This is a genomic window from Burkholderia sp. PAMC 26561 (assembly GCF_001557535.2).
Classification (GTDB): Bacteria; Pseudomonadota; Gammaproteobacteria; order Burkholderiales; family Burkholderiaceae; genus Caballeronia.
The window spans coordinates 1655355-1713025 of record NZ_CP014306.1; the positions used below are offsets into that span (position 1 = coordinate 1655355).

The window sequence follows — 57671 nt, forward strand, 5'->3', positions numbered from 1 at the left end:
ATGCAAATCTCCGACGACTTGCACCAATCCAAGCTTGATTCCCTCGGGGGTATTGCATCTCGATAGGGTTGATTCTTTATTATTTTTTCGAGATATTCAGCGTGGACGGCGGTGAAAGCGCCGCGCTTGTCATTCGGACCGACTGGTATCCGCGATATGCCAAAGGCGCCTGCTTTGCAGACAGCGGCCCAAACGTGCCTTTCTGCGTGCGTCCACCCCTTTTAGTACATCTTGCACACATCTGTTACTTTACTCTGCGAGCCTCGCGCAAAATCGGTCACGGTCGAAAGGGAGACGAAGATGACGAAGATGACGAAGGTGCATAGCGTTATCGGATAGTTTTCATCATAAACGCCCCTTGAGTGAACGCGATTGTCTAAGCTTTCAAATCAGCTGACATCGCACGGTGAAAGTCACGTCCCCAACTAGCGCAGGTTTGTTTCTGATAGACATGTATGCAGCAGCGCCGCACGGTCATCGGACTCAACGTAATACTAGGTGACGAGTCTGAGCTATTGAAGGTCGTTTTCAACCATCTGCGAGCGCAGTCCATTTCGCGATGAACGACAGTAACTATCTGATGCGACTGCGGGCGCAAACAGCAGCCGACGTATTTTGTTCTTAAAAACTTGCACTTGGTGACAGCTGTGTTGTCGCCTGTGGATAACTCTTCCTTTTGCGCCTTTGGCTTCGCCCCCCCCCCCGCACCCCCCCAAAAAAGCGCGAAGACAAAGAGCGAACCTTAAAAAGTGATGTACGAAAAATCAACAGCTAGATGCCCGCTATCGCGGGCATACCAAGCACAAATTTTCGATTGACACGCCCTAAATCTTTCGACTGCGCTTGTAAACAATCCGCTGCACTAGGCGTGACGGGCGGTTTAGGCAATCTTACGGGTCTAATAGCGGCGGTCCCTTTCTGAGGTCTACCTTTTTCAAAATGTAATTAAGAAGCCTGCAACCCTTGTGGTTGCGGGCTTTTTCCTTATTTGCATTTTTTGGGAATCGCCTACTGTTTGTCGAAGGGTCTGCCTTCGGGAACGTCAATAATGAGCGTCCGGTACGCCGTCAGAATGCAGGTGTTAGCAACGGGCGAGCGGTTTTCCCTGCTCATCAACCTCCGTGCGATTCCGGTATTTGACTTCACCGCGTTCACGTTAAGCGAATGCCGGCACGTCAACCGTGCCAGTGCGACGCTGGAGCAGGTTGCGCGGTCCTGCAAGGTCTAGTGCTTTTCAGTGACGAAACCGGCACTGACCTCCATGAGCGGATGCGCGCGGGCCATTTCCTCACAATGGGGGAACTCGTTGCACTCATTGAGATTTGCGGCGAGCCGCTTGAAATCATTGAATCGCGCGTCTGTGCTCCACTTCCAAAACCGTCTAGTCAACATCGCAAGGTAGCCTCGCTGGAGGCGCACCGCGCGCATGTGAATGCTCAACCGCAATCCGCTATCAATCGGGATTCCGCAGGCATTCGCATTCGCTATATCCACAAGTTTCTCGAGTGGGTCTCGAATAGGCATCACCTTGCGCTTTCGAGCACGCGCTTTACGCCACCGGTGTTGTTGATGGCCACGCAAAACTGCTGCGCTCGCGCGCCCCAAGCTGGTTCAGGTACTCGAGCGCCTCGGCCGGTTGCCCTGCGTCCGCCGCGACTTTGGCGGCGTCCCAGAGGTAACGAGGCGCCGGAGACCGATTCGGCATTGCTTTGAGCAATGCGTATTGCTTTGCCGCGTCGACGCCGTCAATCTGCCTCTCAAGCAGGGCCGCGAGGCGGATAAACTGATTGGCCGGGTGAAGTTCGAGGAGGCGCTCAATGTCACATCGGTGTTACTCCCTGCACTCAGAATCGGTGGGCCAGAATCCTTGGCTCCGGGCGACTGCGGCAATCAGTGGTACCGAGTCGGAAGCGATCACCGCCTGCAACCGCGGCCAGATCGCCTCCATGTCAGCGCACCGCAGCTTATAGTCGGAATCGACGGCGATTAGATTAGATAACAGACCGAGACCGTCTTCCTCGAGATCGTCTCCGAGTTCGAGGAGTCGGGATCGCGCCTCGTCATAGTTCCCCGTCAGCCACTTGCAATGGGCCGTCTTCGTTGCGATACGCGCATTCGTGAGATCAAGCTGGCAGTATCCGCAAAGCGCTTCGCCATGTTGGGCAAAGATCAAGCATGCGTCGGCAGAGCTCTCCGGACCCGGCTGCACCTTTCTCTCAAGAAGGGAAGGCAGGGTAGAAAATTCAGTGAGTTTCATATGTCCGGAGCGTTCGTTCATGCTTCGCATGCACAGGGACTCGGAGGTGTGACCGCGTCGCATCAAGGTTGCTCGCGCGTACGAAAGGATTTTGAGCACAAGGCCTGCGCCAATTCGCTTGCATTTGGGGGACCGCATTGGCGGAAATTTTACAAGGTTTGCCCGCACACATTGATGTCACATAGCCAGCGCGACGCGATCGCCCCGAATGCCGCAAACGAACGGTGGCGATGCATGCCGCATAAATTAGCCGTCAGTTGCTTTCGGCGGTTCGACACATCAGTCCCTTTATCGTCAAGAATCGAGTCGTAGCGAAGCGACGAATGTTTTTTACTTTATGAAAAATACGGGGGAAATGTGCGCGACGAGTTGATGACCGAAGCGTTGTGTTGGGAACTCGAAAAGATGATTACGGCGGAGTACGCACATGAAGTAAAGGCTTCCGAGGACTGGGTCTTCTATTGTCCGCACGAAATCTGCCTAACGAAGGTGCACACCCGAACGCAGAAAAATACATATTTCGCAGCTCGCCCGAGACACGTCAGCGGATGTCCGGACGAGGCGCCTTCATCAGAGCCCTCCACATTCCCCGGTGCGCCGAAGCGCAAACCTGTGCAAGTCAGGGAGAAGCCAATACCCAACCTGCTGGGGCCACAGCCTGCGCTAAAGCAAAAGTCACGTCCCCCAACAAAAGAAGAACTTCTGCAGCTGTCCCGGGCGGTGCGACATATTCCAGCGCTACACCCCGGCACGATGGAAGAAGTTGTTGACGCCTGGATCCGGATTGCGCCGGAGGAACGGGACCAACGAGCACTGACAATTGGCAATCAGGGTCTGACCTACAAAAGCGCCTTCAGATTCCTTGGTGGGGCTTCTGCTGACATAAATTTGCTGGCTCCCAACCGACAGATCATTTTCGGTGCCGCGACTGTAGAGAGATGGAAGCAGTGGATTCTAGTGAAAAGCAGAAAGAAGTTCGCGGCCGGAGAGGCAACGGTGCCTCTGCGTCTGGCGGTGAGGCAAGACAACGCGCCGTGCTGGCTCACTGAACTTGTCGATCGGCCGGCGACACTCTTCTGGCATGGAGTGATGCCCGAGTTGGCCGCGAAGAAGGACGCGTACCGGTTAGAAGTCGATTTCGATTTGCTTCATGCCGGGTTCACTGTCCGGGCCGACCATTTGACGCCTTGACACCCATCTCGCCGATCAAGCGAGCGATCGACGGAATGGGCATTGTCTGGCCCACTGTGCCGTCAATGTGATTCCTTCTCCATCTTTACTTTCTTCGAGACGGCTCCTAGAGCGCGCTTTCTTTGCGAGGACCCGTAGACGGCATCATTTCGTGCCGCCCGCTGCGAACTGGGAGTTTCCGGCCATGAGTGGACGATCACGCGCAGCGTTGTACTGACATTCTGAGGGCTATTCTGCTCAGCGCGGTCATTCGGAGCGCCGACGGTATGGGGCTCTTCGTTGACGCGAACGCGCTCGCAGCAAATGGCCGGTTCATCGGTGTTTGTAGCCCGTTCAACCGGCTTCTATGATGGGGTCGCGAATGTGTCAGTTGAAAAATTTGCCCTTCCGTTCGAGCTATGATGTAACTGGGCAACAAGGAAGACGTATCCAATGACAGCAGATACACCGCAGCCGAAGCTCTTTATTTCGTACAGCTGGACGACGCCGATGCACGAACACTGGGTCATAGACCTCGCTGAGCGTCTGGCGGAAGATGATGTCGACGTGATTATCGACAAATGGACCTTGCGGGAAGGCCATGACGCCCATGCATTCATGGAGCAGATGGTGACGGATCCGGAGATCACAAAAGTCATCATGATTTGTGACGCCGCGTATGTGGAAAAGGCAAATCGGCGCGCCAGGGGCGTGGGAACCGAGACGCAGATCATCACGGGCGAAATCTATAGCAATACGACGCAGGACAAGTTCGTTGCCGTGATTGCGGAAAACGACGCAGAAGGGAGTGCGCTCGTTCCTGTCTATTACAAAGGCCGGATCTACATCGACCTGTCGGATGCCGGACGCTATGAGGAGGAATACGAGCGACTGCTTCGATGGGTCTATGACCAGCCGGTCTACGTCAAGCCGTCCCGAGGAAAGAAGCCGGCGTTCCTGTCGGAAACACCCGGTGCAAGGGTGGGAAACCGGTCGGCGATGAAGCGGGCGCTGGAGCAGTTGCGCGACGGTAAGCCAACCGCATCGGGTGCAGTCGGGGACTATCTGTCGAGCGTCGCCGAGGATTTTGAGGGATTGCGTATTGCCAAAGAGAAAGGCGTGGAATTTGATGACCAAGTGGTCCAGTCGATCGAGTCTTTTCTGTCGACACGGGACGAACTGTTGACAGTCATCCAGGCCATCGCGCGGTATCAACCGAGCGGCGAGAACGTTCAAAAAATCCACCGGTTTTTTGAAGCACTCCTGAGGTACTACTGTCCGCCTCCAGACGTCATGCAGTGGGTGGACACGGACTTCGACAATTTCGTCTTCATCACGTACGAGCTCTACCTGCACACGCTGGCGATCTTTATCGGAGCCGAACAGTTTGAGCAGGCTCGATACCTGATTGCAACGGAATTCTACGTGGGGCGAAATCATCGTTTTGGTAATGAACCCATGGTTGCGTCAAATTCGATTGACGGACAGCTGAAATCGCTTGAATACCGGAACAGCAGGTTGAACCTGCGCAGGGAATCCATACAGGCGGACCTACTTCGCGATCGCAGCAAGTCTGGCGCGGTCCGGTTTGAATCGCTGGCACAGGCCGACGTCGTTCTCTATTTGTATTTCAAAGGCAAGCCGGACTGCTGGTGGTATCCACTGACGACGGTTTTCCTTGGCATGAGTCATTCGGCGTTGCCCGTTTTCGCCCGCGCGAATTCCAGGAAATACTTCCACAAGCTTCGCGTACTGCTGGGATTTGATACCGCCGATCAGATGCGTGAATGGATTAGCGAAATGGAGAGCGGGAACGCTTTGCCGAAGTCCGGTTTCCATCGCCTGCCGCTTGGCAGGCTGACGGCAGTCGAACAGCTAGCGACAAAGGAATGAAGATCCCGGCGACTGCGGTACGGAATGCAGCCCCCAGTCTATCCATCTAACCTGACGCGCTGGCGCAAGTGTCTGGAAGAAGCCGGCGTCGAAGAACTACTGGCCGAGACGAGCACACGCGATTTTGAAAGCGCGGGGTGTCGACGGTCTAAATGACGAGGAAAGACGATCCGCGCTGCTCGCAGCGCGAAAATTACGTGCTTCGAATGTCCGCTATCCTGCCTAACGACCGACTTTTCAGGGGCGAGCTAGGCCGGTCATCGTCATGCAATCCGGCCATGAACGGTCATTCGACAGCCCCTCGAAGATGGTTGACAATCGCTACAGCCTGGCACCGTCCTCCCCCGTTCTCGTAGTCGTCGCGACGAGTAAAAGGCGGTCGTCTCGACCGCCACCTAAGCGACACGTGCATCTAGCTTCCCAAAGATGGCTGTAGGAATAAGGAAAATAATAGATGTGGCACGACATTGAGGCTGAGATTGACCTACTCAACTTCGGTTTGGTAGCGAATGCAGCAGCAAATTTGATAAAGGACGCAGGCGACACGCCAGTCACTGTCGGAATATCTGGCGGGTGGGGCGCCGGCAAATCGACGCTCGTAAAACTTGTTCAAGCTCAACTGCAGCAGAGCACTAAGAACGACGAAAAGAACTCCCCCTACATACTCATGGAGTTCAACGCGTGGCTTTATCAAGGCTACGAAGACGCGCGCCAGGCGTTACTCCAAGCGGTTTCAGATCGCCTTGTCTAGGAAGCAACGAAGCGGAAAACGCTTGTCGACAAAGCGACGGACTTCGCCAAGCGTGTTAACTTACTCAAGTTTGGACGAATTGTCGCGCCAGTTGTTGCGCACGTTGCTGTTGGAACCGTCGCAGCGGGTCCTCTCGGAGCCCTGTTCGGTGCAGTCAGCGGCCTAGTGCAAGGTTTCTCGGACGAAGAAAAACGTGCTGAAGGCCTGAATGCGGTTAAGGAAGCCTACGCCGAGCTCTCTCCAGAGCTCAAGGAAGTCATTGGGGAAAAGAAGGAAACGTCTCTGCCGAAGGAAATTGAGGGCCTACGCAAAGCGTTTGCTGGACTATTAAAAGAACTCGACGTTCGCCTGGTGGTGTTTGTAGATGACCTAGATCGATGCCTTCCTACGACCGCCATTGGAACGTTGGAAGCGATGCGACTATTACTCCACGTCGAACGAACCGCCTTCCTGATAGCTGCCGATGAGAGCATGATTCGGGGCGCGGTCCGAGCGCACTTCAAGGGCGTTGACATTGAGGAGGGTCTTGTCACCAGCTACTTTGACAAGCTCATCCAGATTCCGTTGCGTGTCCCCCGCTTGGGCATCAACGAGGTCAAGGCCTACTTGGCACTCCTTTTGACGGAGCTTGCGGCACGAAAAGGCCGACTCTCTGCCGATGTTCAGGCGCGTGGTCAAGCCGCAATTGTTGAGCTGCTCAAGAAGTCGTGGGCAAAAGGCATCTCGCGCGAGCTTCTCGACGAGGCGTTCAACTCCGAGAAGGCGCGGGTGGCCAAAGAACTGGACATCGCTGACCAGTTGGCACCGTTACTGGTTACGTCAGCGGAGATCGCTGGCAATCCTCGGCTCATCAAGCGATTTTTGAACAATCTTATGATTCGGCAAACCATCGCCGAAGCGATGGACATGCCGCTTGCCTTGGAAGAGCTTGTTAAAATTCAGCTTTTCGAACGCTGTGCATCGACTGCGGCATTCGAATTCCTGGTCAAAGCGGTTGCCTCGAATCCGGACGGCAAGCCCGAATTCTTGGACTCGGTGGAGACTGCGGCACAAAAGGCAGAAAAGTACGAGCCGCCTCACGCATCGTGGACGAGCCCATTCTACGAACAATGGGTCAAGCTCGCTCCGCGCTTGGCAGACAAGGATTTGCGGCCGATCTTGCATCTCAGTCGCGACCGTAGTTTGGGCCTGGCCGCTTACGACGAACTGTCTGCTGAAGCGAGAAAAGTGCTCGAAGCAACCATGGAGGCGACTGAGCTATCGAAAATTCTAGTCCAGCAGTTGACGGCCCTAGGGGAAGGAGACGTCTCCCGAATCCTTAACCGAGCGATTCGTACGGCGCGTGAAAGTCAGTGGGAGCTTGACGACATTATGCGATGCCTTAACTGCACAGATGCCCATCCCAATTTGGGGCTTGAACTTGTGCCCGCACTCTTTGAGGTTCCCGGAAGCAAACGCAGCGTGGCGCTCCTCCCCCTGCTCAAATCGCGGGCCTGGGCTAGCGACTTGTTGCAAGACTGGGCGGATGACCCGGAGACCGACGAAAAATCGCGCAAATACCTGCAGAAGAGGGGAGCCAAGTAATGGGAACCTCCACATCCAGCACGGGCCCGGGCAGTGGAGTGAGCCTCGACCCGCCTTGGCTGGACGACGTCGTGGGCGATATCGGCAAGGGTAGCGCGGTCACCCCAAGTGACGCAGTTCCTGCTGACTCTCCTGCAGGTCCAATGGGTAATGCTCCGTCCGCGCGATACGGCGATGCTCGTCGAGAGTTCGGGAAGTTCGCCAAGACAGGGAACACCGAACATCTTCGAAAAGCGATCGGGCACTACTCGCATCGGGGTAGCGGCGGTGCGAGTGCCGCGGCCAGCCGTATGCGCGCATCGACCAGTGCTGGCGCCGCGCTGTTCTCGTTTCTCAACGCCATCAGCCAAGGAACGTCAGCCGAGGCCCGCCATTGGGTGGATGCGCTACGTGCCACCAACCCTTCGGCGGACTACGTGGTCGACGCCATCATTCGGGAGTTGGCCCCTCCTGGTGGTAGCGCAGACGAAGAATCATTCCGTGATGCAATGGACTTCGCTTTGTCTGAGTTCATCAAGGAAGACCCAACCATTGACCCCTTGAACATGGGAGTCAACGACATCTGGGAGCTGATGAAAGGCTACCTGGCAACTGAGGCCGCCAACCGGCTTTGCTTTGATTTGGGCCCCATCTTCGAAAGTTCGCAGCTTGACCCACGAACCGCCGTCATACGAGAACGGGAGATGCGACGTTTTCTGAAGAACGAAATTGGAGCGCATGTCGACTTGCTTCAAGGTCATAGCGCGAATCCAACGCGGTCTCAGTTGAACGGCGTTCTGCAAGAGGCATTGAAGATGACCTTCGAACTTTTCGAGGCCGATCTATGACGAAGATTTTCAGCGCACCCAAAGACCTGATTCCAGACTCACGTCGTGCTGACACTACGTATGTCTCGATGTACGCCCACGATGGGCTGCCTGACGTTAGCACGGTGGGGACGTCCCTCATCGATGAAATTCGTAGGGCAGGCCTCGCCCCGAGCACATCGAGCTGGGACTTCCTGTCGCTTGCGCTCGCGGTCAATGCGGCCGACCATGCCGTGGAACGTGGTATTTCAGCTGACGGTTGGACCAGAATTATTGAATTGGAAGTAGCCCTGTACGAGCCTGGACCCTTTGAGCGGCTGAAGGACGAGATCGAGCAGGCGCTTCGCTTTTTGACGGGCGATTTCTGGCACCTGCGCTTCGTCGATGGTGGATACCCCCCACCAATTCCGCGGCAACGCGTGGTGCACGATGCTGACTGCGTAGCGCTGCTGTCAGGTGGTCTTGATAGTCTGATCGGTGCGCTAGATCTCTCGGCCGAAGGTCGGCGCCCAATCTTCGTTTCACATATTGCTAAGGGTGATTCGGAGACGCAAGTGCTGTACGCGAGAACACTGGATGGGGGCGATCGTCATTTGCAGTGGAATCAGAACATCTGGCTGAAGCCGCAGCGAGATGGTGAGGGCTCCACCCGAGGGCGGTCTATCGTATTCTTCGCCTTTGCGGCACTTGCTGCCGACAGCCACGCAACCGCGACCGATACCGAATCTGTTGAGGTGTTCGTGCCAGAGAATGGTCTCATCAGCTTGAATGTGCCGCTGAACGCCGGCCGGGTAGGTAGCTTAAGCACGAAGACGACCCACCCAGTATTCATGCAGCGGTTGCAAGCTCTTTGGACTCAGTTGGGAATACCCGCGATCTTGCGGCTCCCCTATGCAGCTCAAACCAAGGGGGAGATGATGGCCGGGTGTCTTGATCAAACCCGGTTGGCGGATCTGGCCGGAATGTCCACGAGTTGCGGCCGCTTTGCCGTGTTCGGACTGCGGCACTGTGGTCGGTGCGTGCCTTGTATGGTTCGCCGGTCGGCTTTTCTTCGGTCTGGTATCACGGATACTACTGTGACCTACGTCTACGACGATTTGAAGGCTGCGCAGCCCGATAAGGGTCCGAATGACATTGCTGCAGTGGCGACTGCAGTGGTAAAAGTCGAGGACGAGGGGGTTCGCGCCGTCACCGCTGGCCAGTTCGCTTTCGCGGATTCATCTCGCCGAGTTGCGTTCGAAGGTGTGGTCGAGCGAGGACTGCGAGAATTGGGTGCCCTACTGCGCTTGCATCGTGTCCTGTGATTGACTTCCATTCCCACCTTGACCTGTATCCCAACGGCCTAGCGCTGGCACGCGAGGTCAACCGCCGCAACGAATTCACTCTCGTGGTTACAACCAGTCCGCGCGCTTATCACGCAACCTCACGAGTATTTAGCGAGTTGAGAAACATCCGCATCGGACTTGGCCTTCATCCCGAAGTTGCGGAGGCCAAGTCCAGTGAACTGGACGCGTTGGTTGCGGGAGTCAAAGACGCAAGATTTATCGGTGAAGTCGGACTCGATGGTTCGCCAAGGTTTCGGAAATCGATAGAGCTACAGGAACGTATTTTTCGAGCGGTCCTCACCGAATGCGGTCGGCAAGGTGGCAAAATCATCAGCATCCACTCCCGCGGCGCGGCGCAGAGAACTATCGAAACGTTGGCGAAAGCGCATGACGTAGGCAGTCCAGTCCTGCACTGGTTTTCCGGAGGAGTTGCCGAGCTTCGAACGGCGGTACGTCTCGGCTGCTGGTTCAGCGTCGGGCCTGCCATGCTTGCCGGGGAGAAGGGCCGCGGCTTGTTGAGCCACATGCCGCTGGACCGTGTCCTCCCGGAGACTGATGGACCGTTTGCTACGGTAGGTGGCGTTCCCTTGAAGCCTTGGGAGGCTTGGAACGTCTGCACCACGCTCTCAGACGTGTGGGCGATGCCTCGCAGCGCGGTCGAAGATCAGCTAAGAAGCAACCTTAAACATCTACTTGGCAGTCGAACTTGATGCCAAAGAAGCACCGTTTAAATGCGCCGTAACCAATTTAGAGAACTGGACTACCTTTTGCGGCTAGCCCTCGTGACATGTTCCGCCAATTTGGCGAGCCGGATTCATCAGTTTTTGCGGCCTATGCATGTCACGCCGATGTCTCAGTCCCACCACCGTGTTTGGTCCAGTTCAGAAGTCAGAGATTTTGCCGATATCTGAATCCGATCACAGAGCCACCAGCCTCTTAACTATGCAAACCGAGTCACATTGGTTCATCAAGGATTTTCTAACAATCGTCACCTTGCTCGGCGTCTTCTATAACATGCAAGAAGGTCGCGACGGCAACCCCATCATACGCAAAGCGATTTCAGTGATTGAGAGCCAGTACGACCGACTCAACACGTGGATGATCCATTCATCCGAGGCGCAGATTGTTGCAAGGTTGGGGGGTGTGACTAGATGGATGTGCATCACCGGCATCGTCCTATTGATGGCTGGGGCGAAAATATATCCCCACCCCACACAGATCTACAGGTTTCTTACATATGCTGTCGTCGGCTCGCTATTCGTCTTCTCCATTTGCAACCGGCACCTAGCCGGCGCCCGAGATTTCGATTGGAGGCCTCTCATTGGAGGCCTCTCAAGTGGGGCGCGCTCGCGGCATTGTTTCTTCTCATAGCGTCTGCTTTTTTTCAATTTTCCGACACACAGGTCGCGCATGTGGCGTTGACCTCGCTCGATCAAATACCATTGTTGCCATTCTGGCTTGAGAAAGCCAACCTTCCGCTCGCTATTGGCGGCATGGGCGCCGTGGCACTTGCTACGACGGGGCTCATTTTTGTCCTTGCACAGGCTTCGCCCTCGATTCTTGGTCGTCTTGTACTCCGACTGACGTTGCGATCAATGAAGGCTCTTGCCGCCTCCGTTGCCTGGCTCGATCCACAACGCAAGTTCGCATGGTTTATGTTTTTCGTTTGCGCGGGTATGCAGCTCATATCCAATCACTTGTAGCCGAGTTACCGATTTTGTCTATATCCGGTCAATTTGAGTGCAGGCATGGATTCGACAAGGATGCCGTGTTGCAGGGTGGGGTCCTGCGGCTCTCGCCTGTGGATAACTACTCTGCTCGCCTCCCCCTGCACCCCCTCATGCCAGTGAGAGATATAGTTCCCGGAACGTCAGAGCCGTGTAAACAAGTGGCCCTTAGACGAGATGCTCGTTTACGTTTCACCGGTTACGATTGCCGAAAAGCCTCGCTGGCATTGGATTGCAGGCCTGTTTACGCTAGGAAGGTAGGCGGAACCATTCTGATCGACAGTTTCGCTGCTTGTCTCGGTTGGTGGACCCGGAGTTGTGCTCGCTTGCTAGGTATGCGGGACACTCCGGGTTTTTTTGCGCCTGATTTCCTGAGACTGGGGGCATTGAGCGTTGTCATTTCACCACGATATGTTTGGCGTTGCGCAATCGTTTGCGCGCTCCATTTCTGAAAGAATAGTTCGTTTTTTGAATACAAACGCAAAACATCGCCTGGTATTGGGGATCGGCGAGCGGCAGAAGAGCGCGGTTCGCCCCGCTTGCACAGGCGTGTCAGCTCGAAAACTCGCTTGTAGCCGTCGCCATTCTTTGGAACAGATTTCCACATCCTTGAGTTCGACAACTATTTCGTCAATCGAATCAAAGTAGTGGGGCGTTTCTAAACTCGTGCGAATAGGACGATTCGTATTGAGTCGTAAGTCGCCTGAAAATTACTCTCATGACGTTGGTCGCGGCGGGGGCCGCACGCCGGATTACCCTGCAGTGGCGGAGGGCTCGACGCGGCTCAGTGAGGAATAGGTCAAATCTTAGAAAGCACCTCGCTTCGCCGAAGGAACATTGAGAGTGTTCCTATATTGGGCGACTTGTCACCCGTGTTCTTATTCGTAACGGCGTGTTGCCAAAATAATCGTTGCCGGATCGGCCTCGAATTGACCCGATGTGCAAATAAAACTGAGAGGCCGAATTGAAACTGCGAATCGTTCTGGCAGACGATCATCCGTTCGTTTTGCTTGGCATTCGAGCGACCTTCAGTACGGATGAGAACCTGGAAGTCGTTGGCGAGGCCGCAAGCGCTGCCGAGCTGCTGCGATTATTGAGCACCATGTCCTGTGACGTGCTTGTTACGGACTTCGCCATGCCCGAGCTGGGTTCGCAGGCGGAGGACGGGTTGCGCCTCATCAAGCGAGTGCGACGGGACTGGCCGGAGATTCGTATCGTCGTGCTGACCAGCGTGAGCAACGTCGCGATCCTGCGCTCGATCCTGAGCGCGGGCGCAATGGGCCTGCTCAACAAGGTCGAATCGATGGATCAGCTCGCGGCGGCCGTCAAGTTTGCGGGCGTCGGGCGCCGGTATCTGAGTTCATCGGTTGTCGATGCGCTGGCCGTTGCCGGTGCGGAGAACGATCTGCTCGGTGAAGGTCCGCGCCTGTCACCTCGCGAAATCGAAGTAGTACGTATGTTTGCAAGCGGCCTTTCGATTACCGAGATCGCGCAATTCATGAAGCGCGACGTGCGCACCATCAGCCGTCAAAAACGCGACGCCATGAGCAAGCTCGGTGTTCAGAACGATCCCGGATTGTTCGCATTCGCGCGCGCGTACGGCCTCACGTAAATGAGATTTCTTAACTTGAAATGCTTTCAGAGGCATCTTATGTCGATGGCGGCGCGGATCAACGATCCTGCAGCAGGCCACGCAAAAAGAGGCACAGTACAACCCGCCTTGAGCGGACGCATCACCCGGGCGGACATCGGGTTTAAAAAGGTTAGGAAATGATTGCGTTCACTCAACGAATCAGATTGGCGGTCGCCGACGATCATCCATTAGTCGTTCTTGCCATAGAGCGTCTGATTGCCAGTCTTAAAAACATCGAGATCGTGTGCCGCGCGCAGGATTCCACGGGTCTGATCGCATCGCTCGAGCAGGAGAAATGCGACGTTGTCATCATGGATTTCTACATGCCCGGCGGTACGTACGGCGACGGCATAGACTTGATCAAGTTCATTGTTCAGCATCATCCGAAGACCGCAATTGTTGTCCTGTCGATGACAACAGACGCCGACCTCATCGCTCGGGCGCTCGACGCCGGTGCGAACGCCGTGGTCAGCAAACAGGACCGACTGGAATTGATCTACGTGGCCATCGTCAACGTGCTTGCGAAGGAGGAGTACCTTGGGCCGTCGATACGTGAGCTTCTCGCCGGTGCGACTTCGGCGCATCGGGTGGACCAGATCCGGAAAAAGCTCACGCGCCGCGAACTTGACGTAATCGTCCGCTATGCGAGCGGCGAGAACATTACTGAAATAGCGCGTGAGCAGGGTCGTAGCGTCAAGACCATCAGCGCACAGAAATGCGGAGCCATGCGCAAGCTCGAGTTGAACACGGACGCAGAACTTTACCAATTTGCGCTTCAGAGTGGCCTGATTCAAATGCAGCAGTCCGGGTGATAGCTTAAAAGCCGCATCGGAATGCGTAACTCATCACGTAGACAGCGAAAGCATTAACAAGTGGATTCGAAAATCCGGATTATCCTGGCCGATGATCACGCGGCCGTCAGAGAGGGCATCAGTGCCTGGCTTCAGTGCGATCCGCGTGTGGAAGTGGTGGCGACCGCCGGCGACACCGAGTGCCTCGCAGACCTGATCGGACGGTTTCCGTGCGATATCGTGATCTCGGACATCGGCATGCGTGGTATCGACGGCAAGAGCAATGCCATAGCGTTCTTGCGGTCCTTTCTTGGGCAGCCAGAGCGGGCGCGCCTGATCGTCGTCACCATGATTGCGTAACCTCAGATGCTCGCCGGTCTGCTCGAGCTTGGGGCCGACGGCCTCTTGGACAAGCGTGATTGCATTGAGTCCTTGAATGAGGCGATGGCCGCGGTGATTCGCGGCGAGTGCTTTGTGTCAAAGCATGTGGAAGCGCTGCTGAAATCCCATGCCGGGAATAAACCCGGCCGGGCAGGCGTCTTGAGCGCGCGCGAATGGGAAGTGTTCCAGTTGTATGCCGCTGGCAAGTCACTCATTGGCATTGCGGAGCATCTCGGAAGAAGCGTCAAGACCATAGGCACGCAAAGGCGCAACGCCATGCGAAAGCTCGGTCTCGAAACGGAAACGCAACTCCTGAACTATCTCAGGCAGATCGGGCTTTCCTGAGCCGCTCTCGTCGCGCCCGCAGCACCGAGAAAAACGTAAAAACCAATCCTCATTCAGTCAGACGTGTTTAGGAATGCTCTGATTAATCGGACGGATCTTTACGCCCAGACTCGATCTCTTTACTCCCCGATGTTTGCCGTCCCGCGACGATTGCCGTGCGGTTACGCATCGGGCGACGGAGCTCAACGTGGGACGGAAGACGATATGTTCAAGAAGATATTAAGCGAGTGCGTCGGAACGTTTTCGCTCGTCTTTTTCGGTTGCGGCTCCACGGCGCTCGCCAGCGGTTATTTTCGCACGGACCTCGGCCTCATTTGTCAGGCGGTGGCCTTCGGCCTTGCTGCTACCACGCTCGTATATGTGTTGCGTCCCATCTCCGGCGCGCACTTCAATCCAGCGGTAACGGTTGGATTTGCCGTCGCCAATCGATTTTCCGTACGCGATCTCATACCAACTATCGCGGCGCAGGTTTGCGGCGCGATTGCCGGGGCGTGGCTTCTTTATGTTGTGGCCAGCGCGCGGCCTGGCGTGTTGCCGGGTCCCGTTGCACTTGGTGTGAACGGCTACGGCGTTCATTCCCCCGCTCGTTACCAACTGCACGCGGCGTTGATTGTGGAAGTGCTGATGACCTTCGTCTTCGTGCTCGTCAATCTTGCCGTGACGTCGGGCAAACGCATGCGAGCCAGTGGTGCGGCGCTGATCGGGTTGTCTTTGACCTTGTGTTCGCTGCTGGCCATTCCCGTCACGAATGCGTCCCTCAATCCGGCGCGATCGACCGGTCCCGCGCTTGTCATGGGAGGCTGGGCACTCGACCAGTTGTGGCTCTTCTGGGCAGCGCCGCTTGCAGGGGGCGTGCTCGCAGGCTTCTTCTATCCCACGCTCCAGCGCAACGCTTCAGCCGATAACAGTCCCATACAAAACACGGGCCGTGTCGGCGGCGTGCTGGACAAACAGCCGCTATGACCAGCGCGCATCGACCCTTCCTGCACGCCATGTCAACTTCCCCAATACCCCGCCTGGCTCGCGTGATGACGCTGTTCATGCTCGTCCTGATGGGGTCGGGCGTGTCTGCTGATCCAGTGCGTGCCGAACAATCGCTGGATCATTATTCGACACTCACCATCGGTGCTCTCGCAAACGGGACCGCGAAAACGGTGATGCAAGCCAATGGTGAGCCGGTCGGCGTCAGCGCGGATGGTTTGAATGAATCGGCGAGACGTGGATCGCAAACCGGCGAAGAGGCCCCGGCGCTCGACCTCAGCGCCGACGAACGCGCCTACCTGCGCTCGCTGCCGCCACTCGCGCTGGGCATCGACACGAGTTGGGCGCCATTCACCTCCGCCGAGTCCGACGGCCACACCGGCGGAAATGTGCTCGCTTACACGGCTTATTTATCCAGGGCGCTCGATATCGATTTCGATCCGCGCATGTATCCGGACTGGGCCGCGGTATCGAACGCGTTCGGCAACGGACAGGTCGACGTGATCGCGACGCGTCGCGAAGACCAACTGCAGGGCATCGGGCCGGCGCGCGATTTTGAGAACATCGGTTTCGCAGTGCGTCCTGAATACCGCCGGCTCGTGCCGCTGATCGACCACGCATTGCGCGCCATGCCCGCCGCCGACAAGGAAAGGATTCTCCAGGCGAGTCTGGTGGCGTCCGATCCGCTATCGAGCGGATGGAGCGTCAGCGCAATGCGCTTGCTGCCTGTGCTGATTGCCATCGGCGTGATCCTCGGCGTGACGTTGCGTGCATTCGTTCTGCTTCAACGCGAGATGGCCAGGCGCGTCGAGACGGAGCAGCGTCTCGCTACCCAACTTAGCTTCCAGCAGACCATGATGGAAGTCGTGCCCTATCCACTGGTCGCGAAGGACCTGGAGAATCGCTATATCGCGGTGAATCGCGCGTTCGAAAAAATGCTCGGAATCCGGCGCGAGGACGTGATCGGCCACACCGCGCTCGAAGCACAGTCCTGGGGCCCCGAAAACAGCAAGCGCCTGCACGATCTCGTTGGTCAGAGCATCACGAACGGGCAGCGCGAACAAGTTGAATTCGCGTTTCACAACCGTCTGGGCGAACTGCGTCACGCGCTTTTCTGGACCGGCGCATTCAAGGCGGCGGACGGCGCGATGGCAGGCGCGGTCGGCACCATGATCGACATCACGGATATCCGCGACGCCGAAATGCGCGCGCGCGAGAACGAGCGCCGTCTGCACGATGTCACCCGCTCGCTGCCGGCCGTCGTGTTCCAGTTGCGTCGCGCGACAGACGGCACCTACGGGTTCCCGTATGTGGGCGGCGACACGCGGCATCTGTTCGGCCTGGATCTCGCGACGTTGAGCAACGACCAGGTGGCGGGATTGTCGGTGATTCACGCCGAGGACAAACGCAGCGTGCGCGAAACAATCGAGCGTTCAGCGCAGACGCTCGAGCCGATCCACATGGAGTTTCGTTCGATCGCAGACGAAGGCCGCCGGTGGATCCGCGCCGATCTCGTCGCGAATCGAGAGACGGACGGCGCCGTGGTCTGGAACGGTTATTGGATCGACGCGAGCATCGAGCGTGCGCGCGCAGACGAACTCGCCGCGGCGCGCGATGCGGCCGAAGCGGCTTCGCGTGCAAAGGACGATTTCCTCGCGATGATGAGTCACGAAATCCGTACACCGATGAACGGTGTGCTCGGGCTCGTGGAAGTCTTCGAGACCACGCCGCTCAATCCGGACCAGTCGCAGATGCTCGGCATGATCCAGGATTCGGCGAGCGCGCTGCTGCAGATCCTCGATGACCTGCTCGACTATTCGAAGATCGAGGCGGGGCGGCTGACCATCGAATCGATGCCGATCGATTTGCGCGAACTCGTCGATAACGCCGTCGGCCTGCTCGCCGGACGCGCGCACGAAAAGGGTCTGCGCGTGCGTGCTGCCGTGTCGCCGGATGTCGCCGCAAGTCTGCGCGGCGACAGCGTGCGCTTGCGCCAGGTGTTGTTCAACTTGCTGAGCAACGCCATCAAGTTCACGATGAAAGGCGACGTCGCCTTATCGGTGAATATGGTTGCAAGCGCACGCGGTGTGCAGACGGTCGAATTGAGCGTGGAGGACACCGGCATTGGCATTGCAGCCGACGCCCAGGCAAGCCTTTTCGAACCCTTCGTGCAAGCTGAAACGTCCACCACTCGACGCTTCGGCGGCACGGGGCTTGGCCTCACGATCTGCCACAAACTCGTCGAACTGATGGGCGGAACGCTCGAGCTGAAAAGCGAGTTGGGTGTCGGCACGAAGATGACCGTTCGTCTGAGCATGCCGGTGGAAACGACCAGTTATCAGATCGGCGGAATGCGCGGCAAGCGCGGCATCATTGCAATCGATGACCCACGCGTGGCCCGTGCACTCGTGGATTATGGGCAGGCGCTCGGCCTCGAACTCAAGATTCATTCTCGCGATGACGCCACGTTGCGCGATCCGCAAACATTCAATGGTATCGACCTGGTGTTCCTCAGCGATACACACGGGGAAGCGCTGCCGTTGAAAACGCAGGTGATCCACGTCACGGAGAAGCCCAAGCCGACGGGATATCGCATTCTCGAAAACGACATTCGCGTGAGCGTGAATCCGATCTCATGGCGGGGTCTCGGCGCCGCGTGCGTCGCCGCGCTGACAGGCTTGCCGCAGATTGCGTCGCGCGCCACACGCAGTACTGATACAAACATGGAAGCGCCCGATCGCGACCGCGCGATTCGCGCGGGACGGCTTGTGCTCGTGGCAGAGGATCATCCGGTGAACCAGGAGTTGATCCGGCATCAGTTGTCGCTGCTTGGATTTGCCTGCGACATCGTGCCCGATGGCGTGGAAGCGCTTGCTGCACTGAAGCATGGGCATTACGGCTACCTCATCACCGACTGCCATATGCCCAACATGACCGGCTACGAGCTGGCCCGGCGTGTGCGGGCGAGCGAACTGGGCTTGTCGAAGAGACTGCCTATCCTTGGCATCACCGCGAGCACCGCGCCGGAGGAACTTTCCATGTGCCGCGATGCAGGCATGGACGATTGCTTCGTCAAGCCGACCCGTCTCGCTACATTGCGCGATCACTTGAACCGATGGCGCGTGATGGAAAACTCGTCGGCTGCGCCGCAGCCTGATGGAACTGCGGAGCCGCAATCCGCTGCGGGCCCGGACACGGCGACCACTGAAAGCGATGAACTCAATCTCGGCTATATGACGCAACTGTGGGGCAGCGAGACGACCGTGAAGGCGTTGCTCGATGCGTTTGCATCGTCATTTCGCGATGATCTGGAAACGCTCAGGTCATTGCTCGACAACGGCGGTTCGGTCGCGCAATTGCGGGAATGGCATCACCGGGTGATCGGGGCGGCGAGCGTGCTGCAGTACCGGCCATTACAGGTGGCGCTCGATACCTTCCGTCGCGATCTTCTCGACAAACCGGCCACGCGCCGGAACAAAGATGGCGCGGTGCTGATCGCACGCTGCGAAGTGCTGCTCGAAATCATAGAAGGGCAGTGCGCGGCAATGGCGTGAAACGTGTTGCTCGTCATCATGTGCGAAGAGCAAACAAGTGGGCCGGCTCAACCTTCAGTTGTTGAACCGGCCCGTTTCAAATGATTCCGCGCGGTTAGAACAACGCGCTCACTGCCGTGTCTTTCCTGAAATGCGCGATCGTAAAGTCCACGAACGAACGTGTTTTCGCCGATACATGACGGCGCCCCGGATAGACCAGCGACACTTCCTTGTCGGCGTTGTTTACTGTGTAATCGGTCAGGAGGCGCAGCAGCGTGCCGTCCTTGAGATCGTCGGCAATATGGCTTTCGGGAAGTGCCGTGATGCCCATGCCGGACAGTGCGGCTTGCCGCAGCATTTGCGAATTGTTGACCGTGTAATCCGGGTCGATGACGATATCCTCGTCCTCTCCGTTCTCGTTCGTGAACGACCAGGTCGCGCCATGTATATCCGCCGATGGCGACAAGAAAGCGTGCGCCGGCAGATCGCCGGGACGCAATGGCACGCCATGTTTCGAGAGATAGGCAGGCGCCGCCACGATCACGGGCGTCACCTTGAACAGCGGCCGTTTGATCAGCGTGCCGCTATTGACCATGCGCGGCACGACTATGCCGACGTCGAAGCCCTCGTCCACCAGATCGACCGGCCGATGCAACAGCGTGAGCCGCAACTTCACGTTCGGAAATGCCTCGCGATAATCACAAAGCAGCGGCGTGAGTCCGAACAGCGAAAACGATGCCGATGCCACGAGCTTCAGCACGCCCGAAGGATCGAACGAAGTTTGCGACACCGTTGATTCAATCGCCTCCACCTGTTCGATGACCGCGCGGCAGCCCTCGGCATATGAGGCGCCCGCTTCGGTAAGTGACACGCTGCGCGTGGTGCGGTTCAGAAGACGCGTGTTGAGATGCGCCTCGAGTAACGCGACGTACCGTGTGATGACCGCGTTCGACAAATCGAGCACGGCGGCAGCCCGGCCGAACGACCCGGTTTCAGCGACCTTCACGAAAACGCGCATGGCTTGCAAATGATTCATTGACTACCGATGCTCACAGAGTCACCCCGTTCATGTCATATCGAGGCTGAAAAGTCGTGCGTTGAGTTCCTTCTTCAGTCCACTCACTCGCGTGCGCGATGCTAATCCCGCGAAGTTATCCCGGAAATAGGAATGGGACGAAAGCAGCGGAAAGGGCGTGAGTGTCGTGCGGTTGCTACTGTCGCAACTGTGCAACGCATGCAACTAATTAGGTATCCGGACATTAATTCAAGATAGTGAAATTGCCTGATGCGACAACACTTTGCGCGATCGGAAGCGCTACTTTTCGACTTATTCAAAAAGCCTTTTGTGTGTGCCTTGATGGTTTGCCTAAAAGCCCGCGCCCTAAACTTTGTTCAGCCGAATCGCGGTGTCCGGGAAAAGACCGGAAACGAGTCGCCTTGAAGTCAGACAGGAAGGCGGCGCGTTATGCAACCAGTCGAGTCGACAGACTCATTAAAAGGATCAACCATGAAAAAGACTCTGATCGTCGCGGCCGTAGCCGCTTCTTTTGCGACCGCCGCCAACGCGCAAAGCAGCGTTACGCTGTATGGCCTTATTGATGCCGGCTTTACCTATGTGAACAACGAAAAGTCGGCGAACGCAGACAAAGGCAGCGCTGCAGCGTTCCGTCTGTCGAGCGGCAACATCAACGGCAGCCGTTGGGGCCTGCGCGGTGCTGAAGACCTGGGTGGCGGCATGAAGGCCATCTTCACGTTGGAGAACGGTTTCAACATCGGCACCGGCGCTTCGCAACAAGGCGGTCGTGAGTTCGGCCGTCAGGCATATGTCGGTATTTCGACGGCTCAGTTCGGTACGGTGACGTTGGGTCGCCAGTATGACTCGGTGGTCGACTATGTCGCGCCGTTGACGGCTAACGGCAGCTGGGGCGGTACGTATTTCTCCCATCCGTTCGACAACGACAACACGGACAACTCGTTCCGCGTGAACAACTCGGTCAAGTACCAGAGCGCCAACTACGGCGGCCTGACATTCGGTGGCCTGTATGGCTTCTCGAACGAAGCAGGTGGTTTTGCTGATAACCGCGCTTACAGCGCCGGCGCACAGTATGCATACGGCCCGTTCAAGATGGCTGCAGCTTACCTGCAGGTCCAGAATGGCAACAGCGCAAACCTCGGCGGTGCTATCACCGAGACAAACGGTGATCCGCTGATGGCAAACGTTTCGGCACAGACGCAACGTACGTTCGGCGTTGGTGCGAACTACTCGTTCGGCCCCGCAACGGTCGGCGCAGTATGGACGCAAAGCCGCTTCCAGTTCGTTGGTGGTGATTCGACGCTCCGCTACAACAACTACGAAGTGAACGCACGCTACTCGCTGACCCCGGCTCTGGCACTCGGCGCGGCATATACGTACACGGACCGCAAGGGCATGGTTCCGGGCAACGCCAACAACGACCACGCTCGTTACCATCAAGTTGGCCTCCAGACGGACTACGCTTTGTCCAAGCGTACGGACATCTATGCTGAAGGCGTTGTACAGTTGACGGACGGCGACACGGCAGCTCAAGTGTACGGTTCGAACGCTCGCGCAGTACACGGCAACCAGGTGGTGGTGTCGACGGGTCTTCGTCACCGCTTCTAATGGCGTAACGCTGTAAGTTTCACGTTGTAACGAAAAGGCGCCGAAAGGCGCCTTTTCGCTTTTGGGCCTACCGTTTTTCCTGTGAATGCATCCAAGGAAGCGTGTCTCAAAAATGCTCTACTATGACCGCACGATGAGACAGACCACTCATCGACTCGTTGGTTATCCATTAGAGAGCAAAAATATGTTCACGAGATCCGGTTCATTGCACAGCAGACGTCTTGCAAACCTGACCCTGTTGCTGATGTCGTTGACATCCGTTCCAGCTTTTGCCGATAGCGTCGTGTTGCAAGCCAATTTGCAACCTTCGAGCGAAGTGCCGCCGCGGGTAAGCAAGGGGCATGGCGTGCTGAAAGCCACCTTCGATACAACCACCAAAACGCTGCAGTGGAACGTGACGTATGCCGATTTGTCCGGCCCGGCGACCATGGCGCATTTCCACGGTCCGGCGCCTGTCGGGCAGAACGCAAAGGTGCAGGTTCCTATCGATAAAAACGCGTTGCCGAGTCCTATCAACGGCGAGGCGACGCTCTCCGAAGAACAGGCTACCGAACTGATGGCCGGCAAGTACTACTTCAACATACATACTGAAACGAACCCGACGGGCGAGATTCGCGGGCAAGTGATGCCCGCAAACTAGCACCGCTTGGATAAGAGAGGACGGTTCATGAGTTGGCAGAGTACGTTGATGTGTTGGGTCCTGCGCCACAGGATGCGCCCTGCAACCGCCACGCCCGGGATCGATGTAGCCAAGGCACGCGCAATGACATCGAAGCGCGCGTGGTCGCCCAAGGTCCCACGCGGTTGGCATCTTGAAGAAAGATATGCCGAGAGCGACGCGCCCCTTCGTGGCGAATGGCTTTCGCCCGCGGCGCCTTCGGACATCACGATCCTTTATCTGCATGGCGGCGGTTATTACTTTTGCTCGCCGGCGACGCATCGCAACCTCGTGTTCGCGTTTGCCCGGCGTTCCGGCGCGCGCATTTTTTCGCTCGATTACCGGCTCGCGCCCGAGCATCCGTTTCCGGCAGCGCACGATGACGCTCTGGCTGCGTACAGAAAGCTCATCGCCGATGGTGTGGCGCCACAGTCGCTTGTGATTGCCGGCGATTCGGCGGGAGGCGGCCTCGCGCTCGCCGCGCTGCTCGCATTGCGCGATGCCGGCGACCCGATGCCCGCAGGCGCAGTGTTGTTTTCGCCGTGGACGGACCTGGCGGCGACGGGTGCATCGATCACAACCAACAATGGCCGCGACCCCATGTTCTACGGCCGCGCAATCGCGCCGGCGGGCAAGCTTTATACAGGAAGCGCGGATGTCCACAACCCGTATGTATCGCCGTTATATGGACGCTTCGATGGCTTGCCGCCGGTCTTCATCCAGGCGGGCGACACGGAAGTGCTCTTCGACGATTCCACGCGCTTCGTCGAGAAAGCGCAAGCGGCGGGCGTGAACGTAGAGTTTCAAGTCTTGCCGAACATGCCGCACGCTTTACAGATGCTGGCGCCGTTCGTGCCAGAAGCGAACCGGGCGTTGGAACACGCGGCGCAGTTCGTACGCCGCGTAGCGCTTCACCGGCCGCTGGAAATATCGATGGTCTGAAACGCGCGCTCCACCGCGAGCTGTCCATATTGGCGCTCCAGCCGGCGCACGGCGAAATGCCCGTGCGCCATCTGCTGGAAGTGATCGATAAACACCGTATTCACCATTGCCCCGAGCACGGCGCCGATCGCGGGAATCGACTTCGCGGCGACCTGTTCGCTGACCTGCACCGAAAAGCGCGACGCCACCGTCTGCAAGAACTTGAGCAACGCCGTCGAGCCATGTCCGCTCAATCCCTTCGCGGCAATCTCGCTCGTCGCCTTGGATACCGACTGCGCCAGCGTCCCGCGCACGATGAAATAACCAATATCGGCGTTGTCGTCGCTCGAACTCGGGCCGCCCATGCCGAGGACCATCAGGCATTGCAACTGGGTATCGATGAGATGAATGTCTTCGCCTTCACTGCGTGCAATGTCGCAGATCGAGCGGAACATCAACGTGGTCGTGACCGGCAATTCCACCGGTAGCGCGAACATTCCGAACGCGCCGCCCGCCGCGCCGGTCGTCGCCACCGCGAGCTTGTGCATCAGGTTGTGCGGTTTTTCAGGCGGCAGCAGGACGCCATCCACTGAACTTTTGGTCAACGTGCGCAACGCCAGTTGCAGGCATTTCTTGAGCGCGGCCTGCGTGGCGTCATCGATTTTTTCCTGCGCGATGTTCGGCATGCGCGCCATCAGCTTTTCGATGGGCGAGCCCACCACGCTCGCCAGTTTCATCGTCAGGGACGGGCTTTCCAGCGCTTCCTTGGCGCGGCGCAAGGTCGCCAGGTCTTCCGGGGAAAGGGGCGAGACGGAGATTGGCGTCGGTTCCATGATGGTTTTTTCGAAAGGGTCCAGGAAGGATTCAGGCTTTGATTTAGAGCATTATCGCGTGCTATGATTCCCGGTCTGTTGACAAGTCAATCATTGCGGTATCAAAAAAATGGCCGTTCATACTGCCGCGCATCACTCCGCGGGACAAGTACTCCCTTTCCGCGAATCGCTGATGGCGATGCTCGGAATCTGTTTCGTGACCATGCTGGTCGCGCTCGATCAAACCGTCGTCGGCACGGCGTTGCCGACCATCGTTGCCGAGCTTAAAGGTTTCGACCTGTACGCTTGGGTTGCGACCTCGTACTTGCTCACATCGGTCATTACCGTGCCTGTTTTCGGGCGGCTCGGCGATTATTACGGGCGCAAGCCGTTCGTGATTGCATCGATTGTCGTGTTCACCGCAGCGTCTGCGCTTTGCGGCATGGCCAACGACATGCTGTTTCTCGTGCTCGCGCGCGGCCTTCAGGGCATTGGCGGCGGCATGCTGGTCGGAACCGCTTTCGCGTGCATTGCCGATTTGTTCCCCGATTCCGTCGTGCGCCTGCGGTGGCAGGTCATGATGAGCTCGGCGTTCGGTATCGCCAATGCAGTCGGCCCGTCGCTCGGCGGCATCCTGACCCAATATTACGGCTGGCGCTCAGTTTTCTATGTCAATTTGCCCGTCGGATTGATATCGGTGTTCTTCGTCTGGCGCTTCCTGCCGCACCTTCGCCACATCAAGCATGAAGGCAAGATGCGACTTGACTGGCAAGGCGCGGGCCTGATCGCGATTGCGCTGGGTTCGTTGCAGTTGTTCGTCGAGATGTTGCCGAAGCACGGCGTTTCAGCGGGAACGCTGGTGCTGCTGGTGGTGAGCGTAGCGTGCGGTTATGCGCTCTGGAAGTGGGAGCGTCGCTGCGATTACGCCATTCTTCCGGTCGATATGTTCCGCAACAAGAGCCTGTCCGCACTTTTCACGCTGGCGATACTCGGCGGTTTCACGATGTTCTCGCTGCTGTTCTACGCGCCGCTGCTGTTTCAGGGCGGGTTCGGCATGTCGCCAAAGGACGCCGGGCTGATCATCACGCCGCTAGTGGTGTTTATTACTATCGGTAGCATTTTGAACGGGCGGATCGTCACGCGGGTGAAGAACCCGAACGCCATGCTGTATGTCGGTTTCGCGTTGCTCGCACTCTCGTGTCTTGGCGTGGTGATCGCGACGCGCTCCATGCCGCGGCCGCTCTTGATGGGAATCATGGTGCTCGGCGGCATGGGTCTCGGTTTCGTCATGCCTAACCTGACGGTGTTCGCGCAATTGACGGCGGGACGTGAGCATCTGGGGATTGCGACGGCGTTGCTGCAATCGCTGCGCATGATTGGCGGCATGGTCGGCACGGCGCTGACCGGCACGCTGATTACGCATCTCTACGCAAGCGGCGTGCGGCTTTCACTCGATAAAGACAACGCCGGCCACTGGTTCGGCGATCTCAGCGATCCGCAAATCCTCATCAACCACGAAGCGCAGACCACGCTCTTGTCGCAACTGATCGCGGCAGGTCATAACGGCGTTGCGCTGCTGGAATCGGCGCGCGAATCGCTGGTGGCGGCAATCCACATCGGTATTGCAGTGGCGGCCGTCGTTGCGGTGGTCGCCGTGTGGCAATCGCGGCGAGTGCCGCCGGTCCGCCTGAAGGGCACGAAGGTGGAGCCGGCCATCATGGCCGAATGAATTCAATGTTGGACGCGCGGCATACACGCGAAGCAGGGAATCAATCAGCATGGACGAAACGGAACGCATCGCGGTCATTCAGCAGTTCGGACGCACTTATCGTGTGTTCATGCAGTCGTTCGAGTCGCAAGTCGGCCAGCCTATGCCGCGCTGGCGCATCCTGATCGCATTGCACGATCATGCGGGCGAGTTGTCGCAGAAGAAGCTGGTCGAGCGGCTGCGCGTCGATCCGGGCGCGCTCACGCGGCAACTGAAAACGCTCGAGGCGCTGGGCTGGATTGCCCGCAGCGTGGATCAGCGCGACAACCGCATCTCCAACGTGATCCTCACAGATGAAGGCCGCGCGGTCGTCAACGCCGGCCTGCCACGCCGCAACACGTTTCTGAGCGAAACGCTTTCCACGCTGCCCGACGAAGCCATCACGGCGTTATCGGGCGCGCTGCGTGTGCTGGAGCAGCGCATCATCGAGGTCGCGTCGACGTCCTCGGAAAGCGACGCCACGCTCAGCGACAACGCTTAAAACGCCGTCTCGACCACTTCCTTCACGCGATATTTCGCATCGACAATGAGAATTTGACGCCATTTGTCGAAGGTGAGGCACGGGTGCGAGATATCGAACGCAATCATGTCGCCGACCTTGATGTCATCGCCCGGCTTGATTCGCAAGTACGCGTGCTGGTCCATCATGCCGAAGATTTCCCAGCCTTCTCCCGGCGCCACGTCGCGCGGCGATTGCGTGCCGGGGCGGAAGTGGCGTGCGGGTTCGGGCATGCCGGCATCGAAGGCTGCGTCGCGCTTCCCCAAGCCGATGATCACGCGATCCGGTTCCGGAATCGACTGCACGTAAGCCCACAATTGCAACGCCGGTTTCAGCCCTTCGCCCATCTTCTTCGCAATCGGATTGCGCGCAAAAATCTCGTTTTGCGCTTTCTTGTAGACGCCGACGTCGTGCGTCAGGTAACAGCCCGGACGCAGGATCACTTCGATGGCGTCGCTATTCGCCTTCGCGAATTCATCGGCGACGACGTCGTACCAGGCCGATCCCGCGCCCGACAGAATCGCCGGCTTGCGTTCGATCTTGCCCTGCGCGACCAGCTCGCGCGTCACGTCCACCGCGTGCTGTAAAAACGCGCGCACCTTCGACTCATCCTGCAGCACGCCTTCATACAACTCGACGCCCGTCAGCTTCACCGTATCCGGCCAACGCGCGATGGCGGCGAGCACGGCGTCGCGCTGCGCATTATCACGAATGCCGGTGCGGCCGCCTTCCACGCCCAGCTCCAGCAGCACGTTGATCTGCTTGTTCACATCGCTGAAAAACGCGCCGAGCTGATCGACGTTATCCGCCGAATCCACGAGGCAATGGAACTCGAAACCCGGGTCGGTGAGCAGCTCCGCGATCATGCCCATATTGCGTTTGCCGACGAGCTGATTCGCCATCAACACGCGATGCACACCGCCGCGATACGCCGCGCGGACCTGATGCGCCGTCGCAAGGGTGATGCCCCACGCGCCGGCGTCGAGCTGGCGGCGGAACAATTGGGGCGCCATGGTCGTCTTGCCGTGCGGCGCGAGCTTCACGCCGTATTGCGCCACGAACGCCTGCATCCACTTCAGGTTGTACTCCATGCGGTCCGCGTATAGCACGGCGGCGGGCAGGCTCACGTCTTCATCGAGCAGATTCCAGTCGAGACGCGCGGCATCCGCCAGGTGGACGCTTACGCCCGGGACCATGCCGAGACCCTTGCCGAAAGGATCGATTGTCGCCGTCTGATAGTTTGTAACTTTCATGTGCTGCTGCTCCATCGTTCGTTTGTATGTCTTCTGGCTCTTATTTTGAGACGCCGCCTGCATATTCCAGATTGACTCGCTTATGGTACAGAAAGTACGATGCCTGATAAATTGTTATTTAGTACCACGCTCCGCAAACGCGCGCAAAAGGTTGCCATGAACGTGTCGTCCGAACCGCCAGCTTTCGATATCGTCGCCCGGATCGCCGAGCGTGCGCCCGAATTGCGCACGGCGGAGCGCAAGGTCGCAGCACTCATTCTCGACGATCTGACCGGTGCATCGCGCGCGAGCATCGGCGCGCTGGCAAAAAAAGCGGCGGTCAGCATTGCGACCGTGACGCGGTTTGCGAAAGCAGTCGGCTGCGAGGATGTGCGCGAACTGAAGCTGCGGCTGGCGCAAGCGGCGGCCGTCGGGCAGCGGTTCTTGCGCGGCGGTGGTGATCGCAGCAGTGACGACGCGCTCCCCGATTCCCTCGCTTCCCGCATTTTCGACGATATCCAGACTACGCTCGCCCACAATCGCGGCGCATTGCAGGCGGCGCCGATTGCCGCCGCCGCCGATGCCCTCGCTGGCGCCCAGATGATCTACGTCTTCGGCATGGGCGGCGGGTCGACCGCGCTTGCCGATGAAATGCGCTTTCGCCTCGTGCGCCTCGGCCGCCCGGTGGCGTCGTATCAGGATGGTTTGCTGCAGCGGATGGTTGCCGCGACGCTCTCCAAAGATCACGTGGTCGTGGCGTTGTCGGTGACGGGACGCACGCCCGAGATGGTCGAGAGTTGCCGCGTCGCGCGGGAATACGGCGCTCGGGTGATTGCACTGACCGCGCCGGTTTCGCCGCTCGCGCAACTGGCCGACTGGCTGATCCCGGTCATCGCGAACGAAACGGACTTCATCTACAAGCCGTCGACATCCCGATACGCCATGTTGATGGCGCTCGACCTGCTCGTTACCGAACTTGCCGTGAAGCAGGGCGAAACCAGCCGCGAGCTTTTGCGGCGCATGAAACACGCGCTCGACGCGTATCGCGGCGGTGGTGATGAACGGCAGCCGTCCGGCGAGCCATTCGGCGAGCCTTCCGGCGAGTACTTCCGCGAGCCCTTAGGAGACTGAAATGGCATTGGATTCACAAACACACGCCCATACGCTGATCAAGGGCGCACGGGTTATCGATGGAACCGGCGCGCCCGCGGTTCAGCGTGACGTGGCGGTAAAGGACGGGCAGATCGTGGCGATCGGCGCGCTCGATCAATGGACGGCCGACAACGTGGTGGAGGCAGAAGGGCGGGTGCTGGCGCCGGGTTTCATCGACGTTCATACGCACGACGATACCCACGTCATCCGCTCGCCGCAGATGCTGCCGAAGATCTCGCAAGGCGTGACGACGGTGATCGTCGGCAATTGCGGGATCAGCGCGTCGCCGGTGACGCTCAAAGGCGCTCCGCCCGATCCGATGAACTTGCTGGGCGCGCAAGCCGATTTTCAGTACCCGACATTCGCGGCGTATATCGATGCCGTGAACGTTGCGCGTCCGGCCGTGAACGTGGGCGCGTTGATCGGGCACACGGCGCTGCGCAATAACCATATGGACCGGCTGGATCGCGGGGCTTCGCCGGCGGAAATCGACGGCATGCGCGCCCAGCTCGAAGAAGCGTTGGCGCACGGCGCGCTTGGACTGAGCAGCGGTCTTGCCTATGGCTCGGCATTCAATGCGCCGCCGGAAGAAGTAATGGCGCTGGCCGAGCCGCTGGCGCATGCCGGCGCGCTGTACACCACGCACATGCGCACCGAATTCGATGCGATTCTCGACGCGATGGAAGAGGCCTATCAGGTCGGCAAGCATGCGCGCGTTCCGGTCGTGATCTCGCATTTGAAGTGTGCGGGGCCGTCGAACTGGGGCCGCAGCACGGAGGTGTTGAAGTCGCTCGACACGACCCGCGAAGGCCAACCGGTGGGATGCGATTGTTATCCGTACAACCGTAGTTCATCGACGCTCGATGTGAAACAGGTGACCGGCGATATCGACATCACGATCACGTGGTCCACGCCGCATCCCGAGATGGCCGGCAAGCTGATTTCCGAGGTCGCGGCCGAATGGCAAGTCACACAACAGGAGGCGGGCAAGCGCCTGCAGCCGGCGGGCGCCGTGTATCACAACATGTCGGAAGACGACGTGCGGCGGATCTTGTCGCACCCGGCGACGATGGTCGGCTCCGATGGCTTGCCGAATGACCCGCTGCCGCATCCGCGTTTGTGGGGCGCGTTTCCGCGCGTGCTCGGGCACTATGCGCGCGACACGTCGCTCCTGCCTCTTGAGGAGGCGGTGCGCAAGATGACGGGGTTATCGGCACGGCGGTTCGGGCTGGCCGGGCGCGGTCTCGTGAAAGTGGGCTATCACGCGGACCTCGTTCTTTTCGATGCCGATCAAGTCCGCGATACCGCGACGTTCGCCGAGCCGAGGCAGACGGCGGATGGCATCGATGCAGTCTGGGTGAACGGCGTGCTGTCGTATCTGGACGGAGGGGTGACAGGACAACGGGCGGGACAGTTTGTGGCGCGTGGCGAGGGTTCGAAACTCGACGCGCTTGGGCATTTCTAACTTAAAGGATATTGACCATGAAACGATATGGTGTGGAAGGCGGTAAAGGACAAGGCGGTGCGGTGATGCCGTTCTCGCGTGCAGTTGAAGCGGACGGATGGCTGTTCGTATCAGGCCAGACGCCGATGGAAAACGGCGAAGTGATCGAAGGCGGGATCGTTGCTCAATCGCACAAGGCGATTCAGAATGTATTCGCGATCTTGAAAGAAGCCGGATATGGCGCAGAGCATGTCGTTCGTTGCGGCGTCTGGCTCGATGACCCGCGGGATTTCGCGTCGTTCAACAAGGTGTTCAAGGAGTATTTTGGTGAGCATCCGCCGGCGCGCGCTTGCGTGGTTTCGTCGATGGTGATCGACTGCAAGGTCGAAGTGGATTGTGTGGCTTATAAGAAGGCGGTCGAATAAGCGCAAGTCTCATTGGAGTTTGCCTTGAAACAGTCCCGAGCCGGGACTGTTTCTATATTCGTTGGCGTTGGTTGCATGTTTGTCGTTTGGCAAATTTTTTGAAGCGGTTTGTCACTGACCGATTGCGACGCGGGCAGCATTGTCAAGCCAGGAATTGTCGATTACTAATTTCTAGAAAACACGCGTGTTTTTACTGCCAGGGAATGACTTTTGGCTGTTGGAGAGTAAGAATACTGCTGTCCCAACGCATCCTTCTCTTGTTGCTAACCATACGTTTTACTGGTCGAAAATAAGCAGCCTTGCTGATTCCGAAACAGTCTTTGCGCTTAATTTTGAGCAATGATACGTAATTAAAATTAATGAGCACATCCCTTAAGATGATTCTTATAAAATCATATTTTTGCTCATATTCCTTGCCGGAATAACAGAAAAACGATAAAAGCTAGCTTTCAGCAGATTACGAGTAAAAAGCGCGATGATTGAGGAAAACAACGAAATCAAGCTGTATCAAGTCGAGTCGGCGAGGTACTTGCTCACCGCCGGGCAAGACATGATCAATTCGCACCTTAGGGAGGGGAAGGTTTGGGAGTCTATAACACTGCAGATATCTCAGCTTCTTTTAGAGAATATAAACAGCCCGGTCGTTGTCGATGTTGGAGCCAATCTTGGCGCGTTTTCCGTTCCTATCGGAATACACATCAAGGATAAAAACGGCCAACTTCATGCTTTTGAACCCCAGCGCCAAGTGTTTTACCAGCTTTGTGGGAATTTTTTTTCCAATCACTTAAAACACTGTTTCGCCCACCACATGGCTGTTGGCGATTATGACGGCAGCATTGACGTACCCGTACTGGATTTAACAAAGGAAACAAATGTTGGGTCGCTGTCTCTTGATCCAAGCATTCGGCTGGAGCAAAGGATGCTTACCACGCAGCCGACCGAAACAGAGAAGGTGCGCATTGCTACACTCAATAGCCTGAACTTGCCGCACGCAGACTTGATTAAGATCGATGTGGAAGGTCTCGAGCTGGAAGTCTTAAAAGGTGCGAGAAAGTGGCTTGAGCTTTCAGGTTATCCCCCAATTCTGTACGAGGTCTGGGGCGATTATATGAAAGGGCAAGTGGGAAAGAGAAATCGATTGATGAGCCTTGTGCAGAAAGGACTTGGATACGAAACTGTCATGTTCGGCGAGCTATGCATCGCTCAGCATCCGAATCGGAAAACCCTCGAAATCAAGAAAGAGAAAGATAACGGGCTGTCTATTAGAAGAATTGGCGCTTAGTCAAAATTGAATCTTGAAATAATGTCAGTAACGGTCCGAGAAGGTTCTGACAAAAAACGAGTATTCTGGTCAGCACTAGCAATGTTGGAGAGTATTTGAAAAAGAAACGCAGTATTTTTGCTTTTCGTTTATCGAAAACTACATCCGCGAATTCGTCATTCAGTTAGATAAGAGTACGCGGGCCAACGTGGCCATTGCCAGGAGCCGCCCACCATATGCGTTCGAGTCAATTCAGTCGTCTCATTCAAAGAGCTATAGTTTTATTGCTTCTATTAGTGACGGTCAAAGCCTTCGCCCGCTACACCGATTGCACTGCGCCGCTCCCGCTAACCGTAAATTTACCGTCGGTGTCTGTGCCCAGCAGTCTTCCGGTAGGACAGCCGATTCCTGGTGCAAAGGCAAGCTTCGCAATTCCCGTTACCTGCTCATATACCTTTCCAGGCGGCTCGCGTTGGCATATCAGCAGCGTGTCGGCCACGATCGCGCTGGTTTCAGGCTTTTCCGACGTCTATACGTTTAGCGGGATGGGAGCCGGCGTAGGGTTTCGCATGAGAGGAGCCGATGGATCGATCCTCGCGCTAGTCATCCATGGGACTTCATTAAATGCGTTCGACGTGGGGCCGGCGAACAATGGCAGTAATCTGCTTCAAGGATCATTCGAATTGGTGAGAACTGCGAAATTGATGACTCCCGGATCGTTTAGTTTTTCGATGGTCGCAAGTGTCAATGATCAGGAATTTGCAAACAAGACCGACACGAACAGCAATATGAAATTCGGATATACGATGAATCCCGTTACTGTAGCGGCATGCACCGTTACACAAACAGACATTGCGGTGACATTGCCTACAATTCCTACTTCAGCGCTTTCGTCTGTTGGCGCCACAGCCGGATCGCAATTGTTCGCAATAAACCTGCAATGCGAGGAGGACGCCAAGCCGCAAATCAGTATCGCTGACGTGGTAACCCCGTCGAATCAATCTACCGAACTCAGTCTTGCTCCAGATTCAACCGCAACCGGGGTTGCGGTGCAGATTCTTAGCGGTTCGTCATTGGTGCGGTATAGCCCCTCGTCTCTTTTCTACACCACGAGTAATGTTCCACTTACTAACACGATAAGTTTTGGAACATTTTCTGGAACCGCTCATATCCCGTTCAATGCACGTTACGTGCGCGTCGCCGGAACGCTAAAAGCAGGAACGGTCCGGGCGCTCGCAACATTCACTTTTTCCTATCAATAGCCCTGCCTGTGATGCTTTCGAATGGTTCTACTGCCGCGCAAGCCGCGCGTTATCCGGCATCGGCAGATTGAAGTTGGTCCGGAACGGGTTGATGTCGAGCCCGCCGCGCCGTGTGTATCGTGCATAAACGGCAAGGCGTTCCGGCTTGCATTCGCGCATTACATCCACAAAGATTTTCTCGACGCACTGCTCGTGAAACCCCGTGTGTTCGCGGTACGAAATGATGTACCGGAGCAAACCGGCATGATCGATCGGCGCGCCGACGTACCGAATCTGCACGCTGCCCCAATCCGGCTGGCCGGTGACCGGACAATTCGATTTCAGCAGGTTTGAGAACAAGGTTTCATCGACCGGTGATTCACCATGTGATGCGCTCAACAACGACGGATCGGGCGTATAAATATCCGCATCCAGATCCAGCCGGTCCAGCGACAAACCCTCGAATTCTTCCATCTTCAACTTCACGCCAAACTCATAAGGCGCGACAAGCTGAACCGAAACGTTCGCGCCGCAAATAGCGGAAACGTCCTTGCGAATGGCGGCACGAACTTCATCGATGGAATCGAAAGCCGTCTGCGAGAACGATCCCAGATACAGCTTGAACGACTTCGACTCCACGATATTCGGCGAATCCGCCGGCACGATGAACGTCGCCACCGCAATCTGCGGCTTGCCCTTGCGGTTCAGCCACGAAAGCTCATAGCCATTCCAGATGTCCGTGCCGAAAAACGGCAGTCGCGCCGTCAGCCCGATCGCCGCGCGGCCTGACGCCCGATCGATGGGAAAGAGCAGCGAAGGATCGTATTGTTCGCGGTACTGGACCGGCTTACCAAGGGGAGATTGTTCTGGCGTCATGATGCGTTCGCTATGCCATTCGGTACGTGTCCGGTCGCTGTCACGACGCGGGCCGATTCGATGTGGCCAATTTGGTCGTCGAAGAAAAAGTCGGGTTCGAACTTGGCCAGGAACGGGCCTTTGTTCAATCCACCGAGGAACATCGCTTCGTCGATTTCGATGTTCCAGGCCATCAGCGTCCGGATCGCGCGTTCGTGCGCCGGTGCGGAACGCGCAGTGACGAGCGCCGTGCGAATGCACATCCGCGTTGCTTCATGGCTGAGTTTTTGCAGCTTGTGAAGCGCTTCGAGCAACGGTTTCAACGGACCGTTTGCCAGAGCCAGATCCTTCTTGCCGACCTCGTGCTCGACAAACGCGGGCAATCCCCGCGACTGAAACACTTGCTCGGCTTCGTCGGAGAAAAGGACAGCGTCGCCGTCGAAGGCAATGCGATTCTCGTCAGGATACCGGCTTGCCGTCAGCGGCGCTCGCGGAACGACGGTCGCGGCGGGGAAGCCGGCGGCGATGGCATCGCGTACATCGATCGAATTCGCCGATAAAAACAACGACGCGCGAAACGGTTCCAGATATCGAAACGGCGACTCGCCGCGCGTGAACACGCCGCGTTCAATTGCGAGGCCATGTTCCTTGCACGAACTGAACGCGCGCAACCCGCTGATGGGATCGCTGCGCGACAGGATCACGACTTCCACGCGCCGCTCGCTGTCAACGTTCAGCGCCAGCAGTTTCTCGATCAATGAAAACGCGATGCCCGGTTTAGCCGGAACGCTCAGGCGCGAACGCTGCAGCGCTTCGTATTCGCGCAGATCTCCGGATTCGTAGACCTCGTTTTCTTCCTCGAAATCGAACAACGCTCGCGACGAAATCGCGACCACCAGCTTGTCATCGAGCGTGAACGCCATGCGCGGTCAGGCCAGGAACAGCTTGTAGACCGGGTTCGCGCCTTCATCCCACCACGGGTAACCCAGCGTCGCGAGGAATTGCCCGAACGCGGCGTTATCGGATTGAGGAACCTGGATACCGACCAGGATCGAGCTCGTGTCCGCGCCTTGGTTGCGGTAATGGAACAGGCTGATATTCCAGTTCGGCGCCATCGATGAAAGGAATTTCATCAGCGCGCCCGGACGCTCGGGGAATTCGAATCGCAGCAGGCGTTCGTCCTGCGCGAGCGGCGAATGGCCGCCGACCATGTAGCGGATATGTTGCTTGGAGAGTTCGTCATGGCTGAGATCGACCGTGGCAAACCCATGTTCGATAAACGCATTCGCCATCTGCACGGCTTCGTTGCGCGTCTTGATCTGCACGCCGACAAAGATGTGCGCGGCGTTCGAATCCGCGATCCGGTAGTTGAACTCGGTCACGCTGCGCGTGCCGACCAGTTCGCAGAAGCGCCGGAAACTGCCGCGCTCTTCGGGGATCGTCACGGCGAACACGGCTTCGCGCGCTTCGCCGACTTCCGCCCGTTCCGCGACAAACCGCATGCGGTCGAAATTCATGTTCGCGCCGGACGTGATGGCGACGAGCGTCTTCGCTTCCAGCGCTTCGCGCTCGGCGTAGAGCTTCGCGCCCGCAACTGCCAGCGCGCCCGAAGGTTCCAGCACGCTGCGTGTGTCCTGGAAGACGTCCTTGATGGCGGCGCAGAGTGCGTCGGTGTCTACCGTGACGACTTCGTCCAGCAGTTCGCGGCAGATCCGGAACGTTTCCTCGCCGACGAGTTTTACCGCCGTGCCGTCCGCGAACAGGCCGACTTCGCTGAGCGTGAGGCGTTCGCCGGCGGCGATGGATTGCTTCATCGCGCATGAATCGATGGACTGCACGCCGATCACGCGGATCTCCGGGCGCACCGCTTTCACGTACGCCGCGACGCCCGCCGCCAGTCCGCCGCCGCCGATGGGGACGAAGATGGCGTGGATCGGGCCTTGATGCTGGCGCAGGATTTCCATCGCGACAGTGCCCTGGCCGGCGATCACGTCGGGGTCATCGAACGGATGAACGAAGGTCAGCGCACGTTCTTCCTGCAACTTGACAGCGTGGCCGTAGGCGTCGCTATACGACTCGCCGTGCTGGACGATTTCGACGGTCGGGCCGCCGAATGCGCGCATGGCGTCGATCTTCACTTGCGGCGTGGTCACCGGCACGACGATCACGGCCTTGCAGCCGAGCCGCGTGGCGGAATAGGCGACCCCTTGAGCATGATTTCCCGCCGATGCCGTAATCACGCCACGGGCGAGAATATCGGCGGGGAGGTGCACCATCTTGTTGTACGCGCCGCGAATCTTGAACGAGAACACCGGCTGGTTGTCTTCGCGCTTCAGATAGACCGAGTTGTGCAGTCGCGCGGACAGATTGCGGGCGGGTTCGAGTTCGCTTTCGCGGGCGACGTCGTAGACGCGCGCGGTCAGGACTTTCTTCAGGTAATCAGGGTGTGCCATGCAGGAGCCGTTCGCGCGCTCGGGAGCACGCCATTTTTGAGCGAAAGCAATAATGATAGCTCAGGGGGCCGCCGGCGCCCGGCTCGGGCGGTCTTCGACTTCGTTAGCGCACCGCCGGCGCCCGCAATCCGCCTTCCCCGACGAGAGTCGACGATTGTCACTTTTCCGCATATTTCGCGCGTGGTGGTCTGGCCGGGCGAAGAATAGCCGTGGCTCCGCGTCTACTTGACCGTCCGCGCCCAAACCTGAGACACGCGCCGGTCATGCTTGCGGGTTCATTCAACTGTTCACGGTGGATTGGATATGCATTCAGACTGGCTGACAGACAAACGTGAGAAGCATGAATTCGACGCCAGCGTGCTGGCCGATGTGCTGGACAACGGAGCGCGCGAACCCGGCCTTCGCAGCCTGCTCGTGGTCCGCAACGGATCGCTGGTTGGCGAACGCTATTACAGCGGCGCGTCAGCCGACGACCTCCAGCCGCTCAATTCAATTACCAAGAGCGTGACCTCCATGCTGGTCGGACAGGCGTTGCAGCGTGGCGTGATCCGAGGAGGATTGAGGGCGACGGTGCGCGAGCTTTTGCCGGAAGCGGTGGCCAAGGCGCCTGACTCACCCGCAGCCGGCGTAACCGTCGCGCAAATCCTTTCGGGGAGGGCGGGTCTCATCTACGACTGGCAAGCGCGTTACGACGAACTCATGAGCGCGCCCGATCTGGTCTCCATGGCGCTCGCTCTTCCTGCCGATCCAACATCGCCACCGCCCTGGATCTACAACGACCCGGCCGTTTCGTTGATTTCGCCGATCCTGTCGAGGGCAGAAGGCCTCGATCTCGCCGATCTCGCCGCGCGCGATCTCTTCGCCCCGCTTGGCATCGAGCGCTACGAATGGGCCCGCGACAACGCCGGCCGGTCGCTGAGCTTCGCCGGCCTGGCGCTGCGTCCGCGCGACCTGATGAAATTGATCTGGGTCATGGCCAATGACGGCAAGTGGCATGGCCGTACCGTGATTCCCGGCGCCTGGGTGAGCGACAGCACGCACTCCCATGGCGCGGCGAGCTGGCGTGTCAGGCATGTCACGAACATCGGTTATGGTTACTTGTGGTTCACCGGTGTGATCCACGGTAATCCGGTTGTACTGGGCTGGGGTTACGGCGGACAGTTTGCGCTGTGGGCGCCGGGGTTGCGGCTGGCGGTGGCGACATCGGCTGTATCGCCGCCCTCGGAACAACTGGCCGCTCAGACCGGGGCGATCATGGCGCGTATCGTCCGGCTGGTACTGGCGGCAAGGTAAAACCGCCGGACGCGCAAAAATCGGCAAAAAGCCGTCCGAAAAGCGCATGCATAAAGCCCTTCAACCCGCTAGCGAGCGCGAACGGCGAATATCGCGATGGGTTAGAATTCGCTTTTCGATACAGGATCGGAAGATGCAACGGCAGTGCCGGACCGGCTTTTTGACGCATGTTCCTCGCAACGCTCAACCCGAGTGCAGCGCGCTGTGCCGCATAACCCGCGCGGCTGCGAAATTTCGTGCGCAATTAGCGCGACATGCGCGATCGTGGCGCTGATTCCGGTACCTTCGAAGGTTTTGCATCGCTTGCCACCCTCTGCCGGCGAGCACCTTCACTAAAAAAGTTTCACTCGAAAAACTGCGCTTCCCCGCGCAATGCCGGCTATACCGCTGCTTCTGCTTCCAACAGCGCGGGCGCCGGCCCACCGAACTGTCGAATATGAACGCACCCCAAGCCTTCGATCCGAACGGCGCCGCGCATGCCGTGGCCCTGGATACCGAGCCGCGCCTGCGCGAAATTCCCTATAACTACACGTCGTTCTCCGATCGCGAAATCGTGATCCGCCTGCTGGGCGAAGAAGCGTGGGCCGCGCTCGCCAATTTGCGCAGCGAACGCCGCACGGGCCGCTCGGCACGCATGCTCTACGAGGTGCTGGGCGACATCTGGGTGGTGCGCCGCAATCCGTACCTGCAGGACGATCTGCTCGACAATCCGAAACGCCGCGCATTGTTGATCGAAGCGCTGAACCATCGTCTGGGCGATATCGAGAAGCGTCGTAAGGCCGACCTCTCGCAACATCAGGACGATGCCGGCCGCGACCGTGCCGCGCGAGTCGAGTTGCTGATCAGCGCCGCGTGCCGCGCGGTCGAGGACTTCAAAAAGGAGTTCGAGCAGACCTACGATTTGCGCAAGAAGGCATCGAAGGTGTTCAGCAAGGTCACCGAGAAAGACAACATCAAGTTCGACGGGTTATCGCGTGTATCCCACGTGACGGACGCGACCGACTGGCGCGTCGAATACCCGTTCGTGGTGCTTACGCCCGATACCGAAGCCGAGATCGCCGGCCTGATCAAGGCGTGTTTCGAACTCGGACTGACCGTGATTCCGCGCGGAGGCGGCACGGGCTACACCGGCGGCGCGATCCCGCTGACGCCGTTCGCGGCCGTCATCAACACGGAAAAACTGGAACAGCTCGGTCCCGTCGAGATGACGGATCTGCCGGGTGTCGATGGCAAGGTCGCGACCATTTTCTCGGGCGCGGGCGTCGTGACCCGCCGCGTGACCGAAGCCGCCGAGCAGGCCGGATTCGTGTTCGCCGTGGACCCGACGTCGCTGGATGCATCGTGCGTGGGCGGCAATGTCGCAATGAACGCCGGCGGCAAGAAGGCTGTTTTGTGGGGCACCGCGCTGGACAACCTCGCGTGGTGGCGCATGGTCGATCCGGAAGGCAATTGGCTCGAGATCACGCGCCTCGATCACAACCTCGGCAAGATCCACGACATTCCCGTGGCGCGTTTCCGGCTCGACTGGTTCGACGGTTCGCGCGCGCCAGGCGAAAAACTGCTACGCACGGAATCGCTCGATATCTCCGGCACGAAGTTCCGCAAGGAAGGGCTCGGCAAGGACGTGACGGACAAGTTCCTGTCGGGTCTGCCTGGCGTTCAGAAGGAAGGTTGCGACGGGCTGATCACATCGGCGCGATGGATCCTGCACAAGATGCCCGCGCATACGCGCACGGTCTGCCTGGAGTTTTTCGGCCAGGCGCGCGACGCGATTCCGAGCATCGTGGAGATCAAGGATTATTTGTTCGAGACGTCGAAGCAGGGCGGCGCGATCCTCGCCGGGCTCGAACATCTCGACGAACGCTATCTGCGCGCCGTCGGTTACGCGACCAAAAGCAAGCGCAACGCGTTTCCGAAGATGGTGCTGATTGGCGATATCGTCGGTGACGATCCGGATGCGGTCGCCCAGGCAACGTCCGAAGTCGTGCGCATGGCAAACGGCAAGAGCGGTGAAGGTTTCGTTGCGGTGAACGCCGAGGCGCGCAAGCGTTTCTGGCTGGATCGTTCGCGCACGGCGGCTATCGCCAAGCACACGAACGCGTTCAAGATCAACGAAGACGTCGTGATTCCGCTCAACCGCATGGGCGAATACACGGATGGAATCGAGCGGATCAATATCGAGTTGTCGATCAAGAACAAGCTGCAACTGGTCGATGCGCTCGAAACCTTCTTCAAGGCTGGCAAGCTGCCGCTTGGCAAGAGCGACGACGCGAACGAAATCCCGAGCGCCGAGTTGCTCGAAGACCGCGTGCAGCAAGCGCTCGATCTGCTCAAGCGCGTGCGTGAACGCTGGACGTTCGTCGGCGAAAAGCTGGATATGCCGTTGCGCGAAGCGCAGCATTATCTGGTTCAACTCGGTTACGAAGGTCTCGCCGAGAAGCTCGCGGATCGTGTGGATTCACAGCAAGGCGTTTGCGTATTCGATGTCGCGCAAGACCGGACCATCCGCATTTCCTGGAAGCAGGAACTGCGCGCGGAATTGCGCCATATCTTCAATGGCGGCGAGTTCAAGCCGATCCTCGAAGAAGCACAGAACATCCACAAGACGGTGCTGCGTGGCCGCGTGTTCGTCGCGCTCCACATGCACGCGGGCGACGGCAACGTCCACACGAACATCCCGGTCAACTCCGATAACTACGAGATGCTGCAGGACGCGCACGTCGCGGTCGCACGCATCATGAAGCTCGCGCGTGACCTGGATGGCGTGATTTCGGGCGAGCACGGCATCGGCATCACGAAGCTGGAATTCCTGACGGAAGAAGAAATCGGCGAATTCCGCGCGTACAAGCAACGGGTCGATCCGAACGGCCGCTTCAACGCCGGCAAGCTGCTCGCGGGCGCCGATCTGCGTAACGCCTACACGCCGAGTTTCGGGCTGATGGGTTATGAATCGCTGATCATGCAGCAATCGGATATTGGCGCGATCGCCGATTCCATCAAGGATTGCCTGCGTTGCGGCAAGTGCAAGCCGGTTTGCGCCACGCACGTTCCGCGCGCCAACTTGTTGTACAGCCCACGCAACAAGATCCTCGCCACGTCCTTGCTGGTCGAAGCGTTCCTGTATGAAGAGCAGACGCGTCGCGGGGTATCGATCAAGCACTGGGACGAATTCAACGACGTCGCCGATCACTGCACGGTTTGCCACAAATGCGTGACGCCGTGCCCGGTGAAGATCGATTTCGGCGATGTCACCATGAACATGCGCAACCTGCTGCGCAAGATGGGCAAGAAGAAATTCAACGCGGGCAACGCGGCGGGCATGTTCTTCCTGAACGCCACGAACCCGCAGACCATCAACCTCGCCCGCACGGCGATGATGGGCGTCGGTTACAAGGCGCAACGTCTCGGCAACGACGTGCTGAAGAAGTTCACGAAGAAGCAGACGGCGAAACCGCCGGCAACGGTCGGCAAGCCGGCGGTGACGCAGCAGGTCATCCACTTCATGAACAAGAAGATGCCCGGCAATCTGCCAAAAAAGACGGCGCGGGCGCTGCTGGATATCGAGGACAACAAGATCGTCCCGATCATCCGCAATCCGAAAACGACCACGTCGGATACGGAAGCCGTGTTTTATTTCCCGGGCTGCGGCTCGGAGCGGCTGTTTTCGCAAGTCGGTCTCGCGACGCAGGCCATGTTGTGGGAGGCGGGCGTGCAGACGGTCTTGCCGCCGGGCTACTTGTGCTGCGGTTATCCGCAACGCGGTGCAGGCCAGTTCGACAAAGCCGAAAAGATCGTCACGGATAACCGCGTGCTGTTCCATCGCGTGGCCAATACGCTGAACTACCTCGACATCAAGACGGTGGTCGTGTCGTGTGGAACCTGCTACGACCAGCTTGCTGGTTACGAATTCGAGAAGATCTTCCCGGGCTGCAGGATCATCGATATCCACGAATTTTTGCTCGAAAAGAACATCAAGCTGGAAGGCGTGAGCGGCACGCGCTACATGTACCACGACCCGTGCCACTCGCCGATCAAGACCATGGACCCAATCAAGCTCGTGAACGACATCATGGGCTCGGCGCACGATGGATACAAAATCGAGAAGAACGATCGATGCTGCGGCGAATCGGGCACGCTCGCGGTCACGCGTCCGGACATTTCCACGCAAGTCCGATTCCGCAAGGAAGAGGAAATCCGCAAGGGCGCGGCGAAGTTGCGTGACATTCCGCTTGTGGCCGAAGCTGGCGCCAACGGCATCAATCTGGCGAACGCGTCTGCAGGAACGGCGGGCGCTGCGCCGGGTTCAGTGCTAAAAGCAGGGGACGGCGCGTTATCCACCGGTACCGACGTCAAGATCCTCACAAGCTGCCCGTCGTGCCTGCAGGGTTTGTCGCGGTACAACGAGGATGCGAACATCGAAGCGGATTACATCGTCGTGGAAATCGCCCGCAAGGTCCTCGGCGCGAGCTGGATGGAAGATTACGTCGCACGTGCTAACGATGGCGGGATCGAGCGCGTGCTGGTGTAATAGCGAACCGGGGTAGTTTCGCTAGAGGAAAACGATGGACTGTGTTTTTTGTCGTGAAGACGACGGCGACGTCTTGTGGTCGGACGACGCGCTGCGCGTCGTCCTCGCCGATGAGCCCGACTGGCCGGGGTTTTGTCGCGTGATCTGGACCGCGCACGTAGCCGAGATGTCCGATCTCGAGAACGCGGACCGCGCAAAGCTGATGTCGGCGGTGAACGGCGTCGAGCGGGCGATCCGGCGCGTCATCTCGCCCGCAAAAGTGAATCTGGCGAGCCTCGGCAACCAGGTCCCTCACGTCCATTGGCACGTCATTCCCCGCCATTCCAACGATTCCCGTTTCCCGCTGCCCATCTGGGCGCCGCGCCAGCGCACGGTCTCGCAGGCGCTGCTGTCGAACCGGCGCGCTCAGGCAACCTTGCTGCGCGAAGCCGTCCGCAGCGAAATGGCGCTGGCGTTCGGGTCATAGCCCAAGACTTTCAATAAAGGCTCAACATGAGCGGACTTACCAAACAAACGCCGATTCCGACTGGCATCGTCGTGCATTCCAGGACGCGCGCGCTCGAGTTGCAATACGCGAACGATCAGACGTATCGCCTCGCGTTCGAGCTATTGCGCGTATATTCGCCGTCGGCGGAGGTTCAGGGGCATGGTCCCGGCCAGGAAACACTGCAGACGGGCAAGCGCGATGTATCGATCATTTCTGTCGATCCCGTTGGCCACTACGCGCTCCAGCTCAATTTCTCGGATGGCCACAACACGGGCATTTATTCGTGGGATTTCCTGCACGACCTCGCAGTGCGCCAGGAAGAGCTGTGGGCGGAGTATCTGGGCAAGCTGAAAGCGGCGGGCGTCGATCGCGACACGCCGATGGCGCCGAAAGCGTCCGGCGGACACTGCCACTGACCCATTTTAAATTTGGCAGCGGCGATTTGCCGCAGCACAAGGCCGACTGCTCGAAGGGTTCGGCCAATTACACGAACAAAAGGCGAGGACAAACGCGATGAGCAAGACCCACTTCGGTTTTGAAACGGTCGACGAACAAGACAAAGCGAAGAAGGTGGCGGGCGTGTTCCACTCAGTCGCGAGCAATTACGACCTGATGAACGACCTGATGTCGGGCGGATTGCATCGCGCGTGGAAGCTGTTCACGATCGGCCAGGCGAAGGTGCGGCCGGGCTACAAAGTGCTCGATCTGGCAGGCGGGACGGGCGATCTGGCGAAAGCGTTCGCCAAGCAGGCCGGTGAAAAAGGCGAAGTCTGGCACACGGATATCAACGAATCGATGCTGCGCGTTGGGCGCGACCGGCTGCTCGACAAAGGCGTGATCACGCCCACGCTGATCTGCGACGCAGAGAGGATTCCGTTCCCCGACAATTATTTCGATATCATTACAGTTGCCTTTGGGCTTCGTAATATGACGCACAAAGATGGTGCGTTGGCCGAAATGCATCGCGTTGTGAAACCGGGTGGGAAAGTGATGGTCCTGGAGTTTTCGAAGGTATGGGATCCGCTCAAGAAAGCCTACGATCTCTACAGTTTCAAGATCTTGCCGTGGCTTGGCGACAAGATAGCGAAAGATGCAGGTAGCTACCGCTACCTCGCGGAGTCGATCCGGATGCATCCGGACCAGGAAACTTTAAAAACAATGATGGAACGCGCTGGCTTGGAACAAGTCGAATATTACAATTTGTCAGGTGGCGTGGTAGCGTTACACGTCGGGACCAAATTTTAGTGTTCCACTTTTTAAAAGGATTCGAAATGTCCGATTCGCGCTTACCCCAATCTCGGGGTTTCCTGAAGTCGTTATTCAGGAAAGCCGGGGTCGTTGCGCTGGCTGGCGTAATCATGGCCGGTGCACTTGTTACAGAAGACGCCGAGGCTCGCCGCATGGGCGGTGGCCGCAGCATGGGCCGTCAATCCACTACGGCCACTCAACAACATCAGGCCACGCCGCCGTCGCAGTCCATGCAGCCGGGTCAGGCCGCGAACGCTCAGCGCGCAGCACCCGCTGCAGCGCCGGCCGCCGCTGCGGCACCCGCGCGTAACCGCTGGCTGGGACCGATCGCCGGTCTTGCGGCTGGTTTGGGTATCGCGGCATTGCTGTCGCACTTCGGTCTGGGCGGCGCGTTCGCCGGCGCAATGGCCAACATGATCATGATCGCGTTGATCGTTCTGGCTGCCGTGATGATCTTCCGCTTCATCATGAACCGCCGGAAAGGCGCGAGCCCTGCTTTGGCCAGTGCCGGCGCGGGTTCGCCGTTTGGAGGCAGCGCTCGTACCGGCATGAATCAGCCGCAGGAACCGAGCTACGTTCCGCCGTCGGCGCCGGGTGGGTACGGTCCGTCGGGCGTTCAGAGCTATACGAGTCCGGTCGACGCAGCGGCAGCCCCGCAAGTCGCCGTGCCGTCCGGTTTCGATACCGAAGCGTTCCTGCGCAATTCGAAGGTTTATTTTGTGCGTTTGCAGGACGCGTGGGATCGCGGCAATTCGAACGACATCCGCGAGTTCACCACGCCGGAAATGTTCGCTGAGGTGAAGCTGGATATCGACGCACGCGGCACGCAGCCGAACCGTACGGATGTCGTGCAACTCAATGCCGACATCCTCGGTGTTGAGGATCGCGGCACGGAAAGCCTCGCAAGCGTCCGTTTCCATGGCCTGATCCGCGAAACGGAAGGTGCTGCTGCCGAGCCGTTCGTCGAAATCTGGAACCTGTCGAAGCAGAAGTACGGCAACGAAGGCTGGTTGCTGGCCGGGATTCAGCAAGTTAGCTGAGTGTCGACCAGGGCGAGCAAGGCGACCAAGGCCATGTTCAGGCTTTGTCGGCTAGACCGGACGGCTAACGTTGCGTTTGGCGTGACCATTGCCAAACGATAACGCCAGTTGCAAAGGTAGAATAGAAACCCGCACGAGTGACCGCTTGTGCGGGTTTTTTCATCTCAGAGCCGATGACGCACGCAGACGAATCCGCCCAACCCGCAGTCCCCTCTGCCACCCAGGCCGCAGCCAGAACCGCATCGAAGGCGTTCGCGGCCGCTGTGAACCACGTGCTCGCGCGCGAACCATGGGCCCGCGAGCGTCTTGCCCCGTACGCAGGCAAGACGGCGTGCTTCGTGCTCGCGCCGTTCTCGCTGTATCTGATGGTGCAGCCAGACGGGCTGATTGGCGCTATCGACGAGAACCAGGCTACCTTCGACGTCACGCTCTCCGTGCCGCCAGACGCCATTCCCGCGTTCATGCAAGGCGGCCAGGCGGCCGTGATGAAACACGTGCGCATAGAAGGCGACGCCGAGTTTGCAACGACGATCGCGAAACTGGCCGAGCATCTGCGCTGGGAACCTGAAGAAGATCTGGCGCGCGTGATTGGTGACGGGCCGGCGTACCGGATCGGTTCCACCGTGCGGCTGGTGGGTGAACAAGCGCGCCGGTCGGGGCGCAACCTGCTTGAATCCGTGGCGGAATACCTGCTCGACGAACAACCTCAACTCGTGCGCCGCAGCGCCCTCGACACCTTCAATGCCGAACTGTCGATAGCCCGGGACGCGCTTGCGCGCGTCGAAAAACGCATCGAGCGACTCGAACAAAAAGCCGAAGCCCGAGGCGCATCTGCGCCCGGCGCCGCGTCATCGCGCGGCACGAGCAAGTAATGGGCTGAACCATGCGCTTTCTGCGTTTTTTCAAGATTTTCTTCACCGTAGTGCGATTCGGGCTCGATGAACTGGTGCTGAGCGGCATTCAGGACCGGCGCGTGCGCCTGCTGATGCGCATGACCACGTTCGGCCGAAAGTTCGAGGTCGCGCGCGGCGTGCGTTTGCGTCTCGCGCTTGAAAGCCTGGGCCCGATCTTCGTGAAGTTCGGGCAGGTGCTGTCCACACGCCGCGATCTGCTGCCGGTCGATATCGCGAATGAACTCGCGAAGTTGCAGGATCAGGTACCGCCGTTCGATTCGGATGTGGCTATCGCAATCGTGGAAAAGTCGCTGGGTGCGCCTATCGACGTTTTGTTCGACGACTTCGAGCGCGTGCCGGTTGCCAGCGCATCGATTGCGCAGGTGCACTTCGCCAAGATCAAGACGGGCGCGCACGTGGGCAAACCGGTCGCGGTGAAGGTGTTGCGTCCGAATATGCTGCCGGTCATCGATTCGGACCTGGCGTTGCTGCGCGACATCGCTTACTGGACCGAGCGGTTGTGGGCCGACGGCAAGCGCCTGAAACCGCGCGAAGTGGTCGCCGAGTTCGACAAATATCTCCACGACGAACTCGACCTGATGCGCGAAGCCGCAAACGGCAGCCAGTTGCGGCGCAACTTTGCGGGCCTCGATTTGCTGATGGTCCCGGAGATGTACTGGGACTATTCCGCGCCCACGGTCCTCGTCATGGAGCGCATGGTCGGCGTGCCGATCAGCCAGGTGGAAGTGCTGCGGGCGGCCGGGGTCGATATTCCCAAGCTGGCCCAGGAAGGCGTCGAAATCTTCTTCACGCAGGTTTTCCGCGACGGTTTTTTTCATGCCGACATGCACCCCGGGAACATTCAGGTAAGTCTGGCGGAGGACACGTTCGGGCGGTATATCGCGCTGGATTTCGGCATTGTGGGCGCGCTTTCCGACTTCGATAAAAACTACCTCGCGCAGAACTTCCTGGCGTTTTTCAAGCGCGACTATCATCGCGTCGCCACGCTGCATCTGGAATCCGGATGGGTGCCGCCGACTACGCGCGTCGAAGAACTCGAAAGCGCGATTCGCGCCGTGTGCGAGCCGTACTTCGACCGGGCGCTCAAGGATATTTCGCTGGGACAAGTGCTTATGCGGCTCTTTTCCACGTCGCGCCGCTTCAATGTCGAAATCCAGCCACAGCTTGTGTTGCTGCAGAAAACCATGCTGAATGTGGAAGGCCTGGGCCGCTCACTCGACCCCGATCTCGACCTGTGGAAGACCGCCAAGCCGTATCTCGAACGCTGGATGAACGAACAGGTCGGCTGGCGTGGCTGGTATGAACGGCTCAAACTCGAGGCGCCGCAATGGAGCAAGACGATGCCCCAGTTGCCCCGTTTGATCCATCAGGCGCTGGCCAGTCAGCACGACTCGTCGCGTGGCGGCAATGACGAACTCATTCGCCTGGTCCTGCAAGAGCAGAAGCGGACCAACCGGCTGTTGCAGGCGCTGCTGATTTTTGGTCTGGCGGTGGCCGCAGGCGCCGTGCTCGCCGAGTTCTGGCAGGTAATTGCGTACGGAGGCTAGACCATGGTCGATGACCCCAAACCGGCTGGGCCCGCTGCGGCGCCCGTGTTCAATACTCGCGACGCCAATTCGCCCGAGTTCTGGGACGAACGGTTCGACCGGCGTTTCATGCCGTGGGATCAGTCTGGCGTCCCCGAGGCGTTCATGGCGTTTGCGCTCGAGCATCGCAAAACCTTGGGAAGCGTGCTGGTTCCCGGCTGCGGCAGCGCGTACGAAGCGCTTTGGCTCACGCAGGAAAATTGGCAGGTCAAGGCCATCGACTTTTCACCAAGCGCGGTCGCCGCGGCTCGTCAGCAATTGGGCGTACACGCGGACGTGGTCGAGCAGGCGGATTTCTTCGCGTATCAGCCGCCGTTTGAACCGGACTGGATTTACGAGCGCGCTTTTCTCTGCGCTTTGCCGCGTGAACGCAGGCCGGATTACGCCACACGCATGGCGGCGCTCCTTCGACCGGGTGCATTGCTCGCCGGATTCTACTTTCTCGGCACGACGCCCAAGGGGCCGCCGTTTGGTATCGAAAGGGACGCGCTCGATGCGTTGCTGACTCCCCATTTCGAACTGGTCGAAGAGCACGATGTAACCGGTTCAATCAGCGTCTTCGCCGGGCGCGAGCGCTGGCTGACATGGCGCCGCCGCCCGGAAGTTTGAGCTGCCCGCTCTTTAAACCGCGGAAACTGCCGCCAAATAAAGAGCCGGTGGTTTCCGCACCGCTCCGCACGAAAAATTACGCGCGGCCGGCTCGCGCGCCGCGTTTCGGCGATGTAAAACGCGCGCCCACCTGTTGCATCGGGTTGCAAAGCCGCGCGGGCGGGGCCGAATTTAAGGGGTCGCTGATGGTTTGCGGCTATAATTCAAGGCTTTGCAAGCGCCGAAACGTTAATCGTAGGAAGAGTGCCATGCCGATCTACGCGTACCGCTGCGAGTCATGCGGCTTTCAGAAAGACGCGCTCCAGAAAATGAGCGATGCGCCGCTCAAGACCTGTCCGGAATGCGGGAAGGACACGTTTGCCAAGCAGGTCACCGCTGCAGGCTTTCAATTGAAGGGCTCCGGCTGGTACGTGACGGATTTCCGCGGCGGCAATAACGGCGCGCCCGCGGCAGCCAAGAAAGATGAAGGCGCCAAGGCCGAAACGAAGAGCGAAAGCGCATCGGATTCGAGCAACTCGGGCAAGGAATCGCCGAAAAGCGATTCGTCCACGGCGAGCGCACCGGCATCGGACAGCTCGAAGAGCAGCGCGTCGTCCACCCCGGCGGCATCGAAACCGGCTGCTCCGGCATCTAATTGACGCTTTTCCGGCTCCTGAAGCGAAGCGCGAAGTCTGCAACGGAAACGAAGTCCGACCCGCGCGATCACTTTCACCGCGCTCAAACGCTCGATCTGTCCGATCGCACGCACGCAGATGTCCGCCTGAAACTCAAGCTGCACATTGGGCGGCGAACCAGCCAAACCGTGGATTCCAGCGGTGCGGCCTTCCGGCTGTGTAAATGACGACCAAAAGACTACGTTGAAATCCGTGTTCGCGACTGGCTTGCTGGTGCTGGTGCCGCTCGCCATCACCTTGTGGGTGATCGGGCTCGTGATCGGAACCATGGACCAGACGCTGCTGCTCCTGCCGGAATCCTGGCAGCCCGAGCGCGTGTTCGGTTTCCATCTGCCGGGCCTGGGCGCCGTGCTCACGCTCGCGTTCATTTTTGTCGTGGGCTTGCTCACGCAGAACTTCGTCGGCCAGAAACTGGTCGAGTGGTGGAATGTGATCGTGCGTCACATTCCCGTGGTCGGACCGCTGTATACCAGCGTGAAACAAGTGTCGGACACGTTGCTTTCGAGCAGCGGCAACGCGTTCCGCAAGGCACTCCTGATCCGTTATCCTCATTCGGGTTCGTACACCATCGGGTTCCTGACGGGCATTCCAGGCGGCGACGTCGTCAATCACCTGACCGAAGAACATGTGAGCGTCTACGTGCCGACCACGCCGAATCCCACCTCGGGCTTTTTCCTGATGGTGCCGAAAAGCGAAGTCATCGAGCTCGACATGTCCGTCGATGCTGCGTTGAAGTACATCGTGTCAATGGGAGTCGTCGCGCCGTCCATGCCGCAAGTGCAGGCCGCGCCGCGCCGTCCTGTCGACCCGCCGCTGTAATGCCGGCGCGCCGCGAACGCCGTTTTCCGTATGTTTGCGCGCGCCGTTGATCAATGAATAACGAAAGACACAACATCATGTCGATGAGATCTGAATACTGCGGTCTGGTGACCGAAGCCCTCCTGGGCCAAAGCGTTTCGCTGTGCGGCTGGGTACATCGCCGGCGCGATCACGGCGGCGTGATTTTTATCGATCTGCGCGATCGTGAGGGCCTCGTTCAAGTCGTGTGCGATCCGGATCGCGCCGAGATGTTCAAGGTCGCCGAGGGCGTGCGCGGCGAGTTTTGCGTGCAGGTGAAAGGTATCGTGCGCGCTCGGCCCGAAGGCACGGTGAACGCTGGCCTGACGAGCGGCAAGATTGAAGTGCTGTGCCACGAGCTGAATGTGCTGAACCCGTCGGTCACGCCGCCGTTCCAGCTCGACGACGACAACCTGTCCGAAACCACGCGCCTCACGCATCGTGTGCTCGACCTGCGCCGTCCGCAGATGCAGCAGAACCTGCGCTTGCGGTATCGCGTGGCAATCGAAGTGCGCAAGTACCTGGACGAGCAGGGTTTCATCGACATTGAAACGCCAATGTTGACCAAGAGCACGCCGGAAGGCGCGCGCGACTACCTGGTGCCGTCGCGTACGAACCCGGGTCAATTTTTCGCGTTGCCGCAGTCGCCGCAATTGTTCAAGCAGTTGCTGATGGTCGCGAACTTCGATCGTTATTACCAGATCGTGAAGTGCTTCCGCGACGAAGACCTGCGCGCCGATCGTCAGCCGGAATTCACGCAGATCGACTGTGAAACGTCGTTCCTGAGCGAGCAGGAAATCCGCGACTTGTTCGAAGCGATGATCCGTCACGTGTTCAAGAAGACCATCGACGTTTCGCTCGACGAAAAATTCCCGGTCATGCTGTATTCGGAAGCCATGCGCCGCTTTGGTTCGGACAAGCCGGACCTGCGCGTTAAGCTCGAATTCACGGACCTGACGGATGCTGTCCGTGACGTTGATTTCAAGGTCTTCAGTACGCCGGCCAACTCCAAGGATGGCCGCGTGGCGGCAATCCGCGTGCCGCGCGGCGGCGAGATGACGCGTAGCGAGATCGACGGCTACACGGAGTTCGTGCGTATCTACGGCGCAAAGGGCCTGGCCTGGATCAAGGTGAATGACATCGCGAAGGGCCGCGATGGCCTGCAAAGCCCGATTGTGAAGAACCTGCACGACGCATCGATCACCGCGATCATTGAACGGACCGGCGCGCAAGACGGCGACATCATTTTCTTTGCGGCGGATCGCGCGAAGGTGGTGAACGACAGCCTGGGCGCGCTGCGCCTGAAGATCGGTCACTCGGAATTTGGCCGCGCGAACGGCCTGTTCGAATCGGGCTGGAAGCCGCTGTGGGTCATCGATTTCCCGATGTTCGAGTTCGATGAAGAAGACAACCGCTACGTGGCCGCGCATCACCCGTTCACGAGCCCGAAAGACGAGCATCTGGAATATCTGGAAACAGATCCGGGCCGCTGCCTTGCCAAGGCTTATGACATGGTGTTGAACGGCTGGGAAATCGGTGGCGGGTCGGTGCGGATCTATCAGGAAGAAGTGCAGAGCAAGGTGTTCCGCGCGCTGAAGATCAACGCTGAAGAAGCGCGGATCAAGTTCGGCTTCCTGCTCGACGCGCTGCAGTACGGCGCGCCGCCGCACGGCGGTATTGCGTTCGGTCTGGATCGGATTGTCACGATGATGGCCGGTGCCGATTCGATCCGTGACGTGATCGCGTTCCCGAAGACGCAGCGCGCGACCGACTTGCTCACGCAAGCCCCGAGCGAAGTGGACGAACGGCAGTTGAAGGAACTGCATATTCGTTTGCGCCAGCCGGAACCGAAGGTGCAGTAAGCCGTAATCCATCTGCAACATCCGAAACGAAAAAGGCGCTTGATGCGCCTTTTTCGTTTTTTGGGTTACATTCTTCGGCCAGCTTCCACGAATGGCCGCACCGTTTCCAAAATGCCCAAGCCGCCAAAAATTCCCGAATCCGTTCTTGTTGTCATCCATACGCCCGAAATGGACGTGCTCGTCATCGAGCGCGCCGACCGGCCGGGATTCTGGCAGTCCGTGACGGGCTCGAAAGATCACATCGATGAACCCTTCGCCCTCACCGCCGCGCGTGAAGTGGCCGAGGAAACCGGCATCGTGGTCGGAAGCCCGGGCGTGCCCGAGCGTTCGCTCATCGACTGGCATCATGAGATCGAGTACGACATCTATCCCGAATGGCGGCATCGCTATGCTGAAGGCGTGGTGCGCAACGTCGAGCACCAGTTCAGCCTGCTCGTGCCGCACGGCATTCCCGTCACGCTCGCGCCGCGCGAGCACACCGCATTTCTCTGGTTGCCGTTCCGCGAGGCCGCGGCGAAATGTTTCTCGTCGTCCAATCGCGAGGCGATCCTGCAATTGCCCGAGCGGCTCGCGGAGCACAGCCGGTGATGGGTTTCGGCGGACCTTCGCGTCGCTTTGCGCGACTCAAGCAGGCGCTGTTTCGCGGCCGCCGCCCGGGAAGGTTGTGCTTCACGATCAACAACACGGTCAAATTGCTCAAATCGGGCGATGCGTTTTTTCCGGCGCTGATTGGCCGCATCGACGCCGCGAAGCACGAGGTCTCGCTCGAAACCTATATTTTCTGCGATGACGCCGCCGGCCGCGCCGTTTCGACCGCGTTGATGAACGCGGCGCGGCGCGGCGTGCACGTGCGCGTTATCACGGACGGCATCGGGACGGCGAAGCTTCCGCTTTTCGATGAATGGCCTGCAGCGAACATCGAACATCGCATCTATAACCCGCATCTGTTCGGTCAGCTCGGGTTCTCGCGGACGCATCGGAAACTGGTGGTGATCGACCGGCAGATTGCGTTCTGCGGCGGCATCAACATAGTCGATGACTACGAGCAGAATGGCATGCGCATCGAATTCGCCCGATGGGACTTCGCGCTGGAGGCGCAGGGGCCCGTGGTATCGGATGTTCGCGAGGCCTTCGATCTCCAGTGGCAGCGGATCCGCCTCGGCGTGAAACCGCGCACCGCACGTCCGGCGGATCAGGGCGGCACGCCCGGCGATTCATCCCGTAGCAGCCGGCGCGCGCTGCGGGCGCGTCTGCGGGCGCGGCGCGGCATGATTCACGCCGTAGACCGGCCGTGCGTGGCGTTCGTCGCCCGCGATAACCTCCTGAATCGGCGGGCGATCGAAAAGGCGTACCTGGCGGCGATTTCGCACGCGGAAAAAGAAGTGATGCTGGCGAACCCGTATTTCATGCCGGGCCGCAAGCTGCGCCGCGCGCTGGTTCGCGCAGCACAGCGCGGCGTACGTGTGACGCTGGTGATCGGCAGGAAGGAGTTTGTCGCGCTCGACTATGCGACGCCGTTTCTGTATCGGAACTTGCTGAAATCGGGCGTGCGGATCGCGGAATACGAGAAAACCATGCTACATGGGAAAGTCGCCGTGGTGGATTCGAACTGGGCGACGGTCGGCTCGTCCAATCTCGACGCGCTCAGCCTCGTCTTGAACAACGAGGCGAACATGGTGCTCGTGAATCACGAGAACGAGATCGTGAAGTTGCGTGACGCGATCATTGCGGCCTACGAAGACGCCCGGCCGATCACGCTCGAACAATACGCGGCGCGTCCGGCTGGTGAGCGCCTGCTTAATTGGCTTGCCTACAACGCGTATCGCACGATGATGAAAATGCTCACCATCGGCCGATACGATTGACGTGCTCGGGCCACTACCACTGGCTGCAAGGCCACAAACCGGCACAAACTTGAGCCGCGTCTAACGACGCGATGAAAAGTTAGACCCCGGTTTCTAATAAAAAGCTTGTTTCAGGAACGGTCGGCTACAATAATCGTACGGCCGTTCGATTTTATTTCGATTAAATGAAAACGGTAAAAATCATGCGAAAAGGCGAACAGACACGAGTCGCAATCCTCGACGCCGCGCTGGACCTGGCTAGCCGGGACGGACTCGAAGGTTTGACGATCGGCTTGCTGGCCGAACGGATGCAGATGAGCAAGAGCGGCGTGTTCGCGCATTTCGGCTCGCGCGAGGACCTGCAGGTCGAAGTGGTGAAGGAGTATCACCGCCGCTTTGAGGATGAAGTGTTTTACCCGAGCCTTCGCGAAGCACGCGGTTTGCCGCGTTTGCGTTCCATGCTGGCGCGCTGGATGGAAAAGCGCATCGAGGAGGTAACGACGGGCTGTATCTACATAAGCGGTGCGGTGGAGTACGACGATCGCGCCGACAGTGCAGTCCGCGAGCAACTGGTGCATAGCGTGACGATCTGGCGAGCAGCGCTTACGCGGGCGATCAACCAGGCGAAGGATGAGGGGCATTTGCGTGCAGATACAGATCCTGCGCTGATGCTTTTTGAACTCTATAGTTTCACGCTCGGTCTGCATCATGACGCGCGCTTCCTGCACTTGCCGGAGGCCGTGCAACTGACGCGGGACGCGCTGGAAAAAACGATTGTTTCGTATCAAAGCAACGGCCGCCAGGCGTCGACGAATTAGCAGCACGCGGTAGCACAGCGGATTCGGCGGCGCTCAGGGCCCAAGCTTCCTGGACACTTGGAGATGAAGAATGGGACAGTACACCGCGCCGCTGCGTGACATGCAATTCGTGCTGCACGAGTTGCTCAACGTAGAAAACGAGGTCAAGAACATGCCCAAGCATGCGGATCTCGACGCTGACACGATCAATCAGGTTCTGGAAGAAGCCGGCAAGTTCTGCGCCGAGGTGCTCTTTCCGCTGAACCAGGTTGGCGATCGTGAAGGCTGCACGTACGAAGGCGATGGCGTCGTGCGCACGCCGGCGGGCTTCAAGGAAGCCTATAAGCAATATGTTGAAGCTGGCTGGCCGGCTCTCGGTTGCGATCCGGAATACGGCGGCCAGGGCTTGCCGGCGTTCGTGAACAACGCGCTTTTTGAAATGCTGAACTCGGCGAACCAGGCCTGGACGATGTACCCCGGCCTCTCGCATGGCGCCTATGAATGCCTGCACGCGCACGGCGCGCCCGAGTTGCAGAAGGCCTATTTGCCGAAGCTCGTGGATGGCACCTGGACCGGCACGATGTGCCTGACCGAACCGCACTGCGGCACCGACCTCGGCATGCTGCGCACGAAGGCCGAGCCGAACAGCGACGGCTCGTACGCCATCAGCGGCACGAAGATCTTCATCTCCAGCGGCGAACATGATCTGGCCGAGAACATCGTGCACCTGGTGCTGGCTCGCTTGCCGGGCGCACCGAGCGGCACGAAGGGCATTTCGCTTTTCATCGTGCCGAAATTCATTCCGACCAATGCCGGCGCGCCGGGCGAACGCAATGGCGTGAAGTGCGGTTCCATCGAACACAAGATGGGCATTCACGGCAATTCCACGTGCGTGATCAATCTGGATTCAGCGAAGGGCTGGCTTGTCGGCGAGCCGAACAAGGGCTTGAACGCCATGTTCGTGATGATGAACGCCGCGCGTCTGGGCGTCGGCATGCAGGGGCTCGGACTGACGGAGATCGCGTATCAGAACTCGCTCACGTACGCGAAGGAACGCCTCCAAATGCGTTCGCTGACCGGTCCGAAAGCGCCGGAGAAAGGCGCTGATCCGATCATCGTGCATCCGGATGTTCGTCGCATGTTGCTCACGCAAAAGGCCTATGCCGAAGCGGGCCGCGCGTTCACGTACTGGGCGGCGCTCAACATCGACAAGGAACTGTCCCACGCCGACGAATCAGCGCGCAAGGACGCCGCCGATCTGGTCGCGTTGCTGACTCCGGTCATCAAGGCCTTCCTGACGGACAACGCGTTCGAAGGCACGAACATGGGCATGCAGATCTATGGCGGCCACGGTTTCATCTCCGAATGGGGCATGGAGCAATACGTTCGCGACGCCCGTATCAACATGATCTACGAAGGCACGAATTCGATTCAGGCGCTCGATTTGCTCGGCCGCAAGATTCTCGGCGACATGGGCGCAAAGCTGAAAAAATTCGGCAAGCTCGTCACGGACTTCGTGGAAGAAGAAGGCGTGAAGCCGGAGATGCAGGAGTTCATCAACCCGCTTGCGGACATCGGCGACAAGGTGCAGAAACTGACGATGGAAATCGGCATGAAGGCCATGCAGAATCCGGACGAAGTCGGCGCCGCTGCCGTGCCTTATCTGCGGACGGTCGGGCATCTGGTGTTCTCGTATTTCTGGGCGCGCATGGCGCGGATCGCGCTGGATAAAGAAGCCGAAGGCGATCCGTTCTACAAGGCGAAGCTCGCCACCGCGCGTTTCTATTTCGCCAAGCTGCTGCCTGAAACGGCATCGACGATCCGCGCCGCGCGCGCCGGATCGAAGACGCTGATGGAATACGACGAAGCCTTGTTCTAGGCCTCTTTTGCACTGCGCTACGTCTTCAGCGGACGTAGCGCATCGTCATACCGAATACCTCTCCCGGAGACAAACGTGAGCAATCTGAACATACGCAAGGTGGCGGTTCTCGGCGCCGGCGTGATGGGCGCGCAGATCGCTGCGCACCTGATCAACGCCCAGGTGCCGGTCCTGCTGTTCGACCTGCCGGCCAAGGAAGGTCCGAAGAACGGCATCGCGTTGAAGGCGATCGAGAATCTGAAGAAGCTGTCGCCCGCGCCGTTCGGCGTGAAGGACGACGCGCAATACATCCAGCCCGCGAATTACGACGACGACATCGCTGCGCTTGCGGAGTGCGACCTGGTGATCGAAGCGATCGCCGAGCGCATGGACTGGAAGCACGACCTGTACAAGAAGGTTTCGCCGTATATCGGCGAGAAGGCGATTTTCGCGACCAATACGTCGGGGCTTTCGATCACGGAGTTGTCGAAGGGTTTCCCGGATGAACTCAAAGCGCGTTTTTGCGGCGTGCACTTTTTCAATCCGCCGCGCTACATGCATCTGGTCGAGCTGATTCCGACCGATACCACGCAGCCGCAAATCCTCGATCAGCTCGAAACTTTTCTGACGAGCGTGGTCGGCAAGGGCGTCGTGCGCGCGAAGGACACGCCGAATTTCATCGCGAATCGCGTGGGTGTGTTTTCGATTCTCGCGGTGATAGCGGAAGCCGAGAAGTTCGGACTGCGCTTCGATGAAGTCGATGACCTCACCGGTGCCCGTCTTGGCCGCGCGAAATCGGCAACGTTCCGCACGGCGGACGTAGTCGGCCTCGACACCATGGCGCACGTCATCAAGACAATGCAGGACAACCTGCCCGACGATCCTTTCTTCCCGTTGTACGAAACCCCGGCCGTGCTTGCCGCGCTCGTGAAGAACGGCGCGCTGGGACAGAAATCGGGCGCGGGTTTTTACAAGAAGGAAGGCAAGGCCATCAAGGTGCTGGACCCGAAGACGGGAACGTACGTCGATGGCGGCGGCAAGGCCGATGAACTCGTCGGCCGCATCCTGAAGCGCCCGCCTGCGGAACGCCTCAAGCTCCTGCGCGAATCGCAGCATCCTCAGGCGCAATTCCTGTGGTCCATTTTCCGCGATGTGTTTCATTACATCGGCGTGCATCTTGAATCCGTTGCGGACAACGCGCGCGATATCGATCTCGCGATTCGCTGGGGTTTCGGCTGGAACGAAGGTCCGTTCGAAGGCTGGCAATCGGCCGGCTGGACGCAAGTCGCGCAATGGGTGAAAGAGGATATCGATGCAGGCAAGGCGCTGTCGAAGGCGCCGCTGCCGTCGTGGGTATTCGACGGTCCCGTCGCCGAGAAGGGAGGCGTGCATACCGCGGAAGGATCGTGGTCGCCGAGTGCATCGAAATTCATTCCGCGTTCATCGCTCGATGTCTACAAGAAGCAGGTTTTCCGCGCGCCGCTGCTTGGCGAAGCGGGCGCCGATCCGAAAACCTACGGCAAGACGCTGTTCGAAACCGATGCCGTGCGTGCCT

Annotated in this window: 46 protein-coding genes and 1 pseudogene (1 of these 47 only partly in view); 40 read left to right on the plus strand and 7 right to left on the minus strand. The window is 58.8% G+C overall.

Annotated features, from left to right (window positions below; translation table 11 throughout):
- Window positions 1-1831: 1831 nt before the first annotated feature.
- Window positions 1832-2278, minus strand: a complete 447-nt coding sequence (locus AXG89_RS07800; RefSeq protein WP_162916025.1) for a hypothetical protein — start codon at window positions 2276-2278, stop codon at window positions 1832-1834.
- A 351-nt stretch (window positions 2279-2629) separates the two neighbouring features.
- On the opposite strand from AXG89_RS07800, the gene AXG89_RS07805 reads away from it, so the two are divergent.
- From AXG89_RS07805 to AXG89_RS07865, 13 genes and pseudogenes are all read left to right on the plus strand, one after another.
- A complete protein-coding gene (locus AXG89_RS07805) occupies window positions 2630-3448 on the plus strand; it encodes a hypothetical protein (RefSeq protein WP_062169036.1) in 819 nt (272 codons plus the stop codon).
- Between the two features lie 432 nt (window positions 3449-3880).
- On the plus strand, window positions 3881-5320 hold the full coding sequence (locus tag AXG89_RS07810) for a toll/interleukin-1 receptor domain-containing protein (RefSeq protein ID WP_062169038.1): 1440 nt from the start codon (window positions 3881-3883) through the stop codon (window positions 5318-5320).
- Between the two features lie 454 nt (window positions 5321-5774).
- Window positions 5775-7655: pseudogene (locus AXG89_RS07815) on the plus strand (KAP family P-loop NTPase fold protein).
- A 38-nt stretch (window positions 7656-7693) separates the two neighbouring features.
- A complete protein-coding gene (qatB, locus tag AXG89_RS07820; protein WP_236873391.1) occupies window positions 7694-8482 on the plus strand; it encodes a Qat anti-phage system associated protein QatB in 789 nt (262 codons plus the stop codon).
- Window positions 8479-9765, plus strand: a complete 1287-nt coding sequence (gene qatC, locus AXG89_RS07825) for a Qat anti-phage system QueC-like protein QatC (RefSeq protein ID WP_062169041.1) — start codon at window positions 8479-8481, stop codon at window positions 9763-9765. The genes qatB and qatC overlap by 4 nt, the downstream gene beginning before the upstream one ends.
- Window positions 9762-10496, plus strand: coding sequence for a Qat anti-phage system TatD family nuclease QatD (gene qatD / locus AXG89_RS07830; RefSeq protein ID WP_062169043.1), 735 nt, complete (start codon window positions 9762-9764; stop codon window positions 10494-10496). Before qatC ends, qatD begins: the two co-directional genes overlap by 4 nt.
- A 645-nt stretch (window positions 10497-11141) precedes the next feature.
- The gene (locus tag AXG89_RS07840; RefSeq protein ID WP_062169048.1) at window positions 11142-11489 is read left to right on the plus strand and encodes a hypothetical protein; all 348 of its coding nucleotides are present in this window, start codon (window positions 11142-11144) and stop codon (window positions 11487-11489) included.
- Between the two features lie 988 nt (window positions 11490-12477).
- The gene (locus AXG89_RS07845; RefSeq protein ID WP_062169051.1) at window positions 12478-13125 is read left to right on the plus strand and encodes a response regulator transcription factor; all 648 of its coding nucleotides are present in this window, start codon (window positions 12478-12480) and stop codon (window positions 13123-13125) included.
- Between the two features lie 158 nt (window positions 13126-13283).
- The gene (locus tag AXG89_RS07850) at window positions 13284-13958 is read left to right on the plus strand and encodes a response regulator transcription factor (RefSeq protein ID WP_061998384.1); all 675 of its coding nucleotides are present in this window, start codon (window positions 13284-13286) and stop codon (window positions 13956-13958) included.
- Between the two features lie 60 nt (window positions 13959-14018).
- Complete coding sequence (locus AXG89_RS42985) at window positions 14019-14297, plus strand: response regulator transcription factor (RefSeq protein WP_236873392.1); 279 nt, start codon at window positions 14019-14021, stop codon at window positions 14295-14297.
- 114 nt (window positions 14298-14411) lie between these two features.
- Window positions 14412-14663 carry a response regulator transcription factor gene (locus AXG89_RS42990; protein ID WP_236873393.1) on the plus strand — a complete coding sequence of 84 codons (252 nt, stop codon included), beginning with the start codon at window positions 14412-14414 and terminating at the stop codon, window positions 14661-14663.
- Between the two features lie 204 nt (window positions 14664-14867).
- Complete coding sequence (locus AXG89_RS07860; protein WP_062169053.1) at window positions 14868-15626, plus strand: aquaporin; 759 nt, start codon at window positions 14868-14870, stop codon at window positions 15624-15626.
- Window positions 15627-15655: 29 nt separating this feature from the next.
- Window positions 15656-19198 carry an ATP-binding protein gene (locus AXG89_RS07865; protein WP_236873394.1) on the plus strand — a complete coding sequence of 1181 codons (3543 nt, stop codon included), beginning with the start codon at window positions 15656-15658 and terminating at the stop codon, window positions 19196-19198.
- 94 nt (window positions 19199-19292) lie between these two features.
- Here the strand turns inward: AXG89_RS07865 and AXG89_RS07870 are convergent, their stop codons facing one another.
- On the minus strand, window positions 19293-20213 hold the full coding sequence (locus AXG89_RS07870; RefSeq protein WP_062169055.1) for a LysR family transcriptional regulator: 921 nt from the start codon (window positions 20211-20213) through the stop codon (window positions 19293-19295).
- Window positions 20214-20684: 471 nt separating this feature from the next.
- On the opposite strand from AXG89_RS07870, the gene AXG89_RS07875 reads away from it, so the two are divergent.
- The 3 genes from AXG89_RS07875 (at window position 20685) to AXG89_RS07885 (ending at window position 23418) form a co-directional block, all read left to right on the plus strand.
- On the plus strand, window positions 20685-21818 hold the full coding sequence (locus AXG89_RS07875; RefSeq protein ID WP_061998387.1) for a porin: 1134 nt from the start codon (window positions 20685-20687) through the stop codon (window positions 21816-21818).
- Window positions 21819-22062: 244 nt separating this feature from the next.
- On the plus strand, window positions 22063-22458 hold the full coding sequence (locus AXG89_RS07880; protein ID WP_174363899.1) for a CHRD domain-containing protein: 396 nt from the start codon (window positions 22063-22065) through the stop codon (window positions 22456-22458).
- A gap of 27 nt (window positions 22459-22485) precedes the next feature.
- Complete coding sequence (locus tag AXG89_RS07885; RefSeq protein WP_062169058.1) at window positions 22486-23418, plus strand: alpha/beta hydrolase; 933 nt, start codon at window positions 22486-22488, stop codon at window positions 23416-23418.
- On the opposite strand, the gene AXG89_RS07890 is transcribed toward AXG89_RS07885, so the two are convergent.
- Window positions 23388-24230, minus strand: coding sequence for an EcsC family protein (locus AXG89_RS07890; protein ID WP_062169060.1), 843 nt, complete (start codon window positions 24228-24230; stop codon window positions 23388-23390). The genes AXG89_RS07885 and AXG89_RS07890 overlap by 31 nt on opposite strands.
- 109 nt (window positions 24231-24339) lie before the next feature.
- Here AXG89_RS07890 and AXG89_RS07895 point away from each other — a divergent pair, with 109 nt between their 5' ends.
- Window positions 24340-25938 carry an MDR family MFS transporter gene (locus tag AXG89_RS07895; protein WP_062169062.1) on the plus strand — a complete coding sequence of 533 codons (1599 nt, stop codon included), beginning with the start codon at window positions 24340-24342 and terminating at the stop codon, window positions 25936-25938.
- Window positions 25939-25987: 49 nt separating this feature from the next.
- Window positions 25988-26458: a MarR family winged helix-turn-helix transcriptional regulator gene (locus AXG89_RS07900; RefSeq protein ID WP_061998391.1), complete on the plus strand. Its 471-nt coding sequence runs from the start codon at window positions 25988-25990 to the stop codon at window positions 26456-26458.
- On the opposite strand, the gene AXG89_RS07905 is transcribed toward AXG89_RS07900, so the two are convergent.
- Entirely contained in the window at window positions 26455-27729 is a 1275-nt protein-coding gene (locus AXG89_RS07905) for an amino acid deaminase (protein WP_062170414.1), read from the minus strand. The two genes, AXG89_RS07900 and AXG89_RS07905, sit on opposite strands and share 4 nt — an antisense overlap.
- A 156-nt stretch (window positions 27730-27885) precedes the next feature.
- Here AXG89_RS07905 and AXG89_RS07910 point away from each other — a divergent pair, with 156 nt between their 5' ends.
- The 5 genes from AXG89_RS07910 (at window position 27886) to AXG89_RS07930 (ending at window position 33252) form a co-directional block, all read left to right on the plus strand.
- Entirely contained in the window at window positions 27886-28839 is a 954-nt protein-coding gene (locus tag AXG89_RS07910; protein ID WP_062169064.1) for a MurR/RpiR family transcriptional regulator, read from the plus strand.
- A 1-nt stretch (window position 28840) separates the two neighbouring features.
- Window positions 28841-30325: an N-acyl-D-amino-acid deacylase family protein gene (locus AXG89_RS07915; RefSeq protein ID WP_062169066.1), complete on the plus strand. Its 1485-nt coding sequence runs from the start codon at window positions 28841-28843 to the stop codon at window positions 30323-30325.
- Window positions 30326-30342: 17 nt separating this feature from the next.
- Window positions 30343-30729, plus strand: a complete 387-nt coding sequence (locus tag AXG89_RS07920) for a RidA family protein (RefSeq protein WP_062169068.1) — start codon at window positions 30343-30345, stop codon at window positions 30727-30729.
- A gap of 475 nt (window positions 30730-31204) precedes the next feature.
- The gene (locus tag AXG89_RS07925; RefSeq protein WP_205583061.1) at window positions 31205-32011 is read left to right on the plus strand and encodes an FkbM family methyltransferase; all 807 of its coding nucleotides are present in this window, start codon (window positions 31205-31207) and stop codon (window positions 32009-32011) included.
- 215 nt (window positions 32012-32226) lie between these two features.
- A complete protein-coding gene (locus AXG89_RS07930) occupies window positions 32227-33252 on the plus strand; it encodes a fimbrial protein (protein ID WP_082771367.1) in 1026 nt (341 codons plus the stop codon).
- Window positions 33253-33279: 27 nt separating this feature from the next.
- On the opposite strand, the gene queF is transcribed toward AXG89_RS07930, so the two are convergent.
- The 3 genes from queF to ilvA are packed head-to-tail and all read right to left on the minus strand — an operon-like array spanning window position 33280 to window position 36539.
- The gene (queF, locus tag AXG89_RS07935; protein WP_062169070.1) at window positions 33280-34107 is read right to left on the minus strand and encodes an NADPH-dependent 7-cyano-7-deazaguanine reductase QueF; all 828 of its coding nucleotides are present in this window, start codon (window positions 34105-34107) and stop codon (window positions 33280-33282) included.
- Window positions 34104-35009, minus strand: coding sequence for a 5'-nucleotidase (locus tag AXG89_RS07940; RefSeq protein WP_062169072.1), 906 nt, complete (start codon window positions 35007-35009; stop codon window positions 34104-34106). Before AXG89_RS07940 ends, queF begins: the two co-directional genes overlap by 4 nt.
- Before the next feature lie 6 nt (window positions 35010-35015).
- Entirely contained in the window at window positions 35016-36539 is a 1524-nt protein-coding gene (gene ilvA, locus AXG89_RS07945) for a threonine ammonia-lyase, biosynthetic (RefSeq protein WP_062169074.1), read from the minus strand.
- A 303-nt stretch (window positions 36540-36842) separates the two neighbouring features.
- On the opposite strand from ilvA, the gene AXG89_RS07950 reads away from it, so the two are divergent.
- The 17 genes from AXG89_RS07950 to AXG89_RS08030 all read left to right on the plus strand — a co-directional run.
- A complete protein-coding gene (locus AXG89_RS07950; protein WP_062169075.1) occupies window positions 36843-37832 on the plus strand; it encodes a serine hydrolase domain-containing protein in 990 nt (329 codons plus the stop codon).
- A gap of 436 nt (window positions 37833-38268) precedes the next feature.
- Window positions 38269-42360, plus strand: coding sequence for a DUF3683 domain-containing protein (locus AXG89_RS07955; protein ID WP_062169077.1), 4092 nt, complete (start codon window positions 38269-38271; stop codon window positions 42358-42360).
- A 34-nt stretch (window positions 42361-42394) separates the two neighbouring features.
- Window positions 42395-42826, plus strand: coding sequence for an HIT family protein (locus AXG89_RS07960; RefSeq protein ID WP_062169079.1), 432 nt, complete (start codon window positions 42395-42397; stop codon window positions 42824-42826).
- A 26-nt stretch (window positions 42827-42852) separates the two neighbouring features.
- Window positions 42853-43263 (plus strand): gamma-butyrobetaine hydroxylase-like domain-containing protein, encoded by a 411-nt coding sequence (locus tag AXG89_RS07965; protein ID WP_062169081.1) that lies wholly within the window; start codon window positions 42853-42855, stop codon window positions 43261-43263.
- A 97-nt stretch (window positions 43264-43360) separates the two neighbouring features.
- Window positions 43361-44092, plus strand: a complete 732-nt coding sequence (ubiE, locus tag AXG89_RS07970; protein ID WP_062169083.1) for a bifunctional demethylmenaquinone methyltransferase/2-methoxy-6-polyprenyl-1,4-benzoquinol methylase UbiE — start codon at window positions 43361-43363, stop codon at window positions 44090-44092.
- A gap of 26 nt (window positions 44093-44118) precedes the next feature.
- Window positions 44119-45135 (plus strand): Tim44 domain-containing protein, encoded by a 1017-nt coding sequence (locus AXG89_RS07975; protein ID WP_062169084.1) that lies wholly within the window; start codon window positions 44119-44121, stop codon window positions 45133-45135.
- Between the two features lie 173 nt (window positions 45136-45308).
- Window positions 45309-46007, plus strand: a complete 699-nt coding sequence (locus AXG89_RS07980) for a ubiquinone biosynthesis accessory factor UbiJ (RefSeq protein WP_082771368.1) — start codon at window positions 45309-45311, stop codon at window positions 46005-46007.
- Between the two features lie 11 nt (window positions 46008-46018).
- Window positions 46019-47596 (plus strand): ubiquinone biosynthesis regulatory protein kinase UbiB, encoded by a 1578-nt coding sequence (gene ubiB / locus AXG89_RS07985; RefSeq protein ID WP_062169086.1) that lies wholly within the window; start codon window positions 46019-46021, stop codon window positions 47594-47596.
- 3 nt (window positions 47597-47599) lie between these two features.
- A complete protein-coding gene (locus tag AXG89_RS07990) occupies window positions 47600-48244 on the plus strand; it encodes a methyltransferase domain-containing protein (RefSeq protein WP_062169088.1) in 645 nt (214 codons plus the stop codon).
- Between the two features lie 248 nt (window positions 48245-48492).
- Window positions 48493-48882: an FmdB family zinc ribbon protein gene (locus AXG89_RS07995; RefSeq protein WP_075358958.1), complete on the plus strand. Its 390-nt coding sequence runs from the start codon at window positions 48493-48495 to the stop codon at window positions 48880-48882.
- A 177-nt stretch (window positions 48883-49059) separates the two neighbouring features.
- A complete protein-coding gene (locus tag AXG89_RS08000) occupies window positions 49060-49737 on the plus strand; it encodes a DUF502 domain-containing protein (protein ID WP_062170418.1) in 678 nt (225 codons plus the stop codon).
- A gap of 77 nt (window positions 49738-49814) precedes the next feature.
- Complete coding sequence (gene aspS / locus AXG89_RS08005; protein ID WP_062000673.1) at window positions 49815-51617, plus strand: aspartate--tRNA ligase; 1803 nt, start codon at window positions 49815-49817, stop codon at window positions 51615-51617.
- 111 nt (window positions 51618-51728) lie between these two features.
- Window positions 51729-52205 (plus strand): dihydroneopterin triphosphate diphosphatase, encoded by a 477-nt coding sequence (gene nudB / locus AXG89_RS08010; protein ID WP_062170420.1) that lies wholly within the window; start codon window positions 51729-51731, stop codon window positions 52203-52205.
- Entirely contained in the window at window positions 52205-53482 is a 1278-nt protein-coding gene (clsB, locus tag AXG89_RS08015) for a cardiolipin synthase ClsB (protein ID WP_062169092.1), read from the plus strand. The genes nudB and clsB overlap by 1 nt, the downstream gene beginning before the upstream one ends.
- A 182-nt stretch (window positions 53483-53664) precedes the next feature.
- Complete coding sequence (locus AXG89_RS08020; RefSeq protein ID WP_062000674.1) at window positions 53665-54279, plus strand: TetR/AcrR family transcriptional regulator; 615 nt, start codon at window positions 53665-53667, stop codon at window positions 54277-54279.
- Between the two features lie 70 nt (window positions 54280-54349).
- Complete coding sequence (locus AXG89_RS08025; protein ID WP_062169094.1) at window positions 54350-56137, plus strand: acyl-CoA dehydrogenase C-terminal domain-containing protein; 1788 nt, start codon at window positions 54350-54352, stop codon at window positions 56135-56137.
- Between the two features lie 75 nt (window positions 56138-56212).
- A protein-coding gene (locus tag AXG89_RS08030) for a 3-hydroxyacyl-CoA dehydrogenase/enoyl-CoA hydratase family protein (RefSeq protein WP_062169096.1) crosses the window boundary here: on the plus strand, window positions 56213-57671 show its 5' portion. 977 nt of this gene lie beyond the right edge of the window; the window shows 1459 of its 2436 coding nt (coding positions 1-1459); it begins with the start codon at window positions 56213-56215; the stop codon falls past the right edge of the window.

Coding starts and splice junctions, on each gene's coding strand:
- AXG89_RS07990 (WP_062169088.1), top strand. CDS start 47,600: ATGGTCGATGACCCCAAACCGGCTGGGCCCGCTGCGGCGCCCGTGTTC.
- clsB (WP_062169092.1), top strand. CDS start 52,205: ATGGGTTTCGGCGGACCTTCGCGTCGCTTTGCGCGACTCAAGCAGGCG.
- AXG89_RS07890 (WP_062169060.1), bottom strand. CDS start 24,230: ATGGAACCGACGCCAATCTCCGTCTCGCCCCTTTCCCCGGAAGACCTG.
- AXG89_RS08020 (WP_062000674.1), top strand. CDS start 53,665: ATGCGAAAAGGCGAACAGACACGAGTCGCAATCCTCGACGCCGCGCTG.
- aspS (WP_062000673.1), top strand. CDS start 49,815: ATGTCGATGAGATCTGAATACTGCGGTCTGGTGACCGAAGCCCTCCTG.
- AXG89_RS07960 (WP_062169079.1), top strand. CDS start 42,395: ATGGACTGTGTTTTTTGTCGTGAAGACGACGGCGACGTCTTGTGGTCG.
- AXG89_RS07895 (WP_062169062.1), top strand. CDS start 24,340: ATGGCCGTTCATACTGCCGCGCATCACTCCGCGGGACAAGTACTCCCT.
- AXG89_RS07905 (WP_062170414.1), bottom strand. CDS start 27,729: ATGAAAGTTACAAACTATCAGACGGCGACAATCGATCCTTTCGGCAAG.
- AXG89_RS07885 (WP_062169058.1), top strand. CDS start 22,486: ATGAGTTGGCAGAGTACGTTGATGTGTTGGGTCCTGCGCCACAGGATG.
- AXG89_RS07930 (WP_082771367.1), top strand. CDS start 32,227: ATGCGTTCGAGTCAATTCAGTCGTCTCATTCAAAGAGCTATAGTTTTA.
- AXG89_RS07810 (WP_062169038.1), top strand. CDS start 3,881: ATGACAGCAGATACACCGCAGCCGAAGCTCTTTATTTCGTACAGCTGG.
- AXG89_RS07865 (WP_236873394.1), top strand. CDS start 15,656: ATGTCAACTTCCCCAATACCCCGCCTGGCTCGCGTGATGACGCTGTTC.
- AXG89_RS07975 (WP_062169084.1), top strand. CDS start 44,119: ATGTCCGATTCGCGCTTACCCCAATCTCGGGGTTTCCTGAAGTCGTTA.
- AXG89_RS07880 (WP_174363899.1), top strand. CDS start 22,063: ATGTCGTTGACATCCGTTCCAGCTTTTGCCGATAGCGTCGTGTTGCAA.
- AXG89_RS07800 (WP_162916025.1), bottom strand. CDS start 2,278: ATGAACGAACGCTCCGGACATATGAAACTCACTGAATTTTCTACCCTG.
- AXG89_RS07965 (WP_062169081.1), top strand. CDS start 42,853: ATGAGCGGACTTACCAAACAAACGCCGATTCCGACTGGCATCGTCGTG.
- AXG89_RS07995 (WP_075358958.1), top strand. CDS start 48,493: ATGCCGATCTACGCGTACCGCTGCGAGTCATGCGGCTTTCAGAAAGAC.
- ubiB (WP_062169086.1), top strand. CDS start 46,019: ATGCGCTTTCTGCGTTTTTTCAAGATTTTCTTCACCGTAGTGCGATTC.
- ilvA (WP_062169074.1), bottom strand. CDS start 36,539: ATGGCACACCCTGATTACCTGAAGAAAGTCCTGACCGCGCGCGTCTAC.
- AXG89_RS07850 (WP_061998384.1), top strand. CDS start 13,284: ATGATTGCGTTCACTCAACGAATCAGATTGGCGGTCGCCGACGATCAT.
- nudB (WP_062170420.1), top strand. CDS start 51,729: ATGCCCAAGCCGCCAAAAATTCCCGAATCCGTTCTTGTTGTCATCCAT.
- AXG89_RS07940 (WP_062169072.1), bottom strand. CDS start 35,009: ATGGCGTTCACGCTCGATGACAAGCTGGTGGTCGCGATTTCGTCGCGA.
- AXG89_RS07875 (WP_061998387.1), top strand. CDS start 20,685: ATGAAAAAGACTCTGATCGTCGCGGCCGTAGCCGCTTCTTTTGCGACC.
- AXG89_RS07915 (WP_062169066.1), top strand. CDS start 28,841: ATGGCATTGGATTCACAAACACACGCCCATACGCTGATCAAGGGCGCA.
- AXG89_RS07900 (WP_061998391.1), top strand. CDS start 25,988: ATGGACGAAACGGAACGCATCGCGGTCATTCAGCAGTTCGGACGCACT.
- qatC (WP_062169041.1), top strand. CDS start 8,479: ATGACGAAGATTTTCAGCGCACCCAAAGACCTGATTCCAGACTCACGT.
- ubiE (WP_062169083.1), top strand. CDS start 43,361: ATGAGCAAGACCCACTTCGGTTTTGAAACGGTCGACGAACAAGACAAA.
- AXG89_RS07920 (WP_062169068.1), top strand. CDS start 30,343: ATGAAACGATATGGTGTGGAAGGCGGTAAAGGACAAGGCGGTGCGGTG.
- AXG89_RS07980 (WP_082771368.1), top strand. CDS start 45,309: ATGACGCACGCAGACGAATCCGCCCAACCCGCAGTCCCCTCTGCCACC.
- AXG89_RS07805 (WP_062169036.1), top strand. CDS start 2,630: ATGACCGAAGCGTTGTGTTGGGAACTCGAAAAGATGATTACGGCGGAG.
- queF (WP_062169070.1), bottom strand. CDS start 34,107: ATGACGCCAGAACAATCTCCCCTTGGTAAGCCGGTCCAGTACCGCGAA.
- AXG89_RS07955 (WP_062169077.1), top strand. CDS start 38,269: ATGAACGCACCCCAAGCCTTCGATCCGAACGGCGCCGCGCATGCCGTG.
- AXG89_RS07910 (WP_062169064.1), top strand. CDS start 27,886: ATGAACGTGTCGTCCGAACCGCCAGCTTTCGATATCGTCGCCCGGATC.
- AXG89_RS07860 (WP_062169053.1), top strand. CDS start 14,868: ATGTTCAAGAAGATATTAAGCGAGTGCGTCGGAACGTTTTCGCTCGTC.
- AXG89_RS07925 (WP_205583061.1), top strand. CDS start 31,205: ATGATTGAGGAAAACAACGAAATCAAGCTGTATCAAGTCGAGTCGGCG.
- AXG89_RS07950 (WP_062169075.1), top strand. CDS start 36,843: ATGCATTCAGACTGGCTGACAGACAAACGTGAGAAGCATGAATTCGAC.
- AXG89_RS08025 (WP_062169094.1), top strand. CDS start 54,350: ATGGGACAGTACACCGCGCCGCTGCGTGACATGCAATTCGTGCTGCAC.
- AXG89_RS07870 (WP_062169055.1), bottom strand. CDS start 20,213: ATGAATCATTTGCAAGCCATGCGCGTTTTCGTGAAGGTCGCTGAAACC.